38 protein-coding genes (1 of these 38 cut by a window edge) are annotated in these 57,671 nt (G+C 40.4%); 22 read left to right on the plus strand and 16 right to left on the minus strand.

Annotation, left to right across the window (positions count from 1 at the left end; translation table 11 throughout):
- Positions 1 to 205: 205 nt before the first annotated feature.
- From ACFSRY_RS00300 to msrB, 4 genes are all read left to right on the plus strand, one after another.
- On the plus strand, positions 206 to 640 hold the full coding sequence (locus ACFSRY_RS00300) for a hypothetical protein (protein ID WP_377502087.1): 435 nt from the start codon (positions 206 to 208) through the stop codon (positions 638 to 640).
- A gap of 349 nt (positions 641 to 989) precedes the next feature.
- The gene (locus ACFSRY_RS00305) at positions 990 to 1,442 is read left to right on the plus strand and encodes a cold-shock protein (protein WP_377502090.1); all 453 of its coding nucleotides are present in this window, start codon (positions 990 to 992) and stop codon (positions 1,440 to 1,442) included.
- 86 nt (positions 1,443 to 1,528) lie between these two features.
- Positions 1,529 to 3,091: a protein adenylyltransferase SelO gene (locus ACFSRY_RS00310; protein WP_377502093.1), complete on the plus strand. Its 1,563-nt coding sequence runs from the start codon at positions 1,529 to 1,531 to the stop codon at positions 3,089 to 3,091.
- A gap of 113 nt (positions 3,092 to 3,204) precedes the next feature.
- A complete protein-coding gene (gene msrB, locus ACFSRY_RS00315) occupies positions 3,205 to 3,654 on the plus strand; it encodes a peptide-methionine (R)-S-oxide reductase MsrB (protein WP_377502096.1) in 450 nt (149 codons plus the stop codon).
- 59 nt (positions 3,655 to 3,713) lie between these two features.
- Here the strand turns inward: msrB and ACFSRY_RS00320 are convergent, their stop codons facing one another.
- The gene (locus ACFSRY_RS00320) at positions 3,714 to 4,406 is read right to left on the minus strand and encodes a hypothetical protein (protein WP_377502099.1); all 693 of its coding nucleotides are present in this window, start codon (positions 4,404 to 4,406) and stop codon (positions 3,714 to 3,716) included.
- 181 nt (positions 4,407 to 4,587) lie between these two features.
- Positions 4,588 to 7,008, minus strand: coding sequence for an ABC transporter permease (locus ACFSRY_RS00325; RefSeq protein WP_377502102.1), 2,421 nt, complete (start codon positions 7,006 to 7,008; stop codon positions 4,588 to 4,590).
- Between the two features lie 346 nt (positions 7,009 to 7,354).
- Here ACFSRY_RS00325 and ACFSRY_RS00330 point away from each other — a divergent pair, with 346 nt between their 5' ends.
- The 3 genes from ACFSRY_RS00330 (at position 7,355) to ACFSRY_RS00340 (ending at position 12,670) form a co-directional block, all read left to right on the plus strand.
- The gene (locus tag ACFSRY_RS00330) at positions 7,355 to 8,713 is read left to right on the plus strand and encodes a sigma-54-dependent transcriptional regulator (protein ID WP_377502105.1); all 1,359 of its coding nucleotides are present in this window, start codon (positions 7,355 to 7,357) and stop codon (positions 8,711 to 8,713) included.
- Positions 8,703 to 10,052: a sensor histidine kinase gene (locus tag ACFSRY_RS00335; protein WP_377502108.1), complete on the plus strand. Its 1,350-nt coding sequence runs from the start codon at positions 8,703 to 8,705 to the stop codon at positions 10,050 to 10,052. Before ACFSRY_RS00330 ends, ACFSRY_RS00335 begins: the two co-directional genes overlap by 11 nt.
- Positions 10,053 to 10,195: 143 nt before the next feature.
- Complete coding sequence (locus tag ACFSRY_RS00340) at positions 10,196 to 12,670, plus strand: ATP-binding protein (RefSeq protein ID WP_377502111.1); 2,475 nt, start codon at positions 10,196 to 10,198, stop codon at positions 12,668 to 12,670.
- A 72-nt stretch (positions 12,671 to 12,742) separates the two neighbouring features.
- Here the strand turns inward: ACFSRY_RS00340 and ACFSRY_RS00345 are convergent, their stop codons facing one another.
- From ACFSRY_RS00345 to msrA, 4 genes are all read right to left on the minus strand, one after another.
- The gene (locus ACFSRY_RS00345; protein ID WP_377502114.1) at positions 12,743 to 13,156 is read right to left on the minus strand and encodes a VOC family protein; all 414 of its coding nucleotides are present in this window, start codon (positions 13,154 to 13,156) and stop codon (positions 12,743 to 12,745) included.
- A 1-nt stretch (position 13,157) separates the two neighbouring features.
- Positions 13,158 to 14,087 (minus strand): 2-hydroxyacid dehydrogenase, encoded by a 930-nt coding sequence (locus ACFSRY_RS00350; protein WP_377502117.1) that lies wholly within the window; start codon positions 14,085 to 14,087, stop codon positions 13,158 to 13,160.
- A gap of 25 nt (positions 14,088 to 14,112) precedes the next feature.
- Positions 14,113 to 15,756: an ABC-F family ATP-binding cassette domain-containing protein gene (locus ACFSRY_RS00355; RefSeq protein ID WP_377502120.1), complete on the minus strand. Its 1,644-nt coding sequence runs from the start codon at positions 15,754 to 15,756 to the stop codon at positions 14,113 to 14,115.
- Positions 15,757 to 15,842: 86 nt separating this feature from the next.
- Positions 15,843 to 16,379, minus strand: a complete 537-nt coding sequence (gene msrA / locus ACFSRY_RS00360) for a peptide-methionine (S)-S-oxide reductase MsrA (RefSeq protein WP_377502123.1) — start codon at positions 16,377 to 16,379, stop codon at positions 15,843 to 15,845.
- 186 nt (positions 16,380 to 16,565) lie between these two features.
- Here msrA and ACFSRY_RS00365 point away from each other — a divergent pair, with 186 nt between their 5' ends.
- From ACFSRY_RS00365 to ACFSRY_RS00375, 3 genes are all read left to right on the plus strand, one after another.
- Complete coding sequence (locus tag ACFSRY_RS00365) at positions 16,566 to 17,156, plus strand: pseudouridine synthase (RefSeq protein WP_377502126.1); 591 nt, start codon at positions 16,566 to 16,568, stop codon at positions 17,154 to 17,156.
- A 122-nt stretch (positions 17,157 to 17,278) separates the two neighbouring features.
- Positions 17,279 to 18,832 (plus strand): M20/M25/M40 family metallo-hydrolase, encoded by a 1,554-nt coding sequence (locus ACFSRY_RS00370; protein ID WP_377502129.1) that lies wholly within the window; start codon positions 17,279 to 17,281, stop codon positions 18,830 to 18,832.
- 167 nt (positions 18,833 to 18,999) lie between these two features.
- Entirely contained in the window at positions 19,000 to 19,455 is a 456-nt protein-coding gene (locus tag ACFSRY_RS00375; RefSeq protein WP_377502132.1) for a DUF2267 domain-containing protein, read from the plus strand.
- A 115-nt stretch (positions 19,456 to 19,570) separates the two neighbouring features.
- Here ACFSRY_RS00375 and ACFSRY_RS00380 read toward each other — a convergent pair whose 3' ends face one another.
- Both ACFSRY_RS00380 and ACFSRY_RS00385 read right to left on the minus strand, forming a co-directional pair.
- Positions 19,571 to 20,788 (minus strand): CapA family protein, encoded by a 1,218-nt coding sequence (locus ACFSRY_RS00380; RefSeq protein ID WP_377502135.1) that lies wholly within the window; start codon positions 20,786 to 20,788, stop codon positions 19,571 to 19,573.
- 137 nt (positions 20,789 to 20,925) lie between these two features.
- Positions 20,926 to 23,631 carry an alpha-L-rhamnosidase-related protein gene (locus ACFSRY_RS00385; protein WP_377502138.1) on the minus strand — a complete coding sequence of 902 codons (2,706 nt, stop codon included), beginning with the start codon at positions 23,629 to 23,631 and terminating at the stop codon, positions 20,926 to 20,928.
- Positions 23,632 to 24,297: 666 nt separating this feature from the next.
- Between ACFSRY_RS00385 and ACFSRY_RS00390 the strand changes: the two genes are divergently transcribed.
- The 10 genes from ACFSRY_RS00390 to ACFSRY_RS00435 all read left to right on the plus strand — a co-directional run bounded on the left by ACFSRY_RS00390 (position 24,298) and on the right by ACFSRY_RS00435 (position 37,819).
- Complete coding sequence (locus ACFSRY_RS00390; RefSeq protein WP_377502141.1) at positions 24,298 to 26,535, plus strand: GumC family protein; 2,238 nt, start codon at positions 24,298 to 24,300, stop codon at positions 26,533 to 26,535.
- A gap of 264 nt (positions 26,536 to 26,799) precedes the next feature.
- Complete coding sequence (locus ACFSRY_RS00395; RefSeq protein WP_377502144.1) at positions 26,800 to 28,155, plus strand: hypothetical protein; 1,356 nt, start codon at positions 26,800 to 26,802, stop codon at positions 28,153 to 28,155.
- Positions 28,156 to 28,164: 9 nt separating this feature from the next.
- On the plus strand, positions 28,165 to 29,028 hold the full coding sequence (locus ACFSRY_RS00400) for a LicD family protein (protein ID WP_377502147.1): 864 nt from the start codon (positions 28,165 to 28,167) through the stop codon (positions 29,026 to 29,028).
- A 5-nt stretch (positions 29,029 to 29,033) separates the two neighbouring features.
- Positions 29,034 to 30,536: an iron-containing alcohol dehydrogenase gene (locus ACFSRY_RS00405; RefSeq protein WP_377502150.1), complete on the plus strand. Its 1,503-nt coding sequence runs from the start codon at positions 29,034 to 29,036 to the stop codon at positions 30,534 to 30,536.
- 102 nt (positions 30,537 to 30,638) lie between these two features.
- Entirely contained in the window at positions 30,639 to 31,538 is a 900-nt protein-coding gene (locus ACFSRY_RS00410) for a LicD family protein (protein WP_377502153.1), read from the plus strand.
- A 155-nt stretch (positions 31,539 to 31,693) separates the two neighbouring features.
- On the plus strand, positions 31,694 to 32,464 hold the full coding sequence (locus ACFSRY_RS00415; protein WP_377502155.1) for a LicD family protein: 771 nt from the start codon (positions 31,694 to 31,696) through the stop codon (positions 32,462 to 32,464).
- Positions 32,465 to 32,492: 28 nt separating this feature from the next.
- Positions 32,493 to 33,962, plus strand: coding sequence for a lipopolysaccharide biosynthesis protein (locus tag ACFSRY_RS00420; RefSeq protein WP_377502158.1), 1,470 nt, complete (start codon positions 32,493 to 32,495; stop codon positions 33,960 to 33,962).
- 178 nt (positions 33,963 to 34,140) lie between these two features.
- Positions 34,141 to 35,352, plus strand: coding sequence for a CDP-glycerol glycerophosphotransferase family protein (locus tag ACFSRY_RS00425; RefSeq protein WP_377502161.1), 1,212 nt, complete (start codon positions 34,141 to 34,143; stop codon positions 35,350 to 35,352).
- A 103-nt stretch (positions 35,353 to 35,455) separates the two neighbouring features.
- Positions 35,456 to 36,727: an O-antigen ligase family protein gene (locus ACFSRY_RS00430; RefSeq protein WP_377502164.1), complete on the plus strand. Its 1,272-nt coding sequence runs from the start codon at positions 35,456 to 35,458 to the stop codon at positions 36,725 to 36,727.
- 354 nt (positions 36,728 to 37,081) lie between these two features.
- Positions 37,082 to 37,819 (plus strand): WecB/TagA/CpsF family glycosyltransferase, encoded by a 738-nt coding sequence (locus tag ACFSRY_RS00435; RefSeq protein ID WP_377502167.1) that lies wholly within the window; start codon positions 37,082 to 37,084, stop codon positions 37,817 to 37,819.
- Positions 37,820 to 38,684: 865 nt separating this feature from the next.
- On the opposite strand, the gene ACFSRY_RS00440 is transcribed toward ACFSRY_RS00435, so the two are convergent.
- Positions 38,685 to 38,903, minus strand: a complete 219-nt coding sequence (locus ACFSRY_RS00440; RefSeq protein ID WP_377502170.1) for a glycosyltransferase family A protein — start codon at positions 38,901 to 38,903, stop codon at positions 38,685 to 38,687.
- 445 nt (positions 38,904 to 39,348) lie between these two features.
- Positions 39,349 to 41,442, minus strand: coding sequence for a hypothetical protein (locus ACFSRY_RS00445; protein ID WP_377502172.1), 2,094 nt, complete (start codon positions 41,440 to 41,442; stop codon positions 39,349 to 39,351).
- Between the two features lie 811 nt (positions 41,443 to 42,253).
- Here ACFSRY_RS00445 and ACFSRY_RS00450 point away from each other — a divergent pair.
- Positions 42,254 to 45,565, plus strand: coding sequence for an Ig-like domain-containing protein (locus ACFSRY_RS00450; RefSeq protein WP_377502175.1), 3,312 nt, complete (start codon positions 42,254 to 42,256; stop codon positions 45,563 to 45,565).
- Positions 45,566 to 46,682: 1,117 nt separating this feature from the next.
- Positions 46,683 to 48,074 (plus strand): undecaprenyl-phosphate glucose phosphotransferase, encoded by a 1,392-nt coding sequence (locus ACFSRY_RS00455; RefSeq protein ID WP_377502178.1) that lies wholly within the window; start codon positions 46,683 to 46,685, stop codon positions 48,072 to 48,074.
- 13 nt (positions 48,075 to 48,087) lie between these two features.
- On the opposite strand, the gene ACFSRY_RS00460 is transcribed toward ACFSRY_RS00455, so the two are convergent.
- The 6 genes from ACFSRY_RS00460 to ACFSRY_RS00485 all read right to left on the minus strand — a co-directional run.
- Complete coding sequence (locus tag ACFSRY_RS00460) at positions 48,088 to 49,269, minus strand: aldose epimerase family protein (protein ID WP_377502181.1); 1,182 nt, start codon at positions 49,267 to 49,269, stop codon at positions 48,088 to 48,090.
- 76 nt (positions 49,270 to 49,345) lie between these two features.
- Positions 49,346 to 50,920 (minus strand): alpha-amylase family glycosyl hydrolase, encoded by a 1,575-nt coding sequence (locus ACFSRY_RS00465; protein WP_377502184.1) that lies wholly within the window; start codon positions 50,918 to 50,920, stop codon positions 49,346 to 49,348.
- A 94-nt stretch (positions 50,921 to 51,014) separates the two neighbouring features.
- Positions 51,015 to 53,486 carry a glycoside hydrolase family 31 protein gene (locus ACFSRY_RS00470; protein WP_377502187.1) on the minus strand — a complete coding sequence of 824 codons (2,472 nt, stop codon included), beginning with the start codon at positions 53,484 to 53,486 and terminating at the stop codon, positions 51,015 to 51,017.
- Positions 53,487 to 53,626: 140 nt separating this feature from the next.
- Complete coding sequence (locus ACFSRY_RS00475) at positions 53,627 to 54,730, minus strand: SusE domain-containing protein (protein ID WP_377502190.1); 1,104 nt, start codon at positions 54,728 to 54,730, stop codon at positions 53,627 to 53,629.
- Positions 54,731 to 54,801: 71 nt separating this feature from the next.
- Positions 54,802 to 56,397, minus strand: coding sequence for a RagB/SusD family nutrient uptake outer membrane protein (locus ACFSRY_RS00480; protein ID WP_377502193.1), 1,596 nt, complete (start codon positions 56,395 to 56,397; stop codon positions 54,802 to 54,804).
- A 17-nt stretch (positions 56,398 to 56,414) separates the two neighbouring features.
- A protein-coding gene (locus ACFSRY_RS00485; protein WP_377502196.1) for a SusC/RagA family TonB-linked outer membrane protein crosses the window boundary here: on the minus strand, positions 56,415 to 57,671 show its 3' portion. 1,779 nt of this gene lie beyond the right edge of the window; the window shows 1,257 of its 3,036 coding nt (coding positions 1,780–3,036); its start codon lies off the right edge, out of view; its stop codon occupies positions 56,415 to 56,417.

Below are 57,671 nucleotides of genomic sequence, written 5' to 3' on the forward strand. Positions count from 1 at the left end.
ACGATATTGGATATTCTTGATGGCAGGAATCCTTATTTTGCCTGTAGTCTTTACTGTATTTGCTATTACCTGCCGAAATAAAAAGGAGAGGGTAATTAATCTTTAAGGTGCTCTTCCTTCCGGATTTGGCATGTGGCTTTAACTTATACTTCCTATCTTCGCAGATATTTCCCAATTGCGACACAAAAGGTCATTTTTGATATCTATGAAATTAACAGGAAACCTGCTCCGTATTAAAAATAAGAGAGATGATGATAACCATGATATCACTCTTGAAATAGATAAGGTAGAGTACATTACCTACAAGAAAGATGGCCGGTTTTATCAACCATTTGACTTTGTAGATGAACTGGAAGCTCCAATTTTGATCACCGGAGACAGGTTAGCCCGCATAACCGGGAAACACCTGCAAGAAGGAGAACACGAGTTTCAAGTATATGACGAAGTTGAGGGTGGCTTTGAGTTAAACGAAAATAAAAAACTTACGGCAACAACTGAATATGATTTTGATGCTGACCTAACCATTCTGACTTCCGTAGAGTACACTTTGATAGTATCGAACGAGGAGTTTAAGCAGATTAAAAAGGACAGAAGCGAAGAAAAGAAAGCGAATAGAAGTAGAGGCAAAAAGAACAAGTAATAACGCCTCCAGCTGTATTATTACAGGAAATCGCTTATATTTGCACAATACCCGCTAAAGAAGCAATTACAACTCTATCTTTCAGCCTGAATCAAAAGCCCCTGAATTACCCAGGGGCATAATTATTCCTTTATAAGCTACATCAGCAATTCATTATTAATAAAAATGAGGCTGACACCACCTTGTGAAGTATTATAATTACTTTACCAGGCTCTTATTTGAATTGTTACTGCACCAGTGGCGTTAAGAATAAGAGCCGAACAGAAAGCTTAACTACACCTTTCTGCTTTTCAGGCAAATACTGCTGTACAGTTGTAAAGCAGGAGTTTAAACTAAAACATAAAAATTTATGGGCAGATCACAGGAAACATTCAGCAAAAAAGAAAAAGAAAAGAAGAAATTAAGAAAAAGAAAGGATAAAGAGGAGAAGCGAGAAGAGCGCAAAGCAAACGCGAACAAAGGTCAGGGCCTGGAAGCCATGATCGCTTATGTAGATGAAGACGGAAACTTCACCTCTACCCCCCCTGATCCAAAGCAAAAGAAAGTAATCATTCAGGAAGATATACAAATAGGTGTTCCTAAACGTGAGGACGTGGAGCCGGAGGTTGTAAGAACCGGTATCGTAGCTTTCTTCAACGAATCTAAGGGCTATGGCTTTATCAAAGATCAGGAAACACAGGAAAGCATTTTTGTGCATGTGAATGGTCTGGTTGATGCCATCAAGGAAAATAACAAAGTTACCTTCGAAATAGAAGTAACACCTAAAGGTCCTAATGCTGTTAAAGTAAAAAAAGCCGTATAGCTTTTTTTACTTTAAACTTATTCCTGTTTTTAAGTCCCGATTAGTTTTGCCCATAAGCATTCATTATTGTTTTTATACTGAAACTTATGCAGAGCCTAAGCTCAAAAGAGTACAAGAAAGAATTTGTTGAAACCTTTGAAGGTGATGACACGGGGAACCTGACTCCACGTCAGACACCAGGGGTTTTATATAGCAAAGCTATACCCACACCTGTTGAACAGCCAACACTCCTGGCATGGTCGGAGGAATTGGCAAAAGAGCTAGGAATAGAAAAGCCTAAGGACCAAAAGAACGTTGACATACTTGGCGGAAATTTCGTCACAGATACGATGCATCCTTATGCTGCCTGCTATGCCGGGCACCAATTTGGCAACTGGGCCGGCCAGCTCGGCGACGGACGTGCCATTACACTGGGTGAATGGGAAAATCCAGACGGTAAGACCTTTGAGCTGCAGTTAAAGGGTGCAGGCCCTACCCCCTACTCCCGTAGAGCAGACGGCAGAGCTGTGCTTCGTTCCTCTGTGCGGGAGTATCTAATGAGCGAAGCGATGCACTACCTTGGTGTTCCTACCACAAGAGCATTAAGCCTTGTAGCAACAGGAGAGCCAGTGCTGCGGGATATGTTTTATAACGGAAATGCTGCTTACGAACCCGGAGCTATTGTGATGCGGGTAGCACCCAGCTTTTTGCGCTTTGGTAATTTTGAAATACTAAATGCCCGCAAAGAAGTAGATAACCTGCGTAAACTTACAGACTGGACTATTACCCGCTATTTCCCACACATCAAGGGAGAAAACAAAGTATTGACTTGGTTTAAAGATTTAGTAGACCGCACAGCTAAGCTAATGGTGGAATGGATGCGTGTGGGCTTTGTGCATGGTGTGATGAATACAGATAATATGTCTGTACTTGGACTAACCATAGATTATGGCCCTTACTCATTTGTAGATAATTATGATCCGGATTTTACGCCTAACACCACAGACCTTCCAGGCAAACGCTATGCCTTCGGAAAACAACCTTCTGTAGCTTATTGGAACTTAGGATGCCTTGCCGGAGCGCTTTTACCTCTTCTACCGGAAAAGAAAGATGAGCTGGTAGCAATACTGGAAAGCTACAAGGATGTGTACTGGCAGAACTACTATGCCATGATGGGCAGGAAACTAGGTCTTGACCAGGTGGCAGAGCAGGATATGGAACTGATCAGGCACTTCGAGAAAACGCTCGCAGCCGTACAACCTGACATGACCATGTTCTTTCAACTTCTCATTAACTTGCCGCTTCAGCTTGGTAGTGCTGATGATGTAACAAAATACTTTGAAAAAAGCTTTTATCATGAGCTGACAGAAGAGGAAAGTACAGCCCTTTTTGTCCTGATCAGAGCTTATCTGAACCGCCTCAATACTAACACCATTAAGCGATCCGCATCACAGGAAATGATGCAAGCAGCTAACCCACGCTTTGTTCTCCGGAACTACCTGCTCCATCAGGCGATTGAAGAACTGGAACAAGGAAAGGATCAGCTGTTTCTGAAATTACAGGAAGCCATCAAAGCTCCTTACTCTGATAAATTTGATGAGTTCTTCCAGACCAGACCAGAATGGGCAAACAAGAAAGCCGGCTGCTCCATGCTTTCCTGCAGTTCTTAAGGAAAAGAATAAATCCCAGTTAAGCCAGGAACAGGAAAGCTTCAAATTAAAGGGACCAGCAACAACATGTGCTTGAACAGCTTACGCAGTAGGTTTAATTCCTGAAAAGAGTAATGCGCTGGATTGATATATTCAAATACGCCAAGTACAGTAATCCCGAACCACCCCGAAAAGTTGAAAAGACAGAGGAAGAGTGGCGCCAGGAGCTAACTCCGGCACAGTTTGAGATTACAAGAAAAAAAGGAACAGAGCCACCTTATCGCAACGCCTACTGCCGATCCTATGAACCGGGGGTATATGCTTGCATAGGCTGTAGCGAGTTACTTTTTGATTCAAGAGAAAAGTACCACGCAATTTCTGGCTGGCCCAGCTTTAAGAAAGCCATCAGCAAGAGTGCAGTCAAGTATGCCTTTGACGACAGCCATAACATGAACAGGATAGAAGTCTTGTGTAATGTGTGTGACAGTCACCTGGGGCATGTATTCAATGATGGCCCGGAGCCGTTTGGGGTCAGGTACTGTATAAATTCCGAAAGTCTGACAAAACTGGAAAAAGAGGACTGAACCTATAAAAGGAGCCGCTAATTCTTAGCGGCTCCTTTTATAGGTATGGACTTATCTGTTTACCATCCACGGTTGCGATTAAAACGGTCCCGTTCATTATTGAACCTGTTATCATATCGCTCATTTTCTTGCCTGCTTCGCCAGCCTTCATCAATGTAGCCGCGATTACTGTAGTCAATCCTGTTCTGGCTCATGTTCTGACGGTTGTAGCGCTCTCGGTCGTAACCAGCGTCTTGCTGGCCTGAGTTTCTGTACCGCCCGCCCTGGTAACTGTCATCATAGTGTCCTTGGTTTGGATAACCCCTGTTCCTGTCATCGTGAATATATCCTCCATCGCTGCTACGCCCAAAGCTGTTGCTCAAACGGTGGTTGCGGGTATCATAATGGTTGGAATCTCCATATGCATTGTACTGCCTGCTCTCATCGCGGCTCCTGTCATGCTGGGTAAAGCGTGGCCCTTTATTACCAGATAAGCCATAGTTCGAGTGGCCGTATGATGAGCCGCCCCCTTGCCTGCTTCCTCCTTCCCCATAACGGGTGCCCCTGCTCATGTCACCGTAAGCATGTGCGGCATTCGAATTCCGACTCCTCCTTGGTTCGTCGTTTTCTTCACTTCCGCGATTCATCCCAAACCCTCTATCAGGTGTGTATCGTGAAAGGCTGTTCCGGTTACCTGTTAAAGGGTTTCCGTGTTCGTCAAAATCAGCATAATGGTTCTTGTTGATAGGATTATAATCAAAGTTGTTATTCATAGCTTTCTGTTTTTTGGTACATCCTTATTAACGTAGCAAAACTGCTCATGTTTATGTCTGCTCTGGCAGCTTGGAGTAGTTACTATAGGCTTACCCTAAAACCAAAGCCGCCCGGCCTGTACAAAGCGTGCTGTTTCAGCACCTGCACAAACCGGGCGGCAAAGGAAAAAATGCCTGTTATTTATTCGAACCTGAGGTTGGTAACCGGGTTAGCTGTGGCGGCTTTTAAAGCCTGATAGCTAATTGTCAGGAAGGCGACAACTGCAGCAATGAGAGCCGCTACTAAAAACACCCACACAGGCATATCGATACGATAGGCAAAATTCTGTAACCATAACCCCATTGCATACCAGGCCAGAGGAAAAGCTATGAGGGCTGCAACAAGAACGAGGATCAGAAAATCTTTGGAAAGCAGCGTTACAATAGAAGATGTTTCAGCTCCCAGTACTTTCCGGATTCCTATTTCCTTTTTACGACGCTCAGCTGAGTAGGCAGCCAAACCAAATAAACCAAGGCAGGCAACAAAAATAGCGATCAGGGTAAAGATTGATAAAAGGGATTTAAGCTTATCTTCCGCCTTGTACATCTTTTGGAAATTATCATCCATGAAGATGTACTCTATCGGGTAATCGGGAGAAAACTTATCCCAGACTCCCTTTACATAATTTATAGTTCCTGCTAAGTTTTCAGTATCCATTTTAACAGCTACCTTCCAGTATGCACCCGGATAAATCTGAAGAACCGTAGGATCCATTTTATCATATAAGCTCTTAAAATGGAAATCTTTCACAACACCTATAATTTTCCCCTCTTTGAGCGAATCAGGAGCATCCCATCTTGGCCATAACAAAGACTGACCAATTGCTTTCTCAGGGCTACCATACCCCAATTCTCTAACAGCAGTCTCATTTATCATAAAAGCATGATCAGCGTCTGTCTTGTAGTCTTTTGAGAAAGGTCTTCCTGCTACAACTTTCACATCCAATGTATTGATATAGTCAAAGTCTACCATCAGCATAGCTGTAGATTGTCTTATCTTTTCGCCATCTTTTGGAACAATGACTCCATCCCCAGCAGTGGCATCGCCCGGGAAACCATAACCAATGGAAACGTCTTTAATGCCCTTCCCTTTCAGCAGCTCACTTTTAAAAGTTTCATAGTTCCCAAACATGTTATCGCCCCGCATCTGGAAAAACATGATCTGCTCCTTATTAAAGCCCAGATCTTTGTTGTGCAGGTAAGCTACCTGCTTGAAAACAACCGCTGCACAAATAATCAGGAATATTGACAGTGCGAACTGAACTACAATCAGACCTTGCCGGAGCCACTGAATTCTTCCAAACTTGGTGTCGACAACCACGGCACTTTTTAACACTTTAACAGGTTTGAAACCAGACAAGACCAAAGCTGGATAGAAACCTGCCAGAATACCCACTACAAGCGTTAGCGCTAATAGCAGGAGCACATAAGAAGGATTCGTGAAAATATTAAAAACCATTTCCTTACCTGTAAAGCTATTCAGGGCTGGCAAAAGCAGAGAGGTTAGTGCTGTTGCGAAAATAATACTTATCAGGGTCAGCAAAACCGTCTCACTCAAGAATTGAACTACTAACTGGCTGCGGCTTGCCCCCACTGCTTTTCTTACTCCTACTTCCTTAGCCCGCTGTAAGGACTTAGCAGTTGCCAAGTTCACAAAATTAAAGCAGGCAATAAGTAAGATAAAAATAGCTATGATACCGAGTGCTTTTACATAGGTTATGTTGCCCTTTATAGATTGATCATGTTTGAAGCCAGCAGAATAGAGATACACCTCGTTCAGGGGCTGCAGGAAAGGGAGGTATTTGAAAGGTTCGTTCCGGGCCTCATCAATTTGTTTTGCCACAATGCCCCGGAGCTTGGCTTCCGCTGCATTTGCATTTGCTCCTTCTTTCAATTTAACATAAGTATAAAACTGCTGCCATCCCCAGTTCTTCATACGTTCGGCTGGTATTTCAGCGGCTGCCAAAGGAAGAACAAAGTTTACTGGTAAATGAAATCTTTCCTCCGTACTGAATACTCCCCTTACAATAAAAGGCTGTTTATTAACCGTTAACTCTTTACCAACCGGATCAATGTCTCCAAACACTCTCTCAGCAAATGCATCGGAGATAACGATAGAAGATGGATCCACAAGTGCTTTTTCAGGGGAACCATACTTAAAAGGGAGTTGAAACACATTAAAAAACTCGGGATCAGAATAGAAGCGTCCTTTTTCGTAGATGCTCTTCTCTCCGACTTCCACCAAATTATTTGCATCAAATTGCTGCATCAGGATGCGAACAACTGTCTCCACTTCCGGAACACTTTCCTCCAGAGTAGTTCCGAACATAGGAGGAACAGCCGCTAAGACAGTGCCGGCTTCCTGAGCTGAGATGTCATTGTAAACCCGGTAAACCCTGTCCCCTTCCGGAAGGAATTTATCATACTGCAGTTCATCATAAATAAATAACCCAATTAGTAAACAGGCCGTGAGTCCCAGGGTTAATCCAGCAATATTGATCAGGGTAAAGGCTTTGTGCCTGAACAGGTTGCGGTAAGCAGTTTTTAGGTAGTTTCTGAACATAGTTTTAAGTAATTTATCAGACGTTGAATTTCCTATCTATGAGAGAAGAAAATGAAAACAACCCGGTTTGTCTGCACCATTAACTTGGTAAACGTTTCACAGAAGTGAAAACCTAGCAGGAACAATTTCTTCACAACTTTAAGTAAACAGATGAAGTGCCAATTATCCAAATGCTTAAAAATAAGGTTGTTATACATTAACTGCATTTTATTTGCGTGCATTTTCGTGCGCTAACTGTGCGGATTCGCACGCCCTTCAGGCAATAGTTTTCTAGTTCCTCCACATTATCAAGCTGTTGTAATAATGGCATAATAATAGTTTCTTTAGGTAGTGTAAATTTGTCTTTATGCAGTTAAAAAATGCCTCCATACTTGTTGTTGATGACGACACCGATGTTTTAACCGCGGTTCGGTTGTTGCTGCGGCCACAGGTGAAGGAAGTTGTAACGGAGAAAGATCCGGAGCATATTCCTTCCCTGCTAAAGCGTCATGCATTCGATGTAATCATGCTTGACATGAACTTCAAGAGCGCTTTGAACACTGGCAATGAGGGCATTTATTGGCTCCGAAAAATCAAAGAATCAGGAACGGACGCTTCTGTGATTATGATCACCGCTTACGGTGATATTGATCTGGCCATAAAATCTTTAAAAGAAGGAGCTTTTGATTTTGTAGTAAAGCCATGGCACAATGAAAAGCTGCTTACTATTCTATCAGATGCTGTTGGCAAAAAGGGTAAGGGTTCTAAAGCTGAAAGTAATAACAGGCCCGCTGGTCTGGCGGATGTAGCGTTACTGGGTGAGTCGGAGGCGATGCAGGATATATTCCTGAAAATAAAAAAAGTAGCTCCAACTGATGCCAATATTTTAATTCTGGGAGAAAATGGAACAGGAAAAGAACTTGTGGCCAAAGCTCTTCACCAGTACTCCCTCCGGGCAAACAAACCTTTTGTAAAGGTTGATGTAGGTGCTTTAACTGAATCTCTCTTTGAAAGCGAACTGTTCGGACATAAGAAAGGAGCGTTTACAGATGCCCGTGAAGATCGTGCAGGCAGATTTGAAACAGCGAATGGCGGCACCGTCTTTTTAGATGAAATAGGTAACATCACCCTACAACAACAGTCAAAGCTGCTAAGTGTGCTGCAAAACAGGCAAGTGATCCGGCTTGGATCAAATGAGCCGGTCAATATTGACGTACGACTTCTTTGTGCTACAAACGTACCTCTTGCTGAACTAGCTAATGAAGCGAGATTTCGTAAAGACCTGATCTATCGTATCAATACCGTTGAAATCCTGATACCGCCACTTCGTAAAAGAGGGAATGATATTATTTTGCTTGCGAAGCATTTTACCGGTGTGTACGCTAATAAGTACATGAAGCCTGTACCTGAACTGGGCAAGTCAGCTCTAGACAAGCTCATGCACTACCACTTTCCGGGTAATGTACGGGAATTGCAATATGCTATTGAAAGGGCCGTAATTATGGCTGATAATGAAGTTTTGGAAAGTCAGGATATCATCTTCTCCCCCATTGAAGCCGCACCCATCGAAACTTCACTGACCGAGGAAAGCAACCTGGAGGAGTTGGAAAAGATCACCATTAACCGGGTGCTGCAAAAGCATGACGGTAACTTAACAAGAGCAGCAAAAGAGTTGGGTATTACCCGGACAGCGCTGTACAGGCGTTTAGGAAAGTATGGTCTTTAAGAGCTTTGACACGAAACTGGTGCTTCGGGTAATATTTCTATTTATTACTCTAAGCATGCCAGCTGTTCTTATTATCTATGGCTGGTCTGAAGCACTTGTGTTCTTGTTACCCGTAATAATCTACCAGGTAGTAGACCTGACTCGGTTTCTAAGAACAGCTCAAAACGAGCTTTCCCAGTTTATTGAGTCTGTGCATTACAGGGATTTTTCCAGATACTACAATGAGCAATATCCCAGTGCTCAGTTGAAGTTGCTCCGCAAAGGGTTCAACGAAATAAATACTACGCTAAAAAGTATAAACAGGGAGAAAGAAAGCCAGCACCTACACCTCCAAAAGATTATGGAGCTTGTGGAAACAGGTATTCTGTCTTATGATACAGATAGCGGAGAAATTGTATTGATGAATGAGTCTTTGAAAAAGCTGCTGCACGTACCTTTCATGAAAACCATTCATTACCTGGAAAAAAGAGACCCGGAGCTATACCTGGCCGTGAAGGAATTAGAGCCTGGCCGTTCAAAAATTGCGACTGCCAATACTGCTCATTTTGAGAAAACTGCTTTTAAAGTTCTCTTATCTGCTACAGCATTTCGCAGCGAAGGCCACACCTATAAACTGATTGCGTTTCAAAATATCAATGAGGCGCTGGATGAGACTGAGTCAAAAGCATGGCAGAAACTACTGAACGTGATGACACACGAGATCATGAACTCTGTGGCACCAATTGCCTCACTGGCAGACACTCTTAAAAACCGCCTTCACGAAACTGCAGCTACTGGTCCTTCGGCACATGATCTGGAAGATTTTGAGGTAGGTGTAAGTACCATCAAAAGCCGAAGTTTAGGTCTGTTGCGTTTTGCGGAAGTTTACCGGAACCTGAATAAAATCACCAGGCTCAATCTGGTTGATGTGTCGGTAAAGGAAGTGTTTCGGAACCTGAAGAACCTGATGCAACCTTCCCTGGCTCAAAAGAACATCAGGCTGGAAATGGAGATGGATGATCCGGGCATGCATCTTCTTGCAGATAAAAATCTACTGGACCAGGTCTTGATAAACCTCATTATGAATGCCATTGAGGCAGTAAAGTACCAATCTGATCCATGTATAACTTTGTCAGCCTACAACTCTCAGGAGGGGAAAACTATAATAAAAGTTGCAGATAACGGCATGGGGATGTCACGGGAGGTACAGGAGAAAATCTTCATTCCCTTTTTTAGTACCAAGAAAAATGGAACCGGCATTGGCCTGAGCTTGTGCAAACAAATCATTCTTCTACATCAGGGTTCTATTCAGATACAATCTGCAGAAGGAGAAGGTACAGCATTTATCCTGAAATTTTAATCTGGTGCAGTTTAGTAGCACGAAATTTTAACTTTTTTAACATTCCTGCAACCTCCACATCATTCACGCACTTTAACTGTATCAACTTGGAGTTGCTATATAAAAATCTCTATATTTAGTGGAATGTTATAGATTCTGCTTTTATGAAACTATCTGGCGATGCTCTTCTTGATGCCCTGTTTGATAATCCAGGTATTGGCATAGCTTTAATAAGCAAAAACGGTTGCCTTAAAAGATGCAATCCTTCGCTTTATCGAATGCTCGGCTATAATCCTTTGGAGCTACAACATGCTAAACTGGAAGATATCCTTTTAAAGGATGATTTCGCTAATTACAGCAGCCGGTTAGAAAGTATCATGGCTGGAAAGGAAGACAGCAGTGAGGTAGAAAAAAGAGTAGTTAGAAAAGACGGGCAGGTCTTATGGGTACAGTTCAAAACCTCTCTTGTTCATACCACCGAAGGAGAACCTCTAGCTGTAGCTTTTATGAAGGAGATGGCAACACAGCCGATCTCCAGGAGCCATAAACTGCAGCGTCTGCTCATTAAACTAGCTACTCAACTTGTGAATATTCCGTTGGAGCAGTTGAACGACACAATGCATAGAGTGCTAAGCGAAGTAGGATCTTTTGCAGATGTAGATAGAGCTTATGTTTTTAAGTACGACTTCGAAGCACAGACATTCAGTAATATCCATGAGTGGTGTGCGCCTGGTATTTCCCCTGAAATTGAGACGATGCAGCAACTGCCCATCGAGATCATTAGTGACATAGCAAGAGCTCATCAGGCAGGCGTCAGCTTCCATATCCCCAGAGTAAGTGAACTCCCTCAACACAGCGATCTGTATAAGCTGCTTGCACCTCAGCAGATAAAGACACTAATTACTGTTCCCATGTTCACAGATGGAAGATGCCTTGGCTTTATAGGCTTTGACTCGGTTGCAAGGATAAGAGAGTGGAAGGAAGATGAAATTGGATTACTTACTATCCTGGCTGAATTACTTACTAATGCTGAAAACCGTCGTTTGAGCGAACTGGCACTTCAGGAAAATGTGGAGCGGTTCAAGGGTTTGTTTGATCTGTCGCCTGTTGGTATTGTTTTGAATGACTTTGAAACGGGTAGGTTTGTCGAAGCAAATCAGGCTTTTCTACTTAATACCGGCTATACATTAGATGAACTTCAGCATATGATACTGGAGGACCTGGAGTGTTCCTCCCGCCTGTTTCCTGATTCTTTTACTGCTGATGGTACTTTTGGCCCCGATGAAAAAGAGATTTTTAACCGAGATGGCAGTTACCGGCAAGTGCTGCAAAGCGGCATGCAGTTCTATGATAAGGATGGGCGAAGAATGCTGTGGTCTATACTACAGGACATATCAGAGATAAAAGCCTATCACCTGCAGTTAGAAACAGCGCTGGCATTAAACACGAAAACAAACGAGAAGCTGAAAATCGCCATAGATAATGCTGAGCAGGCAAATAAAGCGAAGGAAAATTTCCTGGCAAACATGAGTCACGAGATCCGAACTCCGATGAATGGCATTATGGGTATTTCTAAGTTGCTTAGTAAAACTTGTTTAACACCTCAACAGCAAAACTACCTTAGCACAATTCGCCATTCTGCTAAAAACCTGCTCGTTATTATTAACGATATTCTGGACCTGGCTAAGATCAAATCAGGGAAGCTAGAGTTTGAGCAAATACCTTTTGATATACAGGAGTCATTAAAAACCACTTACAGAACCCTAAGCTACAAAGCAGAAGAAAAAGGAATTGATTTTAAAATCCATCCTTTAGCCATAGACAATCCTGTTATAGTTGGAGACCCTTACCGCTTAAATCAGATCTTACTCAACCTTACATCTAATGCCATTAAATTTACCGCAAAAGGAAGCGTTACTGTTACCAGTGAGATAACAAGGGAAACAGTTGATTCCATTACACTCTCATTTACTGTAGCTGATACAGGTATAGGTATTGCGGAGGATAAACTTGAAAAGATCTTTGAAGGATTTACGCAGGCTTATTCCAGTACAACCAGAAAGCATGGCGGTACCGGCCTTGGCCTTAGTATTAGCAAACATCTGGTTGAATTACAGAATGGAACACTGGGGGTAAAAAGTGAAGCAGGGAAGGGAAGTAAATTTTATTTTGAGTTGAGCTTTTCTAAAATGCACAGCTATACTGAACCCAAACAAGTTGAAGGAGATATGGACTTTAGCCTTTTAAATAAGAGAAGAGTACTTTTGGCAGAAGACAATGAAATCAATTCTTTCGTAGCTAAAACAGTTATGGAGGGATGGGGATTAGTTGTTGATACCGCTTTTAATGGCTTGGAGGCAGTCGGACTCGCAAAAGAAAATCAATATGATGTTATCCTGATGGATATCCAGATGCCTGAGCTAAGCGGCTTAGATGCTACACAACAGATCCGGTTATTGGAGGATGACAGAAAAGCCAGAACACCAATCATCGCACTTACGGCGAATGCTATTAAAGGGGATGACAAGAAATATTTACAGGCCGGTATGGACGACTATGTTTCTAAGCCTTTTGAAGAGGAAGTGCTGTTTCATAAAATCATCAGACTTGTCAATAAAGTATGTGAAGGCGTAAACTAGTTTATAACAAATAAAAGAGCCCCCACCTGTATAGCTTTCACAGGTGCGGGGCTCTTTCATTTGTTAGCTATACTAAGAAGCAAACACCTCCTCTTCATTCCTGAATGCTTTGAACTCAAGAGGGTTACCGCTTGGGTCAAGAAAAAACATTGTCTGCTGCTCTCCGGGCTTTCCCTCATAGCGGGTATAAGGCTTCACAACAAATTTAATGTCGTGCGCTGTCAGCCTTTCCTGTAGGCTACTGAACTCCTCCTTCTTTAGGATGCATCCAAAATGAGGCACTGGCACACTGATTCCATCTACTTGACCGCAGTAGTCCAACTCCGGAATATTTGCACTGACATGTGCCGAGAGTTGGTTCCCGAAGAAGTCAAAGTCTATCCAATGTTCTGTGCTTCTCCCCTCTTTGCAGCCGAGTATTTCCACATAAAATTTTCTGGTTGACTCGATGTCCTTTACTTTAAATGCGTAATGAAATGCGTTCATGTTAATATCCTTTTTGGCGTGAGACAACATTTAATAACGTTTTATTATTTCTGGCTCTGTCGTAGTTTTCCAGGATAAGCGGAACAACAGAGAGAGGATCCGTAACACTGGCAATGTGCGGAGTGACATTGATTTTAGAATGAGACCAGAACGGGTGCTCCTTTGGAAGCGGTTCCTCTCTGAATACATCTAAACTTGCACCTGATAAATAACCCGAATCAATCATCTCAATCAGGTCGTCCTCTACCAGATGGCCGCCTCTGGCGACATTTATTATAAAAGCATTCTGAGGCAGCTTCTTGAAGTTCTCCTTATTCAGAATGTTCTCGGTCTCTTTTGTTAAAGGTAGTAAGCAAACCAGTATGTCAGACTGTGAAAGAAATGAGTCAAGGGTATTTTTGCCGGCAAACACTTTTACGCCCTCTATGTTTTTCTCACTGCTTGCCCACCCATTTACCTGAAAGCCCATTTTGAACAACCGACTTGCCACATGTGCTCCAAGCACACCAACACCCATTACCCCTACCCTTACATCTGAAATGCGCAGGTATGACTTAGGTTTCCATTCCTGTGATGCTTCCCGGACCTTATAGAAAGAAAGGCCACGCAGATGGTTCATGATAAGCGCGATGGTAAAGTCTGCCATGTCCCGGGTAAGGTGCTCGTCTGTTACCCGTGTCACCTGAGCTGATTCCGGTAATTCGGGATCTTTTAAAACATGATCCACACCAGCACCCATTGAAGAAATACACTTCAGGTTAGGGTATTCCTTAAACACACCCATAGGGTGATTCCAGACCAAGGCGAATTCTACTTCATCTTTGTTTGAGTCGTCCGGGTAAACCCTTAAGTCCAGATCAGGTCTTTCCTCCTTAAGAGCTTTAACCCAAGGAGTAACATCTCTCCATGGGTTAATAAGTATCATTGCCATAAATTAAGTTTGTTTCTACTGTTGCTTACTTAGCAGCAGTTCTTTCTATTTCGCGCAGGTTTTCCAGCTTCTTGTTTCTCAGGAAGCCGTTTATATCTTCAAAGTGCTCCTTCACACGCTTATTTCCAAATTCGAAAACCTTCGTAGCCAGGCCATCTAAAAAGTCCCTGTCATGCGACACAAGTATGATTGTGCCATCAAAGCTTTTAAGAGCATCTTTAAGGATATCTTTTGTTTTGATATCCAGGTGGTTGGTAGGTTCATCAAGGATAAGGAGATTAACCGGCTGCAAAAGCAGCTTGATCATGGCCAGGCGCGTTTTCTCCCCTCCTGAAAGCACCTTCACTTTCTTTTCTACCGTATCGCCGCCGAACATGAAGGCTCCCAGAATATCCTTTATCTTTGTGCGAACATCTCCTACTGCTATCAGGTCTATGGTTTGGAAAACAGTCAGATCTTCGTCCAGCAGGGAGGCCTGGTTCTGAGCAAAATACCCGATCATGGAGTTATGGCCAAGTTGCAGTTTTCCATCGAAATCCAGTTCACCCATAATGGCCTTCACCATAGTTGATTTACCTTCACCGTTCTTACCCACAAAAGCCACTTTTTCCCCACGTTCGATTGTAAGAGATGCATCCTGAAAAACGGTATAGTCACCGTATTTCTTCGTTAGTTGCTCAACAATGACAGGGTAGTTTCCTGAACGCGGTGCCGGAGGGAATTTCAGGTTCAAGGCAGAAGTATCTACTTCATCCACTTCGATGATCTCCATTTTCTCCAGCATCTTCACCCGCGACTGTACCTGGAGGGTTTTAGAGTAAGTACCTTTAAAACGATCGATGAAGGTCTGGATTTCAGCTATCTCCTTTTGCTGGTCTTCATATTGGCGCTGTTGCTGCTCACGCCTCTCCTGGCGAAGCTGCAGGTAATGGCTATAGTTTACTTTATAATCATAGATGCGTCCCATTGTCACCTCAATGGTGCGATTGGTGATGTTATCTACGAAGGTTTTGTCGTGTGAAATTACGATCACAGACTTTGCATTATTCACCAGAAAATCTTCCAGCCATTGGATGGACTCAATATCCAGGTGATTTGTAGGCTCATCAAGTAGAATCAGGTCGGGCTTTTGTAACAGAATCTTTGCCAGTTCAATACGCATACGCCATCCACCACTGAATTCACTTGTAGGTCTTGTAAAGTCTGAACGTAAGAACCCAAGTCCCTTCAGAGTCTTCTCAACCTCAGCATCGAAGTTGATATCTTCAATAGAATAGTACTTCTCGCCTAACTCCGATACCTGCTCAATCAGCTTATAATAATCATCAGAATCGTAATCAGTACGAGTCTCCAACTGCGCATTTAAATCATCCATTTGCGCTTTCATGTCAAGCACCTTCGCAAAAGCTTTTGAAGCCTCCTCGAAAACAGTGCAATTATCCTCTGTAAGTAAATGCTGTGGCAAATAGGCAATTACAGCATCCTTCGGCGCTGATATTTTACCCCGTGTAGGTTTATTTACTCCCGCAATTACTTTTAGCAGGGTAGATTTTCCCGCACCGTTCTTACCCATGAGGGCAATGCGGTCGTTCTCGTTAATATTAAAAGCTATGTTACTGAAAAGTGCCGAGCCATTAAACTCGACCGTTACGCCGTCTACTGAGATCATGATTATCTGATAAAGCTGCAAAGATAATACATAATCTCCCTGATTTCCTGAGATTTTAAGTTAGAAGTTAGCCAGAGAGAAACAGCCTACTGTGCTGATCTCAACTTATCCGCAAACTCCTTTTTAAATTTGTCAAGTTTAGGCCGGATTACAAAGCTGCAATATGGCTCATGCCCATGCGTGTTAAAGTAATTCTGATGATAGTTCTCAGCGGGATAAAACTCCGGCAGAGGCTCAATCAACGTTACAATAGGATCTTGGAATATGCCGGAAGCATCCAGCTCCTGTTTATATTTCTCTGCAACTTGCCTTTGCTCATCATTGTGGTAGAAGATAACGGAGCGGTATTGTGTACCCACATCATTACCCTGGCGGTTTAAGGTTGTGGGATCATGTGTCTTAAAAAAGACTTCTAATAGATCTGCATAAGAAATTTTGCTCGGGTCATAGGTAATCTGCAACACTTCCGCGTGGCCTGTATTACCCGAGCATACTTGTTTGTAAGTAGGATTATCTACGTGCCCACCTGCATAGCCTGACACAACCGTCTCAACCCCTTCTAAATTTTGAAATACCGCCTCTGTACACCAGAAGCACCCGTTGCCAAATGTAGCTTTTTCCATACTTTTTCTATTATCTGCTTTTAGTCCAGCTATAAGAACTCTTTTTACCTTTCTATGTTTACGAAAACATAAAATATTGTTAATTATAATCTGACAGCACATGAGTGTAACTGCAGCCTGTTGCAGACCCAATACCTATGTTAAACTTAATCGTATTTTTGCAGCTAAGTTAGCAGTATAAAAAAGATGAGCCAGCACAGACATTTTATCATACATAAGCCCTACGGTTACCTCAGCCAATTTGTGTGCGATCAGAAAAAGAAAAAGCTGTTGGGCGAGCTATATGAGTTTCCTGAAGGCACAATGGCCATAGGTCGCCTGGATGAAGACAGTGAGGGTTTGCTACTGTTAACGACCGACGGCAAAATGAGTGAATACGTGCGCAGTAGTGATGTTGAGAAAGAGTACTTTGCACAGGTTGACGGAATCATACATGAAGAGGCGATTGAAAAACTAAAAAGTGGTGTAGAAATAAGTGTAGAGGGTGTAAAATACTTCACCAAACCTTGTAAGGCACGAAGAATTAATCCTGCTCCCCCATTTCCGGAACGAAGCAGAAAAATCAGAGACGACAGGCACGGACCAACAAGTTGGGTTTCAATTACTTTAACAGAGGGAAAATTCAGACAAGTAAGAAAAATGACAGCCGCAGCAGGCTTTCCAACGCTGAGGCTTATTCGGGTACGGATTGGAGCTATTCAATTAAATAACTTTCCATCAGGAGAAGTAAAAGAGTTAGAGGATTTAGAAAAATGCCTGCATGAAAGTTTTGTATAAAACATTATCTTGAGCTGATTTTTAAACCTTTGTTTCAGAGAAGCATCTAAGCTTTTAGTAACCTAATCTGTAACCAATCAATTCACTATAATTTTCACCTTTACCACCCAAAAAGCATTCTAATGATAAGAACTATTCGCCCTTTATTCTTTCTGATGCTGTTATGCAGCAGCCTGACTTATGCCCAGGTGAAGGATCCGGTTGTTGAAAAAATTGTAAAAGAAGCAACAGAAAATTCGCACCTGGAGAAGTTAGCCCATGAATTAGTAGACGTGGTAGGTCCACGTTTAGTAGGCACACCCGAGATGAAAAATGCCCATGACTGGGCTGTAAACAAATATGAGAGCTGGGGAATACCTGCCCACAATGAGAAATGGGGAGAATGGCGAGGCTGGCAAAGAGGTATCACCCACGTGGACATGGTACACCCCAGGGTAAGATCTTTGGAGGCAATGCAGTTAGCATGGAGTCCGGCCACTCCGAAGAAAGGAGTTACGGCAGAACTTGTGATCCTTCCTGAAGTTGCGGATTCTATGGCATTTCAGAAATGGCTGCCAAATGTAAAAGGCAAGATAGTAATGGTTTCCATGCATCAGCCTACTGGCAGACCTGACTATAACTGGGAGAAGCATGCCACCAAAGAGTCTTTTGAAAAGATGAAAAAAGAGCGTGACGCTCAAACAAAGGCATGGCGTGAACGGATCAGCAAAACCGGGTATAGCACCCGCACGCTTCCGCAGGCGCTTGAAAAAGCAGGTGCTGCAGGCGTACTAATATCTAACTGGTCCGGAGGTTTTGGTGTAAATAAAATTTTCAGTGCCTCCACTAAAAAGATACCTACCATTGATATGTCGCTGGAAGATTATGGTATGCTGTACAGAATGGTAGAACACGGTGATAAGCCTAAAATCAGTATAAAGACAGAGGCGAAAGAATTAGGGAAGGTACCAACATTCAACACAATCGCAGAGATCAAAGGCACAGAGAAGCCCGAGGAGTACATTATCCTTTCTGCTCACTTCGACTCCTGGGATGGTGCCACAGGAGCAACGGACAATGGTACAGGTACCATCATGATGATGGAAGCGATGCGAATCCTTAAGAAGATGTACCCGAACCCAAAGAGAACGATCATTGCAGGGCACTGGGGTAGTGAAGAACAGGGCCTGAATGGTTCCCGCTCATTTGTTGAAGATCATCCGGAAATCGTAAAGAACATACAGGCCGTTTTCAACCAGGATAATGGTACAGGTAGAGTAGTAAATATCTCCGGACAAGGTTTCCTGAACTCTTACGATTACCTGGGTCGTTGGCTCCGTGCAGTTCCAAGAGAAATTACCTCAGAAATTGAAACAACGTTCCCTGGCACACCTGGTGGCGGCGGATCAGATTATGCTTCTTTCGTTGCAGCAGGTGCTCCTGCCTTTTCCCTTAGCTCCCTGAGCTGGGATTATGGAACGTACACCTGGCACACAAACAGAGACACATATGATAAAATAGTATTTGATGATGTGCGTAGCAACGTTATTCTGGCTGCAATCCTTACTTACATGGCCAGCGAAGATCCGGAAACTGCATCACGTGAGAAGATCGTTCTACCGGTAAATTCAAGAACAGGTGAACAAATGACCTGGCCTGCGCCAAGAAAGCCAACCAGAGTTGGCGGACAAGATTAATATAAAAAAGGCCCTAGCAGTAGGGCCTTTTTTATGTAATACAACCTAGTCAATCTAGTACCCGACAAACCAGAAGCTTTAGCCACTGCTGAACCTGTATAAATAGCGATCGTTATAAAATTAGGTGCCTCATTTATTTTTATCAAACAAACTTAAAAGGTATTGCCATGGACAATTTTAACAAATTTGCACAGGAGGCAAATGAATATTTAAATGAATTAGCTGCTGATTTAGGCCACCCGGAAGATCAAGGGCAAACGTATATCCTGCTTAGAGCCGTACTGCACACGTTGCGTGATCGCATACACATTAGTGAATCCCTCCATATAATGTCACAGTTGCCTTTGTTCCTGAAAGGTGTATTTGCAGAACATTGGGAGTATCGGGAGCAGCCCTTGCAATTCGAAACTCTGGAGGAATTTAAAAAAGCTGTTGAGGAGGATCAGGCAAGACACGGTGAACGGCAGTTTGATTGGAAACAACCTACTGATGAGCTAGTGAAAATGGTTCTCACCTCCCTGGGCACCCGCTATTTAACCGAAGGACAGTTGGAGCACATAGCAACGCAAATGCCAAAAGAAGTGCAAAGCGTTTTCCCGGTAAACGCCAACAAATCCCGTTAAACTTGAACAGAAGATAAAAAAGCTTAGAGAAGCCGGAGCACTTTCATTTTATAGAAATATGCCAAGTGGTTACTTCTTCCTGAAGCTACCCTAAATGTAGTAGAAGGGTGTTTTATTACCAGGCCAACGAAAGTGTTCCGTCTTCTTCAAGTTTAACCTTCGTACCAAATTTCTGGCTTTCCCTGTTCAGAGTTTTTGCAAGCCACCTGGTATCTTCATCGGAGGCATAGTTTAGCCGAAATTTACTAATCTGCATAGGTACCATTTTCATAGCTTTCAGCTTACCCGTGCCAGCGTCAAGTACCGGAAAATACATCAAGCTTAAGTCATCTCTGAACATCTCATGACCACTAATGCCTTCATAATCATTGATGAAGTCCCCTGCCCCGTAAATAATTAGTTTATCGTTATAAACTTCAATACCCAGCGGATGATGGGAGGAATGTCCATGTACAACGTCCACCCCCGCCTGCTCTATCAGTTGCCGGGCAAATTCACGACGATGCGGAGGTATATCATACCCCCAGTTACTCCCCCAATGAACAGAGAATACCACCACATCCCCTTCTCTCTTCACCCGCTTAACCTGGTCCCTGATCATGCTGATGGTTTCCTTGCTAAGGTCTGGAAGCAGGTTTACACCCGACCTATTTGAGGTAGCAGCCCATGCTTCGGGAATGCCGCTCGTTTCAGAGCCGTATGCAAAGACAATAACATTACCTCTTTTGGTTTTGAGTATACTGGGCTTTCTGGCTTCATTTAAGTTTTCTCCTGCTCCGGCATAAGAGATGCCGGCATTGTGTAAGACATTCATTGTCTCCATCAACCCAGGGCGTTGCCAGTCCAAAACATGGTTATTTGCCAAAGAGCTGAAGTTGATTCCGGCTGCTGTCAATACTTTTACATTATCCGGATGCATCCGGTACTGTATCATCTTCTCTGGCCAGTGTTCATCATGCGTAGTTATACTTGTCTCCAGGTTTATGATCTTAAGATCAGGTGCAGCTTCCTCCCATACTTTAAGTGCATCTCCCCAGATGTAATCATAGGAGACTTGTCTTGGGATATCTCCGCTTTTTCTCTCTGCAATACTGATGTAGTCGCGGGCATCTTTTACATAGGGTTCATAGATGCGGGGTGCAACTGAATTTGGAAGTATTTGATCAACACCTCTCCCGATCATCACATCCCCGCTCAGAAATAAACTGATCTCCTTTGCCTGAGGTAATGAGTTAGCTGGATCAGCAGATTTGACTGCAAACCTGACCGAATCCTTGTAAAAAGGTAGAAAAACAGAAGCTATAACCAATAGAATCGACTTCCATGTCACCATACATCAATATTCTCTAGTTAACCTAATTAGGATTACCTATAAATTCCTCCGGTAAATCCTGCCAACTTTGCCGTAAAAAAACCGCTTGTAAGCTTCTTATTGCTGACAGACGGTAAAAAAATAAGTTTGGTCTAATTTTACTTTATCTTCACCACACGCATGTAGTCCACCATTGCCTGGTTGATCTCTCCGTGCATGTTCTCGTTGTTTGGCTCAAAGCTAAGTGAAATGGTATGGGTGCCTTTCTGTAGCGGCACTTCCACAGAATTAGTGAAGCCCCAGTTGCTCCATTCATCTATACCTCGCTGCGGAAACACAATAGTCCCGATAAACTTACCTCCTTTTTTGAGGGTACGCATAGCAGCTTTATTTTCTGTATTGATGGGGCCGCTCCCGTTAGCATACCGAAAGTCAATGGCATAAACACCATCCTCCGGAACAGTAATCTTTAGGTCAATCCCTCTGTTCTTCTGCTTACTCAACTCTACAAAACCACTGCCAGAGAATTCGCGGTATGGCAGATCAGCCTTCGTAACCGATTTCTCCAGTTCGTACACCAGCTTATACTTCTCAGGCACCACAACTACCGGCTCACTGGCAAATGAGGACACCCCGTTCTTATCGATGGCCATTACCATATATTCCGCATACCCGTTAGCATCTACAGGGAAGCTGGTATTTGCTGTTTGCTGCACCTCCTGGCCGTTCTTCCATATTCTAAAGGAAGTAGCGTCTTTCACAGCAGCCCAATTTAACTTACCGTTGCTCAAAGCTACTTTAGGTGTTTCAGGAGATGTGTAGTCAGAGGTATGGTTGATTTCTCCACCCACTTCGTTATTTGCCAGTTCTATTTTAATAATATGAGTTCCGGTTAAGCTGGCTGGAATCTCTGGCTCTTGCAACGGTTTTCCATCCATGGTGATGGACTTGATCTTATTCCCAAAACCGCTCATTTCAAAGTTCAGTGTCGCATTCCTGTACTTGAAGTTTCTGAGTTTGCGGTCTCCTTTGTATGCTTTCGGAACAAATGGCTTCAACACAAGTTTATCAGCCTGAAGATCCATACCGAACATCACTTTGTAGATCAACGCGATGTTTCCGGCCACACTCCAGAGCTGCCTGTCGGAGTTTATTTGTGTGCCGGCATAATCTCCGGTGCTGGCAACGAAATTCTCCTTGTTCGTCAGAAATAAGGCTGCCGGACGGTAGATAGCGCTCATGCTTTCGGTTACAGCCTTTTCATTACCTGCTTTAGCAGATGCCACACTCCAGAACGCTTGTACAAACGGCCAGATGCCATTGTTGTGGTAAGGCGGAATTCCCGGGATCTGAGGATAGATACTCGGGATTCCATAATCAGTTACTGGAGTGTTTGCCACCACTGATTTTTTACGTTCCTCATCGGCAACCCCGTAAATAACAGAAAGTGCCTCCCCGAGGGCTTCCGCACGAGGGGAAAGTATTTTATAGTTACGGCCGTAAAGGTATTGGCCATAATAGCCTTTTTCCTGCTGCCACAGGTGCTTGTTCATCCCTTCTTTTATACTTCCAGCTTTCTTTCTGAAAGTGGCTGCCGCCTCTCTGTCATTTAGCAATTCAGCCATCTGTGCAGCGGCCATGTTGGCCTGGTAATGAACGGCGTTCGTGCCTAAATTCTCCGATTCATAAATATCAGCAGGCTGCATCCAGCGCGGGTAAGTTTGCTCACGCCAGTCCAGGAAAGATGATTCGCCACGAACCATACCTGTTTCGGGGTTATAAGCATTTTTATAGTCGTCTTGAAGGGAGTTCTTGATGATCTGGTATGTATCCTGCAGCCACTTCTTGTCACCTGTTGCCTTGTACACTTCCCAAGCTGCAACAGCCCAGGTCATTCGATCTGTTGAAACAGGGTAAGCGCCACCTGTACCGGTATCCTGAACAATACGTCCATCCTTAACTTTTCGCATCAGGCTGTACATAGATACCTTAGGCTGCAGTTGTGCCATACCAAGGATAATGCTGTAACTGATGTCACGAGTCCACACCCCTGCCCATTCCTTCCCTGTCCTAAAAGTACTGTCAGCCTCAATGTCCTTCTCCATTTCCTCTAGGGACATGTTATACAAAGCGTCTATAAGAGGGTAATCAGAGGTATATTGCGGAAACGCGGAGATATCCTTTTCCAGTTGCCAGCGTGTGGCTGTAGCCTTGCTGCTTTCAGGAGCGTTAAGGTTTAAGGTAATTTCATAGATCCCATCTCCATCCGGGTCCTGTAGTTTCGCCTCTTCCTTTCGCCCGAGGTTATCAAAGTCCCAACTGAGAGGAGCTGGTTGACCTGCGATGTATACTCCCCTGAAATCCTCTTTATAGATCTTGTCCCCTGTTGACGAAGTATAGTATCCCTGCTTCTCAAAGGACTCCAACACCGGACGCATATCGAGGCGAACTGTCATCTTCGTATTTGGTGCCAGGTATTGATCATTTGGAACCTCTTTCTCATCAACAAACTGCTGCCCGAAGGTTATAACAGGTGTGGTACAGGAACCATCAGCAGCAAGGCAGTTAAAGAGATGATCTTTGCCCGGCCTCATCTCATTGTCACGGCCATTGATGGCAAATTTGAAGGTTATCTGAGGGCTGGCAAATTCATTAGCAGGACTCTTATAGTCAGAAGTAAGTTGCGTAGGAGAAAGCACACGTGCCACATAGTCCCCCTGCACTACACTGTCTGCATATATGGAGTAGGCATCAGATTGCCAAAGTGCTGATGCACCAGTACCATCTGAAGGCTTTTGTGACTGACAGGCACCTAAGATAAAGAGTGAGAAGAGAAGTTTCGATTTAAAGGAGATACGTTTCATTTGCTAAGGGTTTTGCAAAACAGATGTGCCCTATACGATTGCCGAAGCTTAAAGTATAGGGTGCATAAATTTAATTTATTATTTTATTTATTGCTACTGCTTTACTTGTAATGGTGCCGTTGGCAAGGCTTTTAGCTGTTGTATCTGGTACTTCCCATTTTGCTTTACCCATATTATGCCTTGTTAAGGCTTCATTAACAATATCTAAATTTTAGTAGTGTATCAAAGCACTATAAAATAACCATTTAAATATTAAATGTAATTAATTTAACCTCACATGTTTATTTCATCTGTTTACCCGTAAAATAGTGCTATACTCTTTATTTTATTCATACCCCATATTATACAACAGTGCTCAATCAAACTAATGAGAACCACCCTCGTATTGTAAATATACAGTATTTATTAATACTTATTTTATATTTTATATATTATTTAGAAGATCAAAAGCTTAGCTATTTGAGATTAAAGCTGATATTTCATGCCTTAGTCATAAAGCTTGCAACGTTCTAATCAGCAGCTTTAGAGTATTAGCAGATGGCATATAATCTATAATCTATGAAGTAAGTAGAGTATAATTTATCCCTTGAGTCTATGCCAAGCCCTGAACAAAATATATTCTCATCCCTGCTATATAAATACCTGCCATACTGGCCTTTGTTTGCCTTGTTACTAATAGCAGCAAGTCTTGGTACTTGGGTATACCTAAACTATTACTCTATACCTACCTATGAAATATCCGCATCATTAATTATAAAAGATGAAAACAAAGGGGTCAATGATGCTAAAATTACAGAGTCAATTGATGCTTTCACTTCGAACAAGATTGTGGAAAATGAGATTAAAGTTCTTTACTCCCGCACTTTGTTTAAAGAAGTTGTTAAAAAGCTAAAACTTTATGCGCCTGTTTTTGAAGAAGGGGAATTTAAAACTACATCAGCTTATATAACATCGCCTGTTCAAATAGAAGTAAAACACCCTGAAGCACTTAAGGAAACAGCAAAAGTGTACTTCAAATATAACAAGGCTCGCAAACAAGTGATTATCCATAATGAAAAATATGCCATTGAAAAATGGGTACAAACTCCATATGGTATTTTAAGGTTTTCCCGAAATACTAGAAAGGCAGGTCTAGCAAATCACCCTCTTTATTTTTCGTTGATTAAACCCAACAAAGTCGTAGAGCCTTTATATGAAAACATAAAAATAGAAGCTGAAAATAAACTTTCCACAGTTATAAATTTCACGCTTTACGATCAAATCCCAGTTAGAGGTGAAGATATTCTGAATACACTGATTTACACCTATAACAGCATAGCCATAAACGAAAGAAACAAGCTTGCTGCCAACACGCTTGAGTTTGTTGAGGACCGAATAAAACTTGTTGAAGAAGAGCTCAAAGATCTTGAAAACAAGGTGGTAAAGTATAAGTCATCAGAAGGAGTTGTAAACCTTAGCGAACAAAGCAGGCTATACTTAGAAAGCGTAGAAGGCAGAGATCTTAAAATTAGCGATATTGATCTGCAATTGGCAGTTCTGGATAAAGTAGAAAACTATGTAGTATTAAAAGACAAAGCGAGAGGCCTTGTACCATCTACGTTAGGTCTGAATGATGCTGTATTAACACAGCTTCTGCAGAAACTTTATAACGCTGAAATAGAGTACCAAAAACTAAGAAACACAACTGCTGAGAATAACCCAATGCTTCTTATGTTAGCAGAAGAGATTCAGAACATACGCCCTGGCATTTTAGAAAATATAAAAAATCAGCGCGACGCTCTGCAAGCAAGACGCACAAAACTTGCCTCCACTAACAGGCATTACCAGGCTGAGCTAAAGTTTATTCCAAAACAAGAGAAAGAGTTGACGGAAATTAGTAGACAACAGGCCATTAAAAATAATGCTTACAGTTTCCTTTTGCAGAAAAGAGAAGAAACGGTTCTTTCTTATGCCCCAAGTGCAAAAGACAGCAGAGTTGTAGACATGGCTGAAGCATCATCGCTGCCTGCTAAACCTAGGCAGCTGTACTTTTATTTAATAGCCGTTACTCTGTCTTTTGCTTCAGGAATCTCTTTTATCACATGTAAAGAACTGCTTAACAGAAAGCTGTTATTTAGATCAGAAATCGAAGCTAATATAAATGCTCCTATTGTGGCAGAGCTTTCTTTGATGAAACGCAGGAAAGTCAAATCTTTTGTTGAGCCTGCCGAAGCATCTATTTTAGAACAGTTCAGAAAGCTAAGAGTAACAATGGGCTTGTATGGTCATCATAACAAGAAAATAATTATGATCACCTCTAGCATACCAGGCGAAGGTAAAAGCTTTGTATGTTCTAACTTAGCTTACATTCTGGCTACATCGGGTCAAAAAGTAGTACTCGTAGATTTCGATCTTAGAAACCCCAATGCATCAGTTCTCTTCGACATGTACAAGCAAGATGGTATAACAGAGTTCCTGCTTAGTAAGTCAGCACCTGAGGCAATAGTCAAAGAAACAGGATTTCCTAATTTAAGAATTGTACCAGCAGGCATTGCTATAGGTGATTATACAGACTTCATGTTAAATGGGAAGTTTAAAACACTCCTAGATTATTTAGAAAAAGATTTCGATTATATCATAATTGATACCCCTCCCGTGGATCTGGTTACAGATGCATTTTTAATTTCGAAGCATTGTGATGTAACACTTTTAGTGATGAGGCACGACTATACTCCAAAAAATCTGGTACAAGATCTGGCTCAAAATCATGTGTTACAATCACTAAAAAATGTTGCGATAGTTTTTAATGGTGTTAAGTCCAGGGGCTTTGTTAAAGGTCAGTATGGTTATGGGTATGGCTACGGAAATGCGAGTGTATATGATGACAAAACTTATCATGCACGAAGGGTGAAGGCAAGAGCTTAAAAGCTATTTCATAAAATAGATATCGTCATTACCATTTACTTCCATCTACTGCAAAGCACCACGCCTCCATTTAATATACTTCAAAAGTATAGGAGGGCTGACTTCCTGCTGAGCAAAAGAATAGATTTTAATCATTCAATACCGGTTACTGTATGTAACTGAGGTGGGCGAAGCCTTGTCAAAAGGTATTATTAAAGTAAAAAAGAATAAAGGAAACCTTATCTCCAAATGCAGGATAATACTTTTAAAACAGGGTTAGAAATAATGAGCATAGAACATGAGCTTAAACGTGATGTTTCTATAGATCTACTTCTTGTTACCCTTACCGCCTTTTTAGATAGTAACAACATCTGCTATGCCATCAAAGAATTTTCAGATAACTCCTGTGAGAAACAAAAGGGTAAGTTTATCGACCTGTTTATTGCTGAAAGAGATTACAAGAAAGTGACCTACAGCTTTGGTCGTATATGCACCAGCAGCAAGTTTATACCAGTACAAAAAATAAACCTTTCAGCAACAGCGACTCGGTATGTACTAGCCTATCAAAAACCTGATGAGAAAGGGTTAGATGTTGTTAGAGTAAACATTTACCGCAACTACATAATAAATAGCAGGCTATACTTCTCGACAGAGGAACTGCTAAAGGACCGGGTTTATTCAACCAACAGAAGTTACTGGACTTTAAATAATATTTACAATTCCGTTTATATTCTGGTAAAAGCTATTGAAAATAAGTGTATAGCCGAGGATCAATTCCATAATCTCTGTGAATGCTGGAAGAGTGCCAGTACAGCAATTAAGTCTTATCTCAAACGATACTTCAACGATGAAAGTATCAACACATTAGCAGATAGTTTGGACAATAGGAACCTAAATGATCTGATGGATAACATCGAACTGTTAACAAGAAATTTCAAGCTTAGTGACAGCAACAGTTTCAGTAAATTATTCCTTAGGAATATGAGCCTTTTAAAAGGCGATTTGAAGCCTCCAGGTGTTGTGGTAGGCATATTAGGGAGAGATGGCTCTGGTAAAAGCACCTTTGTTAATGAAATTACAAAATCCTTAGGAGGCTGCTTTAACAACACCACAACTTTTAAAAGGCACCCTAAGGTTTTTTACAAAGAGTTGATTTTTAAAAAAGAAGAAGACTATCATTTTTCTAAACCCCATCTTTATAAAGAGCGAGGCTATGTCGCTTCTTTCCTTAAGCTAAACCTTCTCCTGATTGAGTTTTTAGTAGGTTATTGGCTAAAAGTGTTTCCCTTCAAAAGAAAAGCTTACCTGATATTATATGACCGCTATTTCATAGATGTTCTGGCAGACCCTCTACGCTATAGAATTAAGGGCAATAAACTATTTATCAAGATGATTCACCACATCCTCCCACAGCCTGACATGTGGATCATTTTGGATTTATCTACTAAGGTTTTGCTGCAAAGAAAGCAAGAACTCACTTATGAAATGTCTGAAAAACTTAGACAAGAGTACCTGAACCTTCAAAAAATACTTTCTAACTGTGTAGTTATTAATAATGAGAATGAAATACAAAATACAGTTGATAAAGCTACTGCTCATATTTTGAATTACATGCACCGAAAGCTACCAAAGTTTAGCTAATGAATAGTCATGGACATAAACCAAATGTTTCCAGATGAAAGAGATAAGCCTACAACACGCCTAAAGCAGTGTCATGCGGTTTTGTTCAGAATGTTCAGAATCTTTGATTTCCTGTGCAAAAAGCACAATATAAAGTATTTTTTATGTAGCAGCACGCTAAAAGCATCAGTCATTTACAAAGGTTTCAGACCTTGGGACGATGAAATAGATGTAGGCATGACTCGGGAAAACTATGAGAAGTTTGTGCAGCACGTGGTACCAAATTTACCAAAGGACATCTTCTTTCAGAGCGATGAGTCTGATCCTTTCTTTCCAGTGGGGCACATTGTTGAAGCAAAATTAAGAGATAAGTACAGTAGCTATAGCTTACCAGAAAGCATGAAGTACATAAAGTGGCACAGTGGTCTGATGATCGACATACTTGTTTTTGATCGTGCTTACCTACCATATAACTTCTTTATTTTTTTACAAAATCGCTTGCTACTTCTTTTTTTCAGACGCAAAGGTAATAAAGCAAGAGTTAGAGCACTAAAGTGGATTACGAAGTATTGCCCAATCCCATTGGTGTATTCAAGCAGCTTTATAAACAGTCGTAAGATGGTTAAGACGGGAGCAAATTATTTCAAGCCAGATGAGCTATCGGAATATTTAACAACAGAATTCGAAGGAGTGCCTGCTTTCATTCCTAAAGGATGGCACAACTACCTTATTAGGCGCTACGGCAACTACACACTGCCGCCCCCTCTAGAAAAGCAGAAGAGTAAACATAGCATTGACATACCGTATCCTTTCACCCCCTGTGACCACACAGAAATCTTATATTGGAAGGATAGAAAGCATATGACTGCAAATAATTCTCGAAATAAAGTATAGCTGATATGTACAAGAATGTATATGTAATCGGAGTCTTTGATCTTTTTCATAAAGGTCATATAGAACTACTGAAAAAAGCCAGATCACTTGGCAACAGGTTGATAGTAGCAGTGAACGGTGATGAGATGGTTTCCGAGTATAAAAGAAAGCCTTTTTATTCGGAAGAGGATCGTCTGGAAATCATCCGGAACTGCAAGTACGTAGACGAAGCTTTTATTATCAGAGGGTATGACAACAAAGAATACCTAGAGAAGTTTAGCATTGATGCTATTGTACATGGCAATGATTGGGAAAGAGGCAGTTATTTGAAACAGATTCGGGTAACTGAAGAATACCTGGCTACCCGTAACATTGATATGGTCTTAGTTCCATATACAAATGGAATAAGTACATCCGGTTTAATTAAACAAATAAAGGAAACCAGGGACTGTCATAATGTTTCAGTCCAACTACCAAGCATTTTTCAGGTAAACGAAGGGATCCTCACTAAAATCTCTGATATCCTTCAACAGAATAACTATATTTTTAAGAATATTGCAGTTGTTTCTGGTAGTAGCACTTCTTACAAGTACGCTGAACTTATACTTAGCTCTATGCAGGCACACAGCTACATAGTTCGAAGAAACGACGAGGCCACAGTTGAAGCTCTGAAGGAGTTCTGTCTAAGCAAAAAAGTTGATTTGTTGATTGGCGTTGGAGGCGGGTCTATACTTGATGTTGTGAAGAGAGTAAGCCTTTTAGCCAATATTGAGAATTTACTCGTGCCTACTATCATATCAAATGACGGTTTGGTATCACCTATCTCTGTTATCAAAGACCAAAACGATCAGACAGTGAGTTTACCCGGCAGAACACCGTTTGGTGTGGTGGTGGATATTGATATCATACGCAGTGCTCCATACAAATTTCTACAAGCTGCTGCTGGAGACATTTTGTCTAACATTTCGGCTACAAACGACTGGAGCTTATCTTCTAAACAGAAGCGTGAGCCAATAAATGACCTTGCATTCATGCTTTCAAGGAGTGCTGCATATGCCCTTATTCATCATGAGTCAAAAGACATTAAGAACAGAAATTTCCTTAAACAGGTTATATACTGCCAGATCAGTTCCGGTCTTTCTATGGCACTTGCAGGAACTAGCCGCCCTTGCAGCGGAAGTGAACATTTGTTAAGCCATGCCATAGATTTTCATTCTCTATCAGAAAATACACTTCATGGGTATCAGGTTGGCTCCATCAGTATATTTTGCCTGTACTTACAAAAAAGACTAGATGCTAAGTGCATTAATTATGCCCAGGAACTTAACATACCACTGGCATTTCACAATCTAAGCGACGACCTAAGTGGAAAATTATCAATGATCTACGAAACATCTGGTAAAATGCGCCCTGGAAGGTATACTGTTCTGGATACAATCAAGGGAATAAAGTTTGAAGATGTGTACAGTGAATTCCTGTTCTTTTTGGAGCGTTTTAAAGTACAAGACACTTCCTATCAGTATCAATAGCACTAAAGCTGCTCTACCTGCAGAATTAATCTATCATAACTCCCATTAAAGTCAGGTATTGAAAACGAGAAACGGTCTTATTTAACATTTAGCTGGTACAACATGGACTTTAATGAACTATTCCCGGACAATAGAGAGTCAGGAGAGAATTTGATAAGACAGTGCCAACTTGTTATGTTGCGTATGCTTAAGATTCTGGATTACTTGTGTCAAAAGCACCAAATTAAGTATTTTTTATATGGAGGAACACTCATTGGAGCCGTCCGTCATCAGGGCTTTATCCCCTGGGATGATGACCTGGACATAGGGATGACGCGGGACAACTATGAAAAGTTTGTGAAGTTTGCCGTGCCAGAACTTCCCAATGATATATTCTTTCAAAGTGACGAGACTGATCCTGCCTTTCCAGCATGCCATATCATCGAAGCTAAATTAAGAGATAAATACAGTCGTTATAACGGCAAACCTAAAGCCTGGCACAATGGATTACAAATTGACATTGCGGTTTATGACCAGGCTTATTTCCCCCATAACTTTTTCATCTTTTTAATGAACCGTTTTTTAGTTATTCTATTCAAAAAAAAAGGAAATAGGGAAAGAGTAAAATGCTTGAAAGCTGTTTCTAAATACGCCCCTTTTCCACTTGTTTACTCCAGTAGTTTTATAAATGGTGTAAAGATGATGGCAAAGCTTGGTACAAATTATTTCAAACCAACAGAAATTTCAAAATTTGTCAAGGTTAAGTTTGAGGACTTGGAAACATGGATTCCCATAGGCTACGATGAATACTTGAAAAGGCGATATGGTAATTATATGGAGTTGCCTCCGCTCTATAAACAAAGAGGACATCATAGCACAAATAATTTCATGCAAAGTTTCTCTCCTGATGACCCGAAGGAGGTTTTAGAAATTGATAAACCGGATCCTTTTACTCCCTGTGATCATAATGAAATTCTGTTCTGGAAGAACAAGAAGTTCATATCTTCAAAAATAAACAACTAAAGTACCTCTATCTGATTCGTCCATGAAAAGTTAAGTTAATCAGGAATATCTAAAAATAGAGAAACAAAATACTTATGAATTATGCTGCTTTATTTCCAGATAACAGAGAGGAAGGAAAGTCTCGCTTAAGGCAATGTCAGCTAGTTATGCTCCGCATGTTAAAGATATTGGATTTTCTATGTGCAAAACATGGCATCAAATACTTTTTAATTGGAGGCACTTTACTTGGCGCCATCCGCCATCAAGGATTTATTCCTTGGGATGATGACCTGGACATAGGGATGACGCGGGACAACTATGAAAAGTTTGTGAAGTTTGCCGTGCCAGAACTTCCCAATGATATATTCTTTCAAAATAAAAAGTCTGATCCTGATTACCCTACCTGCCACTCTGTAGATGCCAAACTTAGAGACAAATACAGCAGGATGAATGGAGATTTCAATAAAGCTTTCTCAAGCTGCCATGATGGAATAATGGTAGATATCTTTGTTTTTGATAAGGCCTTCTTTCCAAACAAAGTAGCTATTATACTACAGAACTTTTTCTTAAGGTTTGTAGTCAGAAACAATTCAGCTAGAACTAAAATATTAAAGTTTATTTCTTCACTGTATCCTTATAAACTAGTATATGCTCACAATTTTTTATGCTATCTAAGCTCTTTTAAATATAGGGCCAGTTATATTAAAGAAGAAGAGCTTTCTGATATAAAAAAAATAAAGTTCGAAGATACAGAATTCTATGTGCCTATAGGATATAATTCTTATTTGAAAAGGCAGTATGGAAACTACATGCAATTGCCCTCTCTGGAAGTAAGAAAAGGCCACCACAGTGATCTACTACCTGATCCGTTCAAACCATGTGAACACTCTGAAACCCTAAACTGGGAGCAAAACCGATTATTCAAAGAGAGATACCCAATTGAATAGAATGACCTAAAGTTAAGATAAATGCTTAATGAAGAAAGATCTAAGATTGTCATCAATAAGAGCATTTGGGATACTAATAAGTTTTGGAATCCAAGTTATTTTTATAAAACTTATTGGTGCATCTGAATATGGTGTGTATGTGTTATTCATTACTTGGTCTGCCGTTATTTCACAGATTTTAATACTTGGTTATGACAGGTTTTTAATTAAAGAGTTAAGTCTTCTATTTATTCAGAAAGAAAAAGAAAAGTTTCGATATACTTTAGACAGAGTACTTTTCTTTATACTTTTTAATTGTATTTTTTTTTCTTTAGTGGCATTTATTATTCCTATTGATTTTTTGAGAGGAACTCTTTTTTCAAATGATCTTCTAAAGAGTACTTGGATTTTTATAGCTGTTGGGTCGGCCATATATGCAGTGTTCCAATTGGTTGGTAAAATTTTGATATCTACCCAGCGAGTTGAGCTATCATACTTAAGATCAGAGATAATTTATAAACTGATTTTACTTTTATCTGTTTTGCTAATCTTTTACTCCTTTAAGAATCTATTTGGCCTTAATGTTATCTTAGTAGGAGTCTTAGTATCCTATACCCTTACTATCTTATCAATACTATTCTTCGATAGGAAAAGGCTAATAAATTACTTTAAAGTTAAGAAGAAGAAAATAGCCTTAGGTCAAGAGAACTATGTATTCTTTTTTTTAACTCTTAACTACTTCCTGATAACACAAATAGACAAGATTCAACTTGGTCGAGTATCAAGTATGCAAATCTTGGGAATATATGGGTTAGCTGCTACACTTTGTAACATGACAGGATTTTCAGTAGTAGGATATACTAGGCTTACTCCTAAAATGTCTTACTATATAAACAATAATCTGTTAGCAGAATTAGATATTGAATTTAAAAAGGTGGTAAAAAATGCTGTTATTATAGCTCTACCAGTTATGATGTTTTTAGTTGTTTTTGCTGAGGATGTTTTACTTTTTTTTGGCGAAAGCTACGTTATTGCAGCAAATGCCCTTCGAATTCTATTATTTGGACAAATGGTATTCTATTTTACAGGACCTAATGGGAATTTATTATTCAATGGCGGACATGCAAGAATAGATATGATAAATTCCATTATCGTTTTGCTCTTAACTATATTATTAAATATAATATTTTACAAAGCATATGGGTTTATTGGTGTTGCCATAGCTACGAGTACGGGTGTTACGATCATGAATATATTGAGGGTAATCCAAGTAAAATATTATTTAAACATGTTCCCATATAACATAGAAAATATTTGGTTAACTATAATAGCTTTTATTTCTTTCGGGTTAGTTTGGTTAGTAGGCATAAACCCAGATAACCTCATCCTAAGATTAATTTTAAATTTTAGCACCGGAACAATTATCGCAGCGCTTGCAACATCAGCTTTTTATAAGTTTAGAGGACAAACGTTTATCAAAATTAACACAGGAAAACTTATGGAAAGGTTAAAAGCGTAGACTAGACCTTCAACGTTTGATTATCTCTTTACCAAAGTTACCCTCCAGAGACAGCTAAAGCTTCTTCAACAAAAAAGCTCTAAAGTAAGCCACTAATTTACAATCACATAGCTGCAAACTTGATTTTGATTAAGGTTTAAAGTTACAGATAACTTCAATCATACTTTATAAAGATTTAATGAATAAGAGCTTAATAAGCAAAGCAACCTTTATTGCTTTGCTGCCTTTCTTTTACTTTTGGTATTTTATCTCAGGTATCATACCCAGAGATAAGAAACTTTGGGTATTTGGGTCGTGGAATGGAGTTAGGTTTGCAGATAACTCAAAATGGCTATTCCATTATTGTCACTCGCAAGGCTCTCCCGACACTCATTATATATGGATCAGTAAGAAGAAAAAGATAGTTAAGGAGTTACAAAGCAGTGGATACAAATGCGCTTTCCTCTATTCACTCAAGGGGCTGTGGTATGTGTCTAGAGCTGGTATTTACGTCTTTGACATGTTTTCAAGCGATATCTCATACTGGACGTCACGAAATGCGGTGAAAGTTCTACTGATGCATGGAATCCCGATAAAAAAAATAGGTAGAGACATAGACAATAAAAATAACTTAATGTACAAATGTTACCATGGTTCAAATCTTGAAAAACTTGTACTAAAAATTTTAAGACCATGGTGGGTCGAGAAATATGATCTGGTGCCAAGTACTTCTCCCTATACTTCTGATAAATTTAAATCCGCTTTTGCTTTAAGCGATAACGAAAGTCCAGTTACAGGATTTTCAAGAAATGATATCCTGTTTAGTAAAAAAGAAGGCACAGAAACAAATAATAAAAATGTTGCGCATCATTGTGACAAACAGGTTATTTATATGCCCACGTTTAGAGACTCTGACAGAGCCAACAGGAATATACCGATCGACTGGAGCAGGATTAACAACTTATTTAAGGAGCACAATGCAATTTTCATGCTTAAGCTCCACCCTAATGAAAAGTTTGATGTAGACCTCTCTAATTACAACAACTTGAAAATTGTAGACAAAGATGTTGATGTATATCATCTATTAAAAGAGTCAGATTTATTAATAACAGACTATTCATCTGTCTCCTTAGATTTTATAGGTACCAGAAAACCTGTTCTTCTCTATACCTATGATTTAGAAGAATACTGTTTGAATGACAGAAGCCTTTATATAGATTTTGATGACCTCTTCATGGAACTGCCTATAGCAAGAACATTTGAACAACTTTATAAACAGCTGCAGCAGTACTTAAGCAATGAACTAAATGACTTTGGTAATTTAGACGCCCTACTGAGCCAATTTCATACTTTTACCGACCATTTAGCCTCACACAGAATCAGGCAAGAAATAGAAAAGTGTACCAGCTAAGGCTTCATAAGCTTAAGTATCTGATGCTCCAAAAATTTTGAGTCACACTCAGATGTTAAGGGTAGCTTAGACTTCTTTCCCCCTTAAACTCACAAGATGCTCAATGAAAAATCAAGTAGATAAACTCCTTTACAAATTTTATTGGATTTGGTGGATAGTTGGACTTCATTATTTTTCCCTATACTTTCTTTTCTTTAAGAACTTAAAAAAAGTTTTTCTTAAGAAGGCATCAGAAGATGGATACTTTACAGTTTTAATACTGTTTTTCTTCTTTCAGTTGTTTTCCTCCTTATTATCTACTATTTCAGATTACTACTCGCTAAACCGTTTTATAGCTATTCTTCATAATGAAGTTGTTTTCTTATTCATAATAGTCGGATATGTGATGTACGAAGACAAGCAAACAAAACAAATTATTAAAGATAACACTCTATCGCTGTTATTCTGGGTTTCTACTATCGTCGCTGTTACCGGCCTTGCTTCCTACTTTCTTGATAAAGATTTATACTATAATAATTTGATATCAAAGTTCATATCGAGTTACCCACAAACAGTATTTACAAAAACTGGATGGTATGAAGGAGAGAAACAGGTACGTAATATGGCTTTTACAATTTACCCAAACTCAACAGCTATATTGCTCATGTTATTGTATGCTATAGCCTTTGAAGATTTAGTAAAGCGGAATTTTATTGTTAGATTTATCATAGCTGCTTTAGTACTCATAGGGGTAGTATTTACTGGTTCAAGGATTGTAACCCTTTTTGCTTTAGTTAATATAGTTTTCCTTTTCTTCAAAAACCCCTTAACTTTTAAAGCCGTCGCAGTTGCCTCAATAATTATTATTATTCCACTGGCACAACTTTTCATTGATCAGCTAAATGAAATTTATTCGGCGAGAAGTTCGTCTAATGACACTAGGTATTATATCCAATCTTTCTCATGGTATCTTATGCTCAAGGAGGCTCCCATTATTGGCCTTGGTCTGAAGCCGCGTCTTAACGAACTTTTTGGGGGTGAATATCCTGTAGGCTCCCACTCGACATACATTGGCTACTATGTCAAGAATGGTTTAGTAGGTGGCTCTTTTATATTTTTATTTTTTATAAAGCTGTTCTTTAACTCTCTGTTAACAGTAGTAAAAGAAAATTTTAACTATGTAAAACTGGTTCTTAATATATTATTTATTGAGATACTTATTATTCTGTTCTTCGAGGACATAGATGCATATGAAATGAATGGTTTGTTATTTGGCTTTCTGATAGCATATGTAAAAAGTGCTTCAGGTAAAAGCTTTTCCGAAATGGATGAGAAGCCACTATTTGCATCAAAAACTAAGAATGATAAAGCTAAAGAACCTAATTTACTGGTTTAACTATTCACTGCTTTCTCACCATCCCTTAAATTCGTAAATAAGGCTGCAGTTCTTGCTGAGCAGGCTTATTGCATGGGCCCAAGTCCATGTAAACATACGCTTTACTTATATTCTGTTCATTGTTTTAATGAATTAGAGAAATAATAGCTACAATATCGTCTGCTCTCCGCCAAGGCCAACATTTCCTTAATTACTGCTACTTCCACATTAAAATGGCTTTCCAACAACCTGAGATCAAAGATCCTTTCTTATTGGAGCCTTTACTCAATTAGTATTCATCTATTGATACTATCTTCTACAACACCCAATATTTAATCAAAATGCTAAAAATAACTCCTAAAATGCTATATCAATATGGAAAAGGCTCCCTGGAAATCTATCTCACAAAAAGTAAAAAACTTTGAGCTAAAAAAAGGAATAACATCTTTTGTTAATCCTTATTCTATGCTGCTGTTAAAAGATGAAACAGGCATAGTAGAAGGAGTAAACCAGTGGTGCATTGATGGTATTTCTTTTGTTAAGATTTTCAACGCATCATTTAAAAAAAATATTTCAAGATACAGTTTTGATGATACTTCTGTAGCTTCTATTGTGTTTCCTGTTGCTAAAAGAGACAATCTTAAAGTAGCTATTGTCGGAACAGAAGAACGATATATCAAAACTGCAGTATCTAACATTGAAGAAAAATACAATATTAAGGTATCACTTTATAGAAACGGCTACTTTAATAGTCCTGAAGAACGAAGCCAATACTTAAAACAGTTATTAGACTCCAAAGTAGATATGGTGATATGTGGCATGGGAACACCTCATCAAGAAAACTTTTTAATAGATCTTAGAAACATAGGGTGGGATGGATACGGATTTACATGTGGAGGCTATTTGCATCAGATTGCAAAGAAGAAAAATTATTATCCACCTATGATAGATAAGTTAAATTTAAGATGGGTATATCGAATAGTCGATGAACCTAAACTGTTTAAAAGATACCTCCTAAATTACCCTTTATTCTTCTTAGTATTTTTTTTATCAATAAAATCATTTGCCAGCCCTGATTACCCAAAAAAACAGCCTATAGATTGGGAACTGTAGGAGTTTTAACCAAAAAACTTAGCTTGTCCAAAATACGAACTGTTCTTGCATTCTCTCTAAACAAATATCATGGCTTTAAGGAGTTCTTTAGCATTCAAAATATTTTTCACTTAGAACAACATACAAAGCGGAAGAGCCAATAAAGAATAACCTATAGTTTGCTTGTTCAGATTCAACTTCAATGCTGCTTTTATTTGCACAGCTGCGGCGTATGGATCATGAAAGTCTTTTAAAACTATTATAGAAGTACTTGCTATTTATTTTGATACATCTTCTTCAGCTATTAACTTCAACTCTGCTCTTTTGTCTTCCGCTAGGTATTTTTGAATAATAGTAATAACCTTTTGAGATCAAGTATGTTCTGGCCTGAACGGAAATATTTACTAGTATTGTTATTTTTATGTACCCGGTACAGTGCTAAGCTTTTTGGTGAATAAGCAAAAGGAAAATAAAAAGCAATTCTAACACACATTTCCCAGTCTTCACTAAAATGTATTGCAAAAAAGCCACCAAGCTGCTCATAAACGCTTCGTTTTGCAAAAATAGCAAGAGTCTGTATTTTTTTCCTGAGCTATAGTATTAAGCCAATCTGGCAGGATACAGGTATATTGTGATTAAGCCGCTGTTTGCTTTAATATTCGTCCTTTTATATCTATATAAACATAATTTGTAAAAGCTGCTCCAGCTTCAGGAAACTTTCTAAATAATCTCTCAATTTCCTGATTGTTCCCAACCTTTACTTTATCATCCTTATGTAACAAAGGTATCCATTCTCCTTTAGCCCTATTAATACAGGTCTCAAAATTCAGTAGGCTGCCCTTGTTCGTTTGCTGTCTAAAAAAAAGACTCTCCCATTTCCAACCCTTTATACTAATTCCTTTACAACACCATCCGTACTACAATCATCAACTACCTCAATTTGAATCTTTTCCGGACCCAAGTCTTGAATAAGAACGCTCTCCAGAGCCTGCTTCAAAGTATTAATACAATTATAGCTAGGTATAATCTCAAACCATAATGACCTATCAATATCATTAGAGAGTGGCAAGATGAGTGGAGAAGCATCAGGTATTCTTGGCTTCATTAAAAAAGTTAAAGGTTATATTATGTTGCGGAATTCATAGTTTATTTAATTATTCTAGCAAATTCATTAAAAGAATTTACCAATAAGTTTCATCCTTATCGATACTAAAGAAATTGCCATAATAAAATACCTAATAAACAGGTAAAAGTTACATCATTTTATAACCATCTTATTCACCACAGTTACTTCATCATCTATAACCAAATAAAAGGGGTATAATTTTTGGTTTCAGAAAAGAGACTTCAAAATAAACAGCGGATTCTCCGGTACCGGGAAACATAATAGCTTTAACAACTGTATTAGCTCTATCTCATATAGGGATACAAGTAAATTTGTAGTCAGGTGGTAGAGTAAAAGGTACGTTGGCAGTGTTTTCAACAGTATTAGAAATATTTTGCCTGATTGCACCTCTGTTATTACCTTTAGTAAAAATAGTTGAGAGGTACTATTCTTGATTGGATCCTGTAGAGCACTCTACATAAAAAACTCCTCTACCCCTAGTACCTATAAACAGTCTTCCGTATTTTTCTCTATCAGCTTCCATGGTGCTTGGAGCAGCCCCCATTTGTAATTTGTCATTATTGATACGTACCCAGTTAGCACCAAAGTCAACTGATTGGAAAACTCCAGTTACCCCTTTAACTGTTCCATATAAGTAAACAGCTGGATAGGCTCTTCCTAAAACATTTTTGCCAAAGGCGATTAACTCTGCACTAGTCACACCGGATACTCTCTCAAACTTGTCTCCGAAAGAACTGGAGCAAAATAGCCCCCTTTTTGTCGCAGCAACCCAGACCACACCGGCCATGCCCGGAACAGCCCTGACAATATAATTACCTGCCACTCCAATATTTGCTGTTTTTTTCCAGTAAGCTCCTCCATCGTTGCTCCTATAAAAATCACCGTTGGGGTAAAGCATATAAAAACTAGACCCTTCAACCCGATCAGATGCGATCGGCACACTCCATTTAAAAACATTTGTTATAGCCCCAGATGGTGCCCCCTTTGTGGTTTGCCAGGTCAAGCCTTTATTCAAAGATCTGACAGGTGCGTTATCTTCTGGAACTACCACAACTAAATTAGTATTCGTTGCAGAATAAGCTACTTTCCCTAATCTTCCAAAAGCACAGGTTACCTTGGTCCATGTAACTCCGTTATCTGTTGAATAAGCAGCATTCCCTTTCTTATTTTTGTAACTAACCCCAAACATAAAATTCGGGTCTGACTCGCAGAAGTCTAGTCCATTGCCACTAGAGAAATTAATTTGTGAGGTTGGATATTCCTCTAATGAGTAGTGACGGAACCCTTTATTGTCTCTGACAAAGCTTACAAGTGGCGCCTTTCCCTTAGAATAAGGTGGTGCAACCATAGCATAAACTACCATTTCCTCAAGCCCAACAATCAATTGCTCCCAAGAGACTGTAGAGAGAGTAATGTTATTTGTTCTCATCACTTGATACCAATCTGTCAAATAAACTTTGTTAGAATTGAGTGGGTCAAACTTTACAGAGGCCGTAGCCGAAGAAAAGCGCTCTTTAGTGTACCAAGGAGCAGCATACCTAACCTTTGATTTAGGTAGAACGGAAATCCAGCTTTTACCTCCATTAGTTGAACAGTAAATAGATAGTTTATGAGGATTTATGTCAGGAGTTCCTCTATCGGCAACGACGATTATTTTCTCAGGATCATCATCAGCCACATCTATTGCGTTATAATGATGGGTATCAGGAGATATATCATGCCAGGAGCCGTTGAATTTTGTTACGCCAGTGCTACTCGTTATATAAAGGGTTCCGTTATTTGCTACAACTATACGACTAGGCTGTAAGGGAGATCCTGGCATTAGAGAAAAAACTTTTCCTCCGTCATTACTCATGTAAATCCCTCTATTGTAAACTGCAACATATACCTTTCTTGACCTGCCGTCTATAATTGTACATTTATCTATGGCAACAGACCTAATACCAATATCAGTAGCTCCAGAGGGCACAGATTCTATTCTAGCCCATGTCGTGCCTCCATCTTTTGATTTAACTAACCCATCGTTCCGAGAGCCTGAGTAAATGGTTTGGGAGTCGTTCGGGTCCACTTGAATTGGCTCTCCAAAATATCTTAACTTACCGTTCCCTAGAAATGAAAGCTTCTTCACTTTAGTCCATGTTGACCCACCATCTTTGGACTTAAAAATACCTGATAAGTAACTATTACCAGCACACATATAAACTACATTTTTATCATTGGGATCAAGTGCAACGCCATCTACAGAATAATATGGACGTTGATCAGCTGAAAACATATCTGTTTTAGGAAGCCACATCTTTTTAGTAGGATCCCACTTAAATAAGCCTCCTACATCTGTTCGTATATACATCACATTAGGATCACTTGGGTGAATGACAATTCCTGTAACATAGCCCCCACCTCCCACTGGAACATTCTTCCATATAAAATCCTGCTGAGAGAAGCCCTCGACTGTACATCCAATAAGTAAAGCAACAGGAAAGAAGTATTTTAGCAATTTGAGTGTAGTCTCTCTCATTAGTTATTCATTTATACAGGACAAAACTGCACATCGCATTACAGCAATCATTATAAGACAAACGCATAACCTACTTACATTAAAGCAGGTTATTGTCTACTGATAACCTTTAGCTCTGCCTTTATTCAAACTAGAACAGGCAAGAATATGGTGTCAGATATGGATTTAGCTATTAGTACAAAGCAGAAATTCGAACATCAACATTTTAAGCCTTATAAATAGGTTAATTTCAGACTTTATATCTTTCACAGCAGATTTACCAAGCATTAGATGGAATTAGCATATCTCTTTTACGTATTATTACAATACATATCCGACAGAATATCATTTTTTAAAATGGAGCTATTATAAAATAGCGAATTTAATTCATATTTGCTCTAACCCTCTAAGGAATTATCTGTTGAGCAGTGGCAAAACATTCTTGTAACCTCCTCAGAAAGGGACTTAGACCTAGGTAGTTTTGCTTGCGCTGATATAACTGTTCTCTTTTTACAGAGCATTCTTACTTTATCTGCCAATTTTCATAAACATGCCAATAACACAATTATACATAAACTAAATTCAATAAGAGATTAACCTGCATTTTATGCACCCACACTATATAGAAATTTATATTATACAACTTAATAGTATTTTATAACTATAATATCATACATAGGTCACAGATTCACAATTCCTTGTTTGTCTGAAATATTCAGATGCTAACAGGGAAAATATGCTTCTGTTTGTTATTGAGTTAGAGTAGTAGATAATCCCATTGTGCCTTTAGAATCTAATGATGAGCAGATTAACATTATTTTTAGTTTGTGCTATGCTTTTTTCACTGAAATTAACAGCCCAAACAAGCTTGATACCATACGGCTCCTCCTGGAACTATCTGGATAATGGGACTAACGAAGGAACAGCCTGGCGTGCCTCTACATATGATGATTCAGGTTGGAAAACCGGCAATGCTAAGTTTGGCTACGGGATTAATGATGCTTCTACGGCTATTAGCTATGGTTCTAGTCCAAATAAGAAATTTATAACCGCTTATTTCCGTAAAAGCATCAACATCAGCGATATTACCGTCTTCTCTTCTTTTACAGCGCAGATTCAACGGGATGATGGTGTAGTAGTATACATCAACGGGGTAGAGGTATATCGTAATAATTTACCCGGCGGCACCATAAGCTACACAACCCTTGCTACCGATGCGAAAGATAACGGCTCGGTTTCGCAAGCCTTCTCTATTGCTTCCTCAGTGTTTAAAACAGGCTCAAACATCATTGCTGTAGAAGTTCATCAATCAAAGGCAAACAGCCCAGATTTAGCTTTTGACATGGAGTTGATCGGTGCATTAAACACACCACCGACAAATCAGCCTCCCCAAGTAACAGTAAGCAGTCCTGTTGATAACGCAAGTGTAGCACTAGGAGAAGCTCTAACAATAGGAGCATTTGCTTCTGATCTGGAGGGAACTGTAGCAAATGTAGAGTTTTATGTAGAGGGCAGTAAAATAGGCGAAGACTTAACCAGTCCTTATGCTTATTCGTGGACGCCTACTAGCGTTGGCGTCTTTAACCTTACTGCTAAAGCCACTGATAACACTGGAGCCACTACTACTTCGGCAATTGTGAAGGTAAATGTCGTTTCTGCAGCGCCCACAGATCAGACCCCGCCTTCTGTGGTCAGTATAGACCGCTACTCTCCTGCTACCTCCACGACAGGTGCATCTTCGGTAACGTTTCGTACGACTTTTACCGAACCTGTTTCGGGGGTAGACAAAACTGATTTCCTGCTTACCGTTACTTCCGGCACGACTAGCGGCGTATTAGCTTCAGATTGTGTAGAACCTATTGGCACCGATGGTTCAGTGTATGATACTACCGTTAGTTCACTTACCGGAAGTGGCACTATTCGCCTGGACCTGATTAGCAGCGGAACAGGAATAACTGATGCTGCAGGAAACGCAATGATAAATGGCTTTAACGGCGGGAAAACCTATACAATTGACCAGACACCTCCTGTAGTGCTCAGTATAAACAGGCAAGCCCCTACAGCTGAAACCGTTGAAGCCACCTCTCTCACATTTCGGGTCACCTTCTCTGAACCAGTAACCGGCGTGGACAAGACTGACTTCAACCTCACAGTGGTTTCGGGCAGTACTACTGGGGATTTAACAGCAGAGGCAATAACCGCAGTTGATACAGATGGGGCTATCTATGATGTTACTGTCACGTCTATAAACGGGAATGGAGTATTGCGCCTAGACCTGAAGAGCGCCGATACAGGTGTTACAGATGCTGTGGGCAATCCTATCAGTGGCGGCTTTACCGGCGGACAAACTTATACTATTGAGCAGATAATAGCCGAAAGAAAGACGCCAGGGGAACCTGAAAGTATCATAGCATACAATTCTTCCTGGAAATATCTCGATAATGGCGTAGATCAAGGGATAAGTTGGCGCACTGCAGCTTACAGTGACGACAGTTGGAAGAACGGCTACGGAAAGTTTGGGTATGGTATTGATGATGCTACTACCATAGTAGATTATGGCAATTCTAGCAATAAATATATTACCACTTATTTCAGAAAGACTATTAATATTAGTAATCCAGAGATCTACAGTGGTTATATTTTAAATATTAAAAGAGATGATGGTGTCATTGTTTATATCAACGGTTCAGAAGTAATCAGAGATAACATGCCGTCTGGCACTGTTTCTTATAATACTTTAGCATCCTCGAACATTTATCCTGATAATGGCACAACACCGATTGGTTATAGAATTGATCCAAAAGCATTTGCGAGTGGTAATAACATCATTGCAGTAGAGGTACATCAGTCAAGTGCAACTAGCTTAGATATCGCTTTTGATTTAGAACTTATAGGCTTTATAGCACCTTCTGCTTCTGACTTAAAGATTACTACTTGGAATATTCAAAATTTCGGTTTTGATAAGGACAGCAAAGGAAACATCCTTTACCCTAAGGATGATAAACTTCAGTATGAAAATGTAAAAAAATCTTTGCAGTGGCTAAATGCTGATGTGTTCGCACTACAGGAAATCTCTAATGACACTTTGCTAGAAAAGCTAGTTAGTGAGTTACCAGGATATGACTTTGTAAGATCTGAAGCCTATTCATACTCTGTAAGACCAACTACAAGTGAGGTTACACCCAGAAAGCTCTATTTAGTATACCGAACAAGTAAGATAACTATAGATAGAATAAGACCTATAATGAAAGAGCTTTATGATGATATATTGTCAAACAAAGTTGTTTTAGATGGTTATCCTGGAACTAGCTCATCCGCTAAAAATGATGATAACTTATGGTACAGCGGGCGTTTACCTTTTATGATTGATCTAGTGGCTCACACAGAAGGAATTAGACGAAACATCAAAGTTGTTAATGTGCATGCTTATCATGGTATGGCAAACATCACAGATTATGAGAGACGTAAATATGATGCCCAAATACTTAAAGATACTCTAGACTCACATTTTAAAAAACATAGCACTATACTGATTGGTGATTATAATGACGATGTGGATCAATCTATTTTTGAGGGACTACCTTCTCCTTATAAGGCATATGTAGATGATGAGCACTATAATGTACTTACATATCAACTGAGTCTAAAAGGTGGAGGAACTTTCAACAACGGTAAAGAATTCAGAGACCATATAACCTGCACAGGCTCGAAAAGCACAGGATATGTTGAAAATTCAATTAGAATAGGTAATGAGTTGTTAAGCATAATTAAAAATTTTTATAGTACAACCTCAGATCATTTACCTGTTTCAGCATTTATTGATTTGACAGTAGCAGTAGAGTCAAATTATGAAGCACCCATATATAACACTGAGTTAAATGCGAAGTATGATCTGCAGGTTTATCCTAACCCTTTTGTAAAACAGGCAACAATAAGCTTTACGATAGAAAATGAAGAGAACTTTATAGTTACCCTTTTAGATAGCAAAGGCATGCAGGTGACAGAACTGAGAAAAGGAAGAACAACAGCCTGCGTACAGAACCAGATAACAGTTGATGGCACCACTTTACCGAAAGGCCTGTACATTGTAAGACTACAAACAGATGCAGGAACAAAAGCAGTAAAGCTGCTGCTGGAGAAATAAATTAACCGGCAGCAGGTTAATTTATTTCCTTTTATACATAAAACCTTCCACAGCAATAAAGCTGACACTGAAGTTATAAGTTTGAGTGCCGTTAATATCTTCTTTATTAGGTAAAATATTAGCTAGCACTGTTTCTGCGTAATCTGTTGCTGTAAGTTTAGAGATTTGATTGATGTTGATGGCTTTGCCATATATACCAGTGCAGTCCTGTGTTTGCCGTAAAGTACACCGTCTTTCATAAAGTTGCTTCCTTCAGGCCTGGCTCTGCTCACCTCCGTTACAATAGGTATACGAGGATGATTAATCAAGTTTGTGATAAACGACCTACTGGATAAAATAAATCTTAATTCTCCAACATGCCAGTAACACGATCGATTGCTTCTAAGCAACAGAACATATATCATGTTGCATTATAATACGACATGGTAACATCAACAGTAGGTATGTTTCACCTAAGGTTTGGCAGGAACTACTATTTGCAAGTTAAACAGGTGCACCTTTACAAATCTAAAGATCTGTTAGAGTTGGTTAAAAAGGTATTATTGTAAGAGACATCTCCAATTATTTTTAATGTAGTTGTCTTTATGTATATGATTATGATCAACTACACTGGCTTTTCCATGTCTTTATAAGTACTGTAATCATTATTATCAAAAGTTGCTTAGCTTGTTAAAATTCCCATCGACACAAAAAACACTCTCCAATTAACAAATTCTTGCTATTAACTGGGGAAATGTTTAGAAGTAATGAAGGTTACCAGAGTGTTTTCCATTTATATATTTCTATTAAAACACTGCTATAATATTTTTGAATAAAAATTAAAATTGTCTGCTGCACATATATTTCTCCTTCATTTTCAAGTAAAAATATTTCAATTTATTATTAGTATTATAAAAAGTATCGTTTACCCCTCTTTTTATCCTATTACCTAAAGAAGATTACAATCTGACATCTAATTTAAAGCCACCGAGGTATATTAATTATAGTTTATCTAAACATTATCAAATTATTAACCGATAATAATTCTTCACAATTAATTTAATCCAAAGATAATATTTAGTCAAAAATATAGATGAAATAAGTTGTTTTACGTCAAACAGTAACTAATTACTGCGCTATGACACATAAATATACTACTCTATTCAAGTGGATTAATGTCATAATAGATTATTCTATTTTGAACCTTACTTTATATGCCTGCTTTATTATGGCAGATAAGGATCTGTTGTGGAGGGAGGTATACGATTATAAACTAACAATTATTCTCCTAAACTTTTGTTGGTTTTATAGCTCCAATGTTTTAAATGTCTATAGCCGTATTCTAAAACGTGAAGCAGGGCCTTTGATGTCTGCCAACATTGCTTCTTTGTGCCTTTTCATATTTTTAGCAACTATAATAAAAATCGCTCTACCTTATATCTACATTCCCCCTACTCCTTTTATATATTACTTTGTTCTTTTTCCTGCGCTTATTATTGGGTGGCGCTTCACATTTTTGCTTCTAAGAAAGCACCTAAGAAAATATTTGCCAGATTATAATCGATTAGTAATTGTGGGGGCAGGATCTGCTGGTTTAGACTTGTTCAATTACATGGAGTCTAATCCGCACTTAGATTATAATCCAATAGGTATGTTTGATGATGACAGTTCAAATATACCATCTCACATAAATTTTCTAGGGAAAGTGGAAGAATGTATAAGCTATGCAAGTACTAATGGAATAAGTGAAATATACTGTGCTCTGCATAACCAGGATTATAAACGAATTGAATGGCTGATGCATGAAGCCGATAAGTTTATGATCCGCTTTAGGCTAGTACCAGATATCAAAGGGGCAATGCATCATAACTTTCTTGTAGAACTTTTTGGGTCAGTTCCTGTGCTTAAAACAAGACAGGAACCCTTAGAAAACAAAGCAAACGAAATAATCAAAAGAGTATTTGATGTCTTATTTTCAAGCTTGGTTGTAGTTTTTATCCTGAGTTGGTTGGTCCCATTACTTGCAGTAGCAATCAAAGTAGATTCTAAAGGACCTGTCTTTTTCAAGCAACTGCGTTCAGGGAAAAACAATAAGTCTTTTTACTGCTTAAAATTTAGAAGTATGAGAGTCAATGATAACTCAGACAGCATTCAGGCAAGCAGGGATGATGTGCGTGTAACCAGGGTTGGCAAGTTCATCCGAAAAACCAGTATAGATGAGTTACCGCAGTTCTTCAATGTTCTTATGGGAGACATGTCTGTAGTTGGACCTCGACCTCACATGTTGAAACATACAAATGATTACTCTCAGTTAATTAACAACTACATGGTTCGCCACTTCCTTACACCGGGTATCACTGGTTGGGCACAGGTAAATGGTTTCAGAGGGGAAACCAGGGAAACCAGCGCCATGTTAAACAGGATCAAAGCTGATTTATGGTACCTCGAAAACTGGTCTATCTTTCTTGATTTTAAAATAGTCTGTAGAACTGTGGTTGTTTTATTCAATAATAAAGGGAATGTGTTTTAAGGTCCTCTTCCCTCTACTCCCGCACACCAAACTTATAAATTGTAGTCTCCTGGTACTTCTCACCCGGCTTTAGAATAGTAGAGGGGAAACTCTCCTGGTTTGGAGAATCAGGATAATGTTGTGCCTCCAGGCAAAGACCAGCATATCGTTTATATACAGTATCGTTCTTACCTGTCAGGGAGCCATCGAGGTGGTAAGCAGTATAAAGCTGAATACCCGGTTGTGTAGTGAGAACTTCCAGCGTACGACCTGTAGCAGGATCATGCACCACAGCCGCTTTTGTGAGCTCATCTCCTCCATTGTTTATCACATAATTCAGATCATAGCCAAAACCACCAGGAAGGTTATGGATGCGGGTACCTACAGGCTGTGGTGAAGTAAAGTTATAAGGTGTTCCTTTAACCGGCTTTAGCTCACCTGTCGGAATAAGCGTTTCATCTGTGGCTGTAAACTTGTCAGCATTTATCTGCACTACATGGTTCAGAATATCCTTGTCCTGCCCGGCACTTAAGTTGAAATAGCTATGGTTGGTAAGGTTAACAGGAGTAGCCTTATCTGTAGTAGCTTCATAGTCTATTTTTAAGCCATTGTCCTCTGTTAAAGTATAAGTAACCACAGCTGTAAGATTTCCGGGATACCCCTCTTCCATGTCTTTGCTTAGGTAAGTCAGCCTTAAGGCATTTTGCCCTGGCACCTCCTCAGGCTGCCAAACAACTCTGTCAAATCCCGTGATACCACCGTGCAGGTGGTTTGGGGCATCATTTACGGCTAACTTATACTCCTGCCCATCCAGGGTAAATTTACCCTTTGCGATACGGTTTGCATACCGTCCGACAATACCACCAAAGTGAGGGTCATTTGGCACATATCCATCTACATTATCAAAGCCCAGCGTAACATCTCCCATCTTACCACTCTTATCCGGAGTAATAATTGATGTAACTATAGCACCATAATTCGTAATCTTCACCTGCACACCGTTTTGATTTGTTAAGGTATAAAGACTTACTTCTTCGCCGTTTGGTGCTGTTCCAAATGGCTCTTTTGTTATCTTCATCTCTGTTTGTTCTGCTGTAACTTTCATCGTCTGTTCTGTACTGCTCTCCTGGCTCGCACAACTGCTTAACCATACTGTGCTCATACCCCCGAAAAGAGCGAGCAGAAGAACTTTATGCTTAAAAGGAAGAATTTTCATAGGAGCTGAACATTAGTTAGTTTACGAAAAGGAAAAATACTTAAAAACCATTTTCTATCAGTAAATATATAAGCTGTTACTTCTTAAGAATTAAGGAACTGTATGCCGGAAGTATAACAGTATTGTTTATATGCGCAGCATTGTTGTGCTGCAGCATAACCTTTTTATATTCCTGAAGATCAGCAGGAACTTTCACACTGGCCTCTGTTCCGGATATATTATGCACCACAAAAACAGATTCATCATCTTGTGTGCGTACAAAAGCACTGATTGCTTTGTTGTCTACATTTACCGGACGCAGTTTTCCATAGGTAAGGGCCTTGCTGTTGTTCCTGACTTTGATCAGGTTCTTGTAGTGGTTAAGGATAGAGTTCTTGTCCTCTGCCTGCACAGCTGCAGGAGTAACGGTTTGCTCCGTGCTGTATTCTGGCTTAACCCAGGTTGCACGGCATTCATCCTCGCTTTTCACATCCCAAATAAAAGGCTCCCTGATTTGCTCATCAGGCTTTTTCCCCTTCATGCCAATCTCTTCACCATAGTAGATGTACGGTGAACCAGGCAAGGTAAACAAAAGGCCTGCAGCCATTTTGGCTTTCTCCATGTCCCCGTTCAGTTCGCTCATGATCCTGTTCTGGTCATGGTTGCTTAGAATAGTAGCATCGATATAATCGGGGTTCACCTTTTCATAAAAATTAATGATCTGAGCATGTTTGATGGCAAGTGAATCACCTTTGCCTTGTTGCAAGGCCTTCAGGATGTCCCAGCTCATTTCGAAGTTGAACAGTGCCGGCAGTCCTTTCGTGTAAGGCGCTACGGTTTTGGCTTCGGCCCAAACTTCGCCTACCAGGTATACATCCGGCTTTACCTTCTGCATCTCGCTTCTGAACTCCTCCCAGAACTGGTGGTTATCCGCCTGCCTGTCATCAGTAAAAATATGGCGGGCAGCATCTAATCTGAATCCGTCTACACCAATTTCCTCCAGCCAAAACCGACCAATTTTGTATGCTTCCTGCCTTACCTTCGGGTTATCAAAATTAAGGTCTGGCATACCACCCCAGAAAAACCCGTAATACTTATAATCGCTGCCTTCTACGCTATGCCATTGCATGGTGTTATGGGAGTCGTCCCCTGTAGTTTTTCCTTCTCCTTTTGTTATTGGGTCATCTTTGTGCGCCCATACATAGTAGTCTCTGTAAGGGCTGTTCGGGTCTTTAGCAGCCTCTTTAAACCAAGGGTGCCCGCTTCCGGAGTGATTCAGTACCAGGTCTATAACCACATTGATTCCCCTGTCATGCGCTTTTTTCACGAACTCTTTAAAATCTTCCATGGTCCCGTAATCAGGGTGAATAGCATAGTAGTCCGTCACATCATACTTGTGGTAAGAAGGTGAGGGACTCATCGGCATCAACCAGACAGCCTCAACACCCAGTTCATCCAGGTAATCCAGCTTAGAGGTCATGCCCTTTATGTCACCAATACCATCGTTATCTGAATCACAGAATGACTGCACAAAAATTTCATAGGTCACCCCTCTTGGCCAGTCGCTTGCCTGTGCTTCCGGTTGGTTATTCAGCTGCGATGGAGAACTACAAGCAGCAGAAAAGGCTAAAGCAGACCATAGTAGCAGGTTGGGTAATGTCAGCTTTTTCATAAGTTTAGTATCAATAGAAACGGTTGTTCTTAAACTGCTATGAGAGAGAACGAAGCATCCACAGAGTCAGGCACTAGGGATGCTTTGTTTCTTATCAGTAGCTTATGGTAAATCTGTCTTTGTCATTCTTCACTACAATGCTCTGCACATTATATCCAATTTTAGGGTTGGCAGAACCTTGAGGATCAAAGCGGGTAATAGGCTCAATAAAAGAAGCAAAGTCTTTATCCAGAGATTGGTTCCTGTTGTTCAGCTTCACTCTGCTCATTTCATCAAAGCCGTGCAGCATCACCTTTATGTTCTTAAAGTTGGAGTTATAGTTACCTTCTACTTTGTCAAAAGTGATGGTTTTTCTGAGCGGGTCGTAGCTAATGGTACGCTTGAAATACTCTCCATTCGTGTAGTCATAGGTCTCACCGTCATCTTCATAGTATACAAAAGAGTTATTAACGTCACCCTTGTACACATGCACGGTCAGGGTATCGGCAGGTTTCTCAGATGTACTCTGGATAAGCGATTGCATTGGAATGATACTGCTTTCCTTCACATAAATAGGAAGCTTATTATAGGCGACACCAATGATTTCTTCCTGGTTGCCTGGTTTTACCTCACCGGTATATAAATCATACCACTTCCCTCTCGGGAAATATACTTTACCATAATTCTTACCACTCTCAAACGGCATAATCAAGAAGGTTTCTCCGAACTGGTACTGACTATCAAATTCTCCGTTGTACACATGCGGATCGTGGGTATAATCAATTGCAAGCGTACGCATCAGAGGATGCCCCGTCTGAGTTGCTTCATAAAAGTTTGAGTAGATATAAGGCATCAGCTTATAGCGCAGGCTGATATAGTTTCTGGCGATCTCCGTTACCTCCTCACCATATGCCCAGGGCTCCGAAGATTTTGTGTTTACGCCTGTATGGTTACGAAAATAAGGTGTGAAAGCACCCAACTGAATCCAGCGGGCATATAAAGGAATGGAAGGATTCCCGGTAAAGCCACCTATGTCCATGGCAGAGAAAGGAATACCGCTCACTCCCAAGCTGTTCAGTAACCGGATACCCAGTAGCATATGGCTGTCTTCTGAGCGATTGTCTCCGGTCCAGATGGCAGAGTAACGCTGAATACCGGAATAGGCAGCACGGGTCAGCAGGAACGGGCGCTTATTCTCCATATGCTTGCGTGCTCCCTCATAACTTGCTCTTGCCATTTCTAAACCGTAAACGTTGCGGCCTTCTTTGTGGGTGGTAAGATGACCATCGTATTGAAAGAGTACATTGTTCGGCATTTTCTGCCCCCATGTTGCAATTTCGTTCATGTCGTTCCAGAAGCCGTCTACGCCGGTATTGGCAAAAAATTTAATCTCATCTTTCCACCATTCACGTCCTGCTTCACTCGTAAAGTCAGGGAAATGGGTCCATCCCGGCCACACTTGCCCCTGGTAATATTCTCCGTCAGGATACTTCAGAAAAATATCTGCTTTTTTCCCTCGCTCATATGCGCCATAGCCAGGTTCTACCTTTATTCCCGGATCAACTATAACGGTTGTCTTAAAGCCCATGTCCTTCAGCTTCTTGTTCATCTGCATCGGGTTCGGAAAGCGGTCGGTGTTCCAGGTAAACAGTTTGTAGGCATCCATGTAATGGATGTCAAGGGTAATGCCATCGGCTGGAATCTTTTTCTCACGCAGCGTTTGCGCAATCCGAAAAACTTCTGTCTCGGGGTAATAAGAATAACGGTTCTGCTGGTAGCCTAAACTCCATAGCGGGGGCAGGTCCATGCGACCAGTAATGTCAGAATAAGAGGTGATAATATCTGGCAATTTTGTATGGTAAATGAAGTAGTAATCCATTTCCCCTCCCTGTGCCCCAAAAGAAGAGAAGCGGTTATTACTGGCACCAAAATTAAAATCGCTCTGGTAAGTATTATCGAAGAAGATGCCATAGTTCAGGCCACTGTGTATACCTATATAAAAAGGGATGGTAGCATAAAGCGGATCCTGACCTGTAGTATAACCATAGGCATCGGTATTCCAGTTTGTATAGCCACTACCCCTCCTGTCGAGTCCGCCGGTCTTTTCACCCAGACCAATAAAGCGTTCTCCTTCCTGCATGGTCTTATAGGTAGTTACTTCCTCCCCTATCCAGGAGGTGGTTAGCCCTTCCTCATCTTTATTGATTACGCGCCCATTCTTCGTGAGAAAAGCAACTGCGAAAGGGTTCTTATTTATGCGGGTAACAAGTGAGTCCGTGGTGATAACCACTTCATTGTTATTCTGAACTATATTCGCTTTGGTTTGCTTAGGTTTACCCACCACTGCATAGGAGAAATCATCCCCTAATTTCTTCTTGTCCATGCGCACTCGGATGACAGAAGGGCTGTATACAGTGACTTCTATAAAAGCATTCTGATCGGTAGTCAGATTTACTTTCTGGTCGCTGATGTTTACAGTAGTTACTTTCCCGATATTCTTAACAGGATTTTCCTGCTGTGCTGTGGCAGGTAAAATGAATACTGAAAACAGAAGCACCGCAGCTATTGGTCTGATGATATGCTTCATTCTATAGTTTTATAGGTTAGATGGATGTGTAGCTAAAAAAATCAACCCGGCAGAGTTCTACCACCGGGTTGATTCCAAGTTTGGTTATGTTGTCTGCAAACAGATGAATGGCTTATTGTGTATCATCAGTGCAGATTCTTTTAGTTCTTCTTAATGAACAAGTAGTTTGCCGTAAGATCATTGAAAACTATAAAGTACGTTCCAGCAGGTATTATAATGTTGTCGCCGCCAGCTTTGTTGAACAATTTCTCCTGTTCACCTGCCGGGGCACCCCAGTTTGAATCCCAACCAGAGGCAATTCTAAACTTCATCTCCACATCATCAGCAAAAGTATATTCTACTGTCCAGTAATGAGGATTAAAACTTGATTTGTTCATCGGTACAATTTTACTCCAAACATCTGTTGTTGCATCAGGCTTGAAAGAACCTATAATACCAATTGAATTATAAACAGGCTTAGTGCTTGCATCATAATCCGTGATAGAGTAAGTATTGTTGCGCAGGTCTACTGTTACAGTTTTATAACCTTCTGTTTGGATTTGAATTGAAGCAGGATCAGGATCCGCTTCCGTCTCGCGGAATACTAAAGTGTTATTAGCACCGGCCCCAAACATTGGAGCCCAGCCGCCACGCTTACCTAAAAACTTAAAGTAGCCAGGCTTAAGCTTACCTGTATAGGTAAATTTAAACAGGTCGTTCGGATCACGTAGCATTGCTATGGCATCTCCGTTGTTCCAACCTGCATCCGTTGCATCGCCTACCATGTACAGCGTAGCATAAGGAGGCTCTGTGAGGTATGGAGTAATAGTTAACGTTTTAACTGCAGAAACAGGAGATTCAATTTTAGGAGAAATAGAAGCACGAACCCGCATATCAATTTCATTAGGATTGAAAGCTTTTATATCAAGCCTGTTAACCAATGTATTTAACTGGGCAACAGTAAAGGTTTCTTCTGTATCAGTACCCAGTTCTGCAGTAACAGGAGCAGCAAAGTTATTGCCTTTCATGTCCATCTCCAGAACATAGTTAACTGCAGCCTGGTAACCAAAGTCAGCAGGGGTCCAGGTTAACTTAAGCGCATTGTTGTCTGCATTATCCTCTTCTAACACAACACTGTTAGCAGATACCGTAAGAGCAGGTGCTGTACCTTCTGAAACGAACACCATGTCCTCATCTTTCTCGCAGCTCATCAGGGCTAGCGAAGCGAAGAGGAAGATAAAAGATTTATTTAGCCAGTTTTTCATAAAACCATTTTTAAGATAAGTTAACAGCACATCCAGCTACCTCAAAAGGGTAGCTTGATAGCTGCAATTAATTAATATCCTGGGTTCTGTTTCAGATTAGGATTTGCTGTGACGTCTGTAGTTGGCAGCGGGAACAACGTACGGAAAGCAGCTACAGCTCTTCCCTCTTTCACGCCACCTTTCCAAGGCCACAAGTAGTTATCCGTTGTAAACCTGTTAAAGCGAATCAGGTCCGTACGGCGGTGCCCCTCCCACTTCAGTTCACGTGCACGTTCATTCAGGATGAAGTCCAGGTTAAGCTGGCTTGAAGTAATTGCTCCGTTTGCAGAGCCAATATAAGCTCTGTCGCGCAGTTGGTTTATATACTGCAGCGCAGTTGCCATGTCACCACCTGAACCACCACGAAGCACCGCCTCAGCATACATCAGGTACACATCACCTAACCGGAACATCGGGAAATCAGTATCAGGGTGGTTACCAGACGGATCTGATCCTACCTGCCCTGTAGAGGTAACATTTCTCCATTTTGCAATGGCATAACCATCTGTAAAAGTAAAAATGTCATTGATCTCCAAGCTCTGACCTACTGTGTAAAAATTAGCACGGTCGTCAGTATTGCCACTGATATCATCAAAAAGATTAACAATTGGCTTTGTTGTACGAAGACCGGACCATCCACCATTGATACCAAAATCAGAGGCCTTCATACTTCCGCCTACTGGTGCATGCACCAGATACGTCATGCCACCCCATGTAGTCGTCCTGAGTCCATCAAATGTGATCGGGAAAATGATTTCGTTTGATTTATTATTGTCGGCCAGGAACAAATGATCATAATCATCTTCCAGGGTGTATCCGGCATTGATTACCTTTTTAGCATAGGTAACAGCATCTGTATATCTTGCTGTACCAGTATATACCTGCGCGTTCAGATAAAGCTTAGTAAGAAGCGTCCAGGCAGCAGCTTTGTCAGCACGACCATATTCATTTTGGCGTGCATCAACCAATTCGCTTTCTATTGCAAGTAATTCAGACTCTACATATTCAAAAAGCTCTGCTCTGCTGATTTGCTCCGGAAAAAAGAAGCCTACTTGATCCTCTTCTGTAACGAAAGGAACATTACCATAAAGGTCTAATGCATGCCAGTAACTCAACGCTCTCAGGAAACGGGCTTCGGCACGAAAGTTCTTTGCAGCTTCCAGGTTAGCTCCTGTTATGCCACGCTCCGCCAATTTAGCATCAGTGGTCTCACGGATAAACTCATTCGTGAGAGACACCTGATAAAAAATTCGGTCATAAAGGGCGCGAAGGAATTCGTTTCCAGCAGTCCAGTCCATATCGTGCAGGTCGCGCAGGTTACCGTCATTCCATGCAATAATGGCTTCATCGGTTGTTAGCTCCTGTGCCTGCCAGTACTGACGCAGGTAGTTTGAGAAACCTTCGTCAATACCACCAATATCCGGGCGGCCTGTTGGTCCTTGCTGACCAGTTACAGCATAACCGGCATAAAGCTTTGCCAGAATAGGCTTATAGTTTGAAAAATCCTGATAAACTTTAGAAGACACAACTTCAAATTCTGGCGTTATATCCAGATCTTGCTCACAGGCTACAGAAGTAAGAGTTATTACTCCGGCAAGCGCCATGTTTCTTATGAATTTTGTATTCATATATTTATTTTAAAATATTACAAGTTGAGAAATAGCCCGAGGGTATAAACGCGAGGTCTAGGATAGAGTGAATAATCTATTCCAGAAGGTACCTCCGGATCAAGACCATTGTACTCTGTGATCACGAACACATTCTGCACGTTTGCACTAAGGCGAAGACCAACTTTATCATTAAGCACTCTTCCGAAGTTATAGCCCAAAGTAAGGTTATCCATGCGCAGGAACGAAGCATTTTCTATGTAATAATCAGAAAACAACTGATAAGTTCCGAACCCTGTCTCCAAAACGTTTGCTGAAACGTTATTTAAGTAATTAGGGAAAGAGAAAGACTGGGTTGTACCTAAGTTTGAGTACACGTTGTTATACATGTAGTTACCAAAGTTGCCACGAACTACTGTACTCAGATCCCAGTTACCATAGTTGACCTGCGTATTAAAACCTAAATTGAAATTAGCTGTCGGGTTCTTGTACAGGTACTTGTCTTCTGGGGTAATTTCACCATCTCCGTTAAGATCTGCGTAGAGGCCCTCAACTGGCTTTCCATCAGCTCCATAAACTTGCTTGTATACAAAGAAAGAAAAAGGTGCATAGCCAAGAGTATATTTTTGTATAGTGTTACCAACACCACCACTAATACCACCTACGTCGTAACCAGTAAAGCTAGGATCTTCAACTTTGCTAAGTCCTGTAATTTCCTGATCAATCAACGTTCCGTTTATTCCGATGTTCCAGGTTAACTTTTCATTGCTTACAGCCACAAAGTTCAAAGCCGCTTCTAAACCTTTAGTTTCCATACTACCCACATTTGTGAACAGTCTGTTTGTGAGGTTTGTACCAGCAGGAACATTAATTTCGGCAAGAAGGTCTTCAGTATCTTTAAAGAATACATCCAGGCTACCGGTAATTCTATTGCTTAGGAAGCCAAAATCCAGGCCGGCATTATAGGTAGTAGTTTCTTCCCATTTGATACCCACATCATATCCCTCAGGTCTGAATGTATTATAGAATGTATTACCGAACTGGTATTGAGCAGTGTTGTCAGCACGAGTATAACGGGCTAAGTAAGGAAATAGTGGACCTATGTCCTGCTGTCCTGTTACACCATAGCCTAATCTTAACTTAAGATCTGAAACAAAGCCAACATCCTGCATGAAACCTTCTTCGCTGATTCTCCAGGCAAAAGCAAGAGCAGGGAAAACACCCCACCTGTTGTCCTCGCTGAACCTGGAAGATCCATCATAACGAACCGTTGCTGTAAGGAGATAACGGTCCAG

The sequence above is a fragment of the Pontibacter locisalis genome (assembly GCF_042684605.1).
In the GTDB taxonomy this organism is placed as follows: Bacteria; Bacteroidota; Bacteroidia; order Cytophagales; family Hymenobacteraceae; genus Pontibacter; species Pontibacter locisalis.

Excerpts from the sequence above, each read along its gene's own strand:
- ACFSRY_RS00300 (WP_377502087.1), top strand. The coding sequence starts at position 206 with ATGAAATTAACAGGAAACCTGCTCCGTATTAAAAATAAGAGAGATGAT.
- ACFSRY_RS00305 (WP_377502090.1), top strand. The coding sequence starts at position 990 with ATGGGCAGATCACAGGAAACATTCAGCAAAAAAGAAAAAGAAAAGAAG.
- ACFSRY_RS00310 (WP_377502093.1), top strand. The coding sequence starts at position 1,529 with ATGCAGAGCCTAAGCTCAAAAGAGTACAAGAAAGAATTTGTTGAAACC.
- msrB (WP_377502096.1), top strand. The coding sequence starts at position 3,205 with ATGCGCTGGATTGATATATTCAAATACGCCAAGTACAGTAATCCCGAA.
- ACFSRY_RS00320 (WP_377502099.1), bottom strand. The coding sequence starts at position 4,406 with ATGAATAACAACTTTGATTATAATCCTATCAACAAGAACCATTATGCT.
- ACFSRY_RS00325 (WP_377502102.1), bottom strand. The coding sequence starts at position 7,008 with ATGTTCAGAAACTACCTAAAAACTGCTTACCGCAACCTGTTCAGGCAC.
- ACFSRY_RS00330 (WP_377502105.1), top strand. The coding sequence starts at position 7,355 with ATGCAGTTAAAAAATGCCTCCATACTTGTTGTTGATGACGACACCGAT.
- ACFSRY_RS00335 (WP_377502108.1), top strand. The coding sequence starts at position 8,703 with ATGGTCTTTAAGAGCTTTGACACGAAACTGGTGCTTCGGGTAATATTT.
- ACFSRY_RS00340 (WP_377502111.1), top strand. The coding sequence starts at position 10,196 with ATGAAACTATCTGGCGATGCTCTTCTTGATGCCCTGTTTGATAATCCA.
- ACFSRY_RS00345 (WP_377502114.1), bottom strand. The coding sequence starts at position 13,156 with ATGAACGCATTTCATTACGCATTTAAAGTAAAGGACATCGAGTCAACC.
- ACFSRY_RS00350 (WP_377502117.1), bottom strand. The coding sequence starts at position 14,087 with ATGGCAATGATACTTATTAACCCATGGAGAGATGTTACTCCTTGGGTT.
- ACFSRY_RS00355 (WP_377502120.1), bottom strand. The coding sequence starts at position 15,756 with ATGATCTCAGTAGACGGCGTAACGGTCGAGTTTAATGGCTCGGCACTT.
- msrA (WP_377502123.1), bottom strand. The coding sequence starts at position 16,379 with ATGGAAAAAGCTACATTTGGCAACGGGTGCTTCTGGTGTACAGAGGCG.
- ACFSRY_RS00365 (WP_377502126.1), top strand. The coding sequence starts at position 16,566 with ATGAGCCAGCACAGACATTTTATCATACATAAGCCCTACGGTTACCTC.
- ACFSRY_RS00370 (WP_377502129.1), top strand. The coding sequence starts at position 17,279 with ATGATAAGAACTATTCGCCCTTTATTCTTTCTGATGCTGTTATGCAGC.
- ACFSRY_RS00375 (WP_377502132.1), top strand. The coding sequence starts at position 19,000 with ATGGACAATTTTAACAAATTTGCACAGGAGGCAAATGAATATTTAAAT.
- ACFSRY_RS00380 (WP_377502135.1), bottom strand. The coding sequence starts at position 20,788 with ATGGTGACATGGAAGTCGATTCTATTGGTTATAGCTTCTGTTTTTCTA.
- ACFSRY_RS00385 (WP_377502138.1), bottom strand. The coding sequence starts at position 23,631 with ATGAAACGTATCTCCTTTAAATCGAAACTTCTCTTCTCACTCTTTATC.
- ACFSRY_RS00395 (WP_377502144.1), top strand. The coding sequence starts at position 26,800 with ATGAGCATAGAACATGAGCTTAAACGTGATGTTTCTATAGATCTACTT.
- ACFSRY_RS00400 (WP_377502147.1), top strand. The coding sequence starts at position 28,165 with ATGGACATAAACCAAATGTTTCCAGATGAAAGAGATAAGCCTACAACA.
- ACFSRY_RS00405 (WP_377502150.1), top strand. The coding sequence starts at position 29,034 with ATGTACAAGAATGTATATGTAATCGGAGTCTTTGATCTTTTTCATAAA.
- ACFSRY_RS00410 (WP_377502153.1), top strand. The coding sequence starts at position 30,639 with ATGGACTTTAATGAACTATTCCCGGACAATAGAGAGTCAGGAGAGAAT.
- ACFSRY_RS00415 (WP_377502155.1), top strand. The coding sequence starts at position 31,694 with ATGTTAAAGATATTGGATTTTCTATGTGCAAAACATGGCATCAAATAC.
- ACFSRY_RS00420 (WP_377502158.1), top strand. The coding sequence starts at position 32,493 with ATGAAGAAAGATCTAAGATTGTCATCAATAAGAGCATTTGGGATACTA.
- ACFSRY_RS00425 (WP_377502161.1), top strand. The coding sequence starts at position 34,141 with ATGAATAAGAGCTTAATAAGCAAAGCAACCTTTATTGCTTTGCTGCCT.
- ACFSRY_RS00430 (WP_377502164.1), top strand. The coding sequence starts at position 35,456 with ATGAAAAATCAAGTAGATAAACTCCTTTACAAATTTTATTGGATTTGG.
- ACFSRY_RS00435 (WP_377502167.1), top strand. The coding sequence starts at position 37,082 with ATGGAAAAGGCTCCCTGGAAATCTATCTCACAAAAAGTAAAAAACTTT.
- ACFSRY_RS00440 (WP_377502170.1), bottom strand. The coding sequence starts at position 38,903 with ATGAAGCCAAGAATACCTGATGCTTCTCCACTCATCTTGCCACTCTCT.
- ACFSRY_RS00445 (WP_377502172.1), bottom strand. The coding sequence starts at position 41,442 with ATGAGAGAGACTACACTCAAATTGCTAAAATACTTCTTTCCTGTTGCT.
- ACFSRY_RS00450 (WP_377502175.1), top strand. The coding sequence starts at position 42,254 with ATGCTTTTTTCACTGAAATTAACAGCCCAAACAAGCTTGATACCATAC.
- ACFSRY_RS00455 (WP_377502178.1), top strand. The coding sequence starts at position 46,683 with ATGACACATAAATATACTACTCTATTCAAGTGGATTAATGTCATAATA.
- ACFSRY_RS00460 (WP_377502181.1), bottom strand. The coding sequence starts at position 49,269 with ATGAAAATTCTTCCTTTTAAGCATAAAGTTCTTCTGCTCGCTCTTTTC.
- ACFSRY_RS00465 (WP_377502184.1), bottom strand. The coding sequence starts at position 50,920 with ATGAAAAAGCTGACATTACCCAACCTGCTACTATGGTCTGCTTTAGCC.
- ACFSRY_RS00470 (WP_377502187.1), bottom strand. The coding sequence starts at position 53,486 with ATGAAGCATATCATCAGACCAATAGCTGCGGTGCTTCTGTTTTCAGTA.
- ACFSRY_RS00475 (WP_377502190.1), bottom strand. The coding sequence starts at position 54,730 with ATGAAAAACTGGCTAAATAAATCTTTTATCTTCCTCTTCGCTTCGCTA.
- ACFSRY_RS00480 (WP_377502193.1), bottom strand. The coding sequence starts at position 56,397 with ATGAATACAAAATTCATAAGAAACATGGCGCTTGCCGGAGTAATAACT.